This window comes from Enterobacter soli ATCC BAA-2102, from assembly GCF_001654845.1.
Classification (GTDB): domain Bacteria; phylum Pseudomonadota; class Gammaproteobacteria; order Enterobacterales; family Enterobacteriaceae; genus Enterobacter; species Enterobacter soli.
In genome coordinates, this window is record NZ_LXES01000013.1 from 1 (window position 1) to 45,667 (window position 45,667).

At 54.6% G+C, this 45,667-nt stretch carries 32 protein-coding genes; 9 read left to right on the forward strand and 23 right to left on the reverse strand.

From position 1 onward, the window contains the following. Positions 1-133: 133 nt before the first annotated feature. Positions 134-1,723 (reverse strand): STY4199 family HEPN domain-containing protein, encoded by a 1,590-nt coding sequence (locus tag M987_RS04520; protein WP_014072206.1) that lies wholly within the window; start codon positions 1,721-1,723, stop codon positions 134-136. A gap of 148 nt (positions 1,724-1,871) precedes the next feature. Between M987_RS04520 and M987_RS04525 the strand changes: the two genes are divergently transcribed. Next, a complete protein-coding gene (locus M987_RS04525) occupies positions 1,872-2,402 on the forward strand; it encodes a GNAT family N-acetyltransferase (protein ID WP_014072207.1) in 531 nt (176 codons plus the stop codon). Positions 2,403-2,482: 80 nt separating this feature from the next. Then, complete coding sequence (locus tag M987_RS04530; RefSeq protein WP_014072208.1) at positions 2,483-2,932, forward strand: lysozyme; 450 nt, start codon at positions 2,483-2,485, stop codon at positions 2,930-2,932. A 3-nt stretch (positions 2,933-2,935) separates the two neighbouring features. Here the strand turns inward: M987_RS04530 and M987_RS04535 are convergent, their stop codons facing one another. Together M987_RS04535 and M987_RS04540 are read right to left on the reverse strand one after the other, a co-directional pair. Next, positions 2,936-3,538, reverse strand: a complete 603-nt coding sequence (locus M987_RS04535; protein WP_014072209.1) for a response regulator transcription factor — start codon at positions 3,536-3,538, stop codon at positions 2,936-2,938. Positions 3,539-3,769: 231 nt separating this feature from the next. Continuing rightward, positions 3,770-4,528 (reverse strand): SDR family NAD(P)-dependent oxidoreductase, encoded by a 759-nt coding sequence (locus M987_RS04540; protein WP_014072210.1) that lies wholly within the window; start codon positions 4,526-4,528, stop codon positions 3,770-3,772. Positions 4,529-4,647: 119 nt separating this feature from the next. On the opposite strand from M987_RS04540, the gene M987_RS04545 reads away from it, so the two are divergent. The 3 genes from M987_RS04545 to M987_RS04555 all read left to right on the forward strand — a co-directional run bounded on the left by M987_RS04545 (position 4,648) and on the right by M987_RS04555 (position 8,172). After that, a complete protein-coding gene (locus M987_RS04545) occupies positions 4,648-5,547 on the forward strand; it encodes a LysR family transcriptional regulator (protein WP_014072211.1) in 900 nt (299 codons plus the stop codon). Between the two features lie 51 nt (positions 5,548-5,598). Next, positions 5,599-6,576: an inner membrane protein YhjD gene (gene yhjD / locus M987_RS04550; protein WP_014072212.1), complete on the forward strand. Its 978-nt coding sequence runs from the start codon at positions 5,599-5,601 to the stop codon at positions 6,574-6,576. Between the two features lie 273 nt (positions 6,577-6,849). Then, complete coding sequence (locus M987_RS04555; protein WP_014072213.1) at positions 6,850-8,172, forward strand: MFS transporter; 1,323 nt, start codon at positions 6,850-6,852, stop codon at positions 8,170-8,172. A 52-nt stretch (positions 8,173-8,224) separates the two neighbouring features. On the opposite strand, the gene M987_RS04560 is transcribed toward M987_RS04555, so the two are convergent. Together M987_RS04560 and pdeH are read right to left on the reverse strand one after the other, a co-directional pair. Then, entirely contained in the window at positions 8,225-10,267 is a 2,043-nt protein-coding gene (locus tag M987_RS04560) for an AsmA family protein (RefSeq protein ID WP_014072214.1), read from the reverse strand. Positions 10,268-10,390: 123 nt separating this feature from the next. Next, positions 10,391-11,164, reverse strand: coding sequence for a cyclic-guanylate-specific phosphodiesterase (gene pdeH / locus M987_RS04565; RefSeq protein ID WP_014072215.1), 774 nt, complete (start codon positions 11,162-11,164; stop codon positions 10,391-10,393). 231 nt (positions 11,165-11,395) lie between these two features. Between pdeH and kdgK the strand changes: the two genes are divergently transcribed. Next, entirely contained in the window at positions 11,396-12,325 is a 930-nt protein-coding gene (gene kdgK / locus M987_RS04570) for a 2-dehydro-3-deoxygluconokinase (protein ID WP_014072216.1), read from the forward strand. Between the two features lie 65 nt (positions 12,326-12,390). On the opposite strand, the gene M987_RS04575 is transcribed toward kdgK, so the two are convergent. The 9 genes from M987_RS04575 to bcsR all read right to left on the reverse strand — a co-directional run bounded on the left by M987_RS04575 (position 12,391) and on the right by bcsR (position 28,222). Further along, entirely contained in the window at positions 12,391-13,881 is a 1,491-nt protein-coding gene (locus M987_RS04575) for a M16 family metallopeptidase (RefSeq protein WP_014072217.1), read from the reverse strand. Positions 13,882-14,107: 226 nt separating this feature from the next. Continuing rightward, positions 14,108-15,394, reverse strand: a complete 1,287-nt coding sequence (locus tag M987_RS04580) for a dicarboxylate/amino acid:cation symporter (protein ID WP_014072218.1) — start codon at positions 15,392-15,394, stop codon at positions 14,108-14,110. A gap of 159 nt (positions 15,395-15,553) precedes the next feature. After that, a complete protein-coding gene (gene hmsP / locus M987_RS04585; protein ID WP_014072219.1) occupies positions 15,554-17,560 on the reverse strand; it encodes a biofilm formation regulator HmsP in 2,007 nt (668 codons plus the stop codon). A 119-nt stretch (positions 17,561-17,679) separates the two neighbouring features. Continuing rightward, a complete protein-coding gene (gene bcsC, locus M987_RS04590) occupies positions 17,680-21,177 on the reverse strand; it encodes a cellulose synthase complex outer membrane protein BcsC (RefSeq protein WP_014072220.1) in 3,498 nt (1,165 codons plus the stop codon). After that, positions 21,159-22,265: a cellulose synthase complex periplasmic endoglucanase BcsZ gene (gene bcsZ / locus M987_RS04595; RefSeq protein ID WP_014072221.1), complete on the reverse strand. Its 1,107-nt coding sequence runs from the start codon at positions 22,263-22,265 to the stop codon at positions 21,159-21,161. The genes bcsC and bcsZ overlap by 19 nt, the downstream gene beginning before the upstream one ends. Positions 22,266-22,271: 6 nt before the next feature. Then, positions 22,272-24,647, reverse strand: a complete 2,376-nt coding sequence (bcsB, locus tag M987_RS04600) for a cellulose biosynthesis cyclic di-GMP-binding regulatory protein BcsB (RefSeq protein WP_014072222.1) — start codon at positions 24,645-24,647, stop codon at positions 22,272-22,274. Between the two features lie 10 nt (positions 24,648-24,657). After that, entirely contained in the window at positions 24,658-27,273 is a 2,616-nt protein-coding gene (bcsA, locus tag M987_RS04605) for a UDP-forming cellulose synthase catalytic subunit (RefSeq protein ID WP_014072223.1), read from the reverse strand. Continuing rightward, positions 27,270-28,022, reverse strand: coding sequence for a cellulose biosynthesis protein BcsQ (bcsQ, locus tag M987_RS04610; protein WP_014072224.1), 753 nt, complete (start codon positions 28,020-28,022; stop codon positions 27,270-27,272). The genes bcsA (M987_RS04605) and bcsQ (M987_RS04610) overlap by 4 nt, the downstream gene beginning before the upstream one ends. An 11-nt stretch (positions 28,023-28,033) precedes the next feature. Then, entirely contained in the window at positions 28,034-28,222 is a 189-nt protein-coding gene (bcsR, locus tag M987_RS04615; protein ID WP_014072225.1) for a cellulose biosynthesis protein BcsR, read from the reverse strand. 172 nt (positions 28,223-28,394) lie between these two features. Here bcsR and bcsE point away from each other — a divergent pair, with 172 nt between their 5' ends. From bcsE to bcsG, 3 genes are read left to right on the forward strand one after another with little or no spacing between them, the layout of a single operon-like run. After that, entirely contained in the window at positions 28,395-29,957 is a 1,563-nt protein-coding gene (gene bcsE, locus M987_RS04620) for a cellulose biosynthesis c-di-GMP-binding protein BcsE (RefSeq protein ID WP_014072226.1), read from the forward strand. Then, positions 29,954-30,148: a cellulose biosynthesis protein BcsF gene (bcsF, locus tag M987_RS04625; RefSeq protein ID WP_014072227.1), complete on the forward strand. Its 195-nt coding sequence runs from the start codon at positions 29,954-29,956 to the stop codon at positions 30,146-30,148. Before bcsE ends, bcsF begins: the two co-directional genes overlap by 4 nt. Next, entirely contained in the window at positions 30,141-31,820 is a 1,680-nt protein-coding gene (gene bcsG / locus M987_RS04630) for a cellulose biosynthesis protein BcsG (protein WP_014072228.1), read from the forward strand. The genes bcsF and bcsG overlap by 8 nt, the downstream gene beginning before the upstream one ends. A gap of 48 nt (positions 31,821-31,868) precedes the next feature. On the opposite strand, the gene M987_RS04635 is transcribed toward bcsG, so the two are convergent. The 9 genes from M987_RS04635 to murB all read right to left on the reverse strand — a co-directional run bounded on the left by M987_RS04635 (position 31,869) and on the right by murB (position 45,577). Further along, positions 31,869-32,861: a family 8 glycosyl hydrolase gene (locus M987_RS04635; RefSeq protein ID WP_014072229.1), complete on the reverse strand. Its 993-nt coding sequence runs from the start codon at positions 32,859-32,861 to the stop codon at positions 31,869-31,871. Between the two features lie 7 nt (positions 32,862-32,868). After that, entirely contained in the window at positions 32,869-33,351 is a 483-nt protein-coding gene (bcsD, locus tag M987_RS04640; protein ID WP_245551559.1) for a cellulose biosynthesis protein BcsD, read from the reverse strand. Further along, positions 33,348-37,373 carry a cellulose biosynthesis protein BcsC gene (locus M987_RS04645; protein ID WP_014072231.1) on the reverse strand — a complete coding sequence of 1,342 codons (4,026 nt, stop codon included), beginning with the start codon at positions 37,371-37,373 and terminating at the stop codon, positions 33,348-33,350. Before M987_RS04645 ends, bcsD begins: the two co-directional genes overlap by 4 nt. Further along, on the reverse strand, positions 37,370-39,649 hold the full coding sequence (gene bcsB / locus M987_RS04650; protein ID WP_014072232.1) for a cellulose biosynthesis cyclic di-GMP-binding regulatory protein BcsB: 2,280 nt from the start codon (positions 39,647-39,649) through the stop codon (positions 37,370-37,372). Before bcsB (M987_RS04650) ends, M987_RS04645 begins: the two co-directional genes overlap by 4 nt. Next, positions 39,646-41,751, reverse strand: coding sequence for a UDP-forming cellulose synthase catalytic subunit (bcsA, locus tag M987_RS04655; protein WP_014072233.1), 2,106 nt, complete (start codon positions 41,749-41,751; stop codon positions 39,646-39,648). The genes bcsB (M987_RS04650) and bcsA (M987_RS04655) overlap by 4 nt, the downstream gene beginning before the upstream one ends. Positions 41,752-41,769: 18 nt before the next feature. Continuing rightward, positions 41,770-42,573, reverse strand: a complete 804-nt coding sequence (gene bcsQ / locus M987_RS04660; protein ID WP_014072234.1) for a cellulose biosynthesis protein BcsQ — start codon at positions 42,571-42,573, stop codon at positions 41,770-41,772. Then, a complete protein-coding gene (gene bcsO, locus M987_RS04665; protein ID WP_014072235.1) occupies positions 42,564-43,070 on the reverse strand; it encodes a cellulose biosynthesis protein BcsO in 507 nt (168 codons plus the stop codon). The genes bcsQ (M987_RS04660) and bcsO overlap by 10 nt, the downstream gene beginning before the upstream one ends. Before the next feature lie 519 nt (positions 43,071-43,589). Further along, complete coding sequence (gene birA / locus M987_RS04670; RefSeq protein ID WP_014072236.1) at positions 43,590-44,552, reverse strand: bifunctional biotin--[acetyl-CoA-carboxylase] ligase/biotin operon repressor BirA; 963 nt, start codon at positions 44,550-44,552, stop codon at positions 43,590-43,592. Next, the gene (gene murB / locus M987_RS04675) at positions 44,549-45,577 is read right to left on the reverse strand and encodes a UDP-N-acetylmuramate dehydrogenase (RefSeq protein WP_014072237.1); all 1,029 of its coding nucleotides are present in this window, start codon (positions 45,575-45,577) and stop codon (positions 44,549-44,551) included. Before murB ends, birA begins: the two co-directional genes overlap by 4 nt. Positions 45,578-45,667: the final 90 nt, after the last annotated feature.

Consider the following 45,667-nt stretch of genomic DNA (forward strand, 5'->3'; position numbering starts at 1 on the left):
AAACGCTTCGGCGATTTTCAGCCGGACCATGGAGTTGCGGCAAGTCTTTTGTTTCAATGAATTACTGTCATCGCTGAATAAAGACAAAATGACTGGGGAACCCTCAACCCTCCGGGAGAGGGTGAGGGAAATATCAACGAATCACATCATAAATAGCGGTCTGAATAGACTGCCATTTTTTCGTGCTGTCGTCCGGCTGCGCCCTGGCGCGACGTGTCGCCATATCTGCATCATGCTGCTGGCGCTTCACCACCGCAGGTACTGTGCAAAACGCCTTAAGATACTGCTTGCGCAGCGAGGTTAACGATTCACCGTTCGACATGGCGTGGCTGAGGGTGTTGATAAACCGGCGGCACGGTTTTTCCTCCACCATTTGCGACCGATAACGCAGCATCAACTCCAGCACACCGTCGTGCTCCGCGGCCATCGCCTCTTCAGTCCATGAAAGCTTCCAGTCCATTCCGCCCTGAAGGAACAGCTGCGCCACGCGGGTGTCGTTACGGTTGATGGCCGAACGGAAATTGTTTTCATCCCAGGTCACGCCCATGCGCGTTAATGTTTCACGGGAAGTGGGCGCTTCGCGCATCTCCTGAGTCGGTGAGGCTTCCTCTACGTTTGCGGTTGCTGGTGGCGGCTTACCGCTGGTAACGAGCCAGAATCCCCCCATCACAATGGCAATCACCATCACCCCAACCGCCGCCCATAACAAGCCAGAAATCAACTGGTCGCGCTGTTCCTGCGTGCGCGGCGCGCGCTGAGTCGGCTTTTCAATGGTGTCGCGCACCTCGAAGAGATCGCCCCCGGTGATGCGGTCCATTTTTTGTGCGTTTTCCCAGAAACTATGCAGCTCGCTGGCATCCACCGACATCAATCCTGCCGGGTTGATGCGCGTGCGCCCTTCCTCAAACGCCCGCTGAACGGGGCGGGTAATTTGCGAGTAGTAGTTATCCAGCAGCAAAATTTGTGCGGAGCTTAAACGCTGGTTAACGGCAATGCTGTTGCGGATCTGGCGGATATCATTCAGGAAGGTTTGCAGAGTTTTTCGCGGTTCAACCAGCAGCGTCAGCATCATCGGGTCGCTAAACAACGGGGAGTAGTAACGACTAAACTCCCGTTTATCCACCAGCATCTGCGCCAGCTCGCTAAACATCATACCGCTGAGGATATCGTTGATTTCACCCAGCTTCAGCCAGCGCCGAACGCGGTCGGCGTTAAATAACGTTTTAAGGTGATTATTGAGCCGTACCGGATCGGGCCATGCCTGCTGGATAAGCCCTTTAACCATCAGCTCAATTGCCCGAACCTGCTTTTGTGCCTGCTGTTGTTGGATCTCGTTGCCTGCCGCAAGCTCTGTACTGTAGGTTAAAAGCGTCTGTTGCAGACGCACGTGTTCCAGGGCAGTCACAAAACGCATGGCCGCAATTAGCTGGTTTTCACTGACATCCTGCCCGCTTTCGTACTGCGGGACTCGCTGCTGCAACAGGCGCAGTTGCAGCGTAAAGTCCGACATTTCAGCATCATTCAGGTTGAGTTTTTTTGCCACAGCGCCCCAGCCACCGAGTGCGAGGCGGGCACTATCCAGTTGTTCAAGGAACCAGCGAGGATCTTTTCCTTCCGAAACATGGACATTCAGAAGAAGCAACATTTCGACAGAGGCCTGACGAATGACCGCCAGGCAGTGCTCAAACTGCTCGCGGATATGATGTGATGAGCTGAGAGTCATTGTTTTCCTTCAGGGACAACGAATAGATCATGGCAGACCTGATAAGGTCATTTTTCTTTTTATTTATACGAAGTTAAACCATACCTGAGTTTCTGTTGAAATACAGTGACAGCCCTATAATCATTTACAAATGCTCTGGAGGATCCGAATGCCTGCCCTCTCCACCGTACGTCTGACCTGCTCGCCGCTGCAAGAGTCGGATTGGCCCTTCTTTCTTGCGTTACAGCAACACCCCGACGTCATGCGCTTTGTCGCAGAAGACCGCTCCGTTGCAGACATCCGCGAAGCCTTTGAGTCGCGCCTTGCCCCGTGGACACCAGGCAGCGCGCACTGGTTATGCCTGGTGGTGCGCGACACCGCCAGCCAGACACCGTTGGGGGTCACGGGTTATATCCACCGGGAAGCTGATTGCGCCGAAGTCGGTTTTCTTTTCGCGCCATCCGCCCAGGGCAAAGGCTATGGATTTGAGTCATTGCAGGCGCTCTGCGAATTCGCGTTTAACCAGGGCGGTATCCGTCGGCTGACCGCCACCGTCACGGCAGGCAACATCGCCTCACGGGCTTTACTGGAAAAAACAGGATTCAGGCTGGAGGGCGAACTGCGCGAAAGCTATTTCCTTTCCGGGCGCTGGCAAAACGACTGGTTGTTTGGTTTGCTGAAACATGAGTTTCATGCTTAAAAACACAGCACAACGGCCATTTGGCGGATATTTATCCCCCACTGTTTCCTCTACTCTCATGCCAGAGAGAGGAAACGAATATGATCTGCCGATCGCTAAAGATATCGTCGTCTGGAATTGACTTAATTAAACATTATCAGGGTCTGTCCCTTGAAAAATATTGTGATGAAAGTGGTTTATGGATTATTGGATTTGGCCATGTCATCGGGCCGAAAGAGACAACAACCGCTTTTATCACTCTGGCTCAGGCCGAACAATTGCTCTTCGACGATATTCAGAAATGTGAGAACGTTCTACGGGAAAATATCACCCGTCCGCTGACGCAAGAAAAACATGACGCCCTTGTTTCACTGATATTCAGCTGCGGGGTTAAAGACTGTCTGAACACCGGCATTATTCAGGAGGTTGCCCGTGGTAATAACGCGCAAGCAACATCGCTCTGGCGCAATGCCATTATGCTTAATGGTAAGAAGATCAACAGCCTGGCGCTGCAACGCCAGGCTGAATGTGCACTTTTCAACAGCGAATGAATCTCAGGCTGCCCGGGTATAAAACAGGGCTGCCTGCGTGCGATTTTTAACATCCAGGCGGCGGAAGAGCGCTTCCAGATGGGCTTTTACTGTTCCTGTGCTGATATTCAGCGTACGGCTAATTTCTTTGTTCGTCTCACCCGCCGCCAGCAGTTTTAGCACTTCGCGCTGGCGCTCACTCAGTGAAGAGAGCTCCTGCTGAGGTCGGGAAGGCTGTTTAAGCCAGTCACCCGGGAAACAGACCATCCCTTTGGATACAGACTCCAGCATTGCAGAGATCATTTCCGGGTGTGCATTACGGGGAATAATGGCCGTGACATTACTCTGCATAAGCTGCTCAACCCATCTGACATCGTTTTTTGCCAGCACCATGACCACGCGCAGTGCCGGGAAACGCAGCATGATCTCTTCCAGCATCGCCATGCCATCATCCTGAATAAAGCGCCCGTCAATCATGACGATAGATGTTGGCGAGGCGGATAAAAGCGCCCATAGCTCATCAGTCTGACTGGTTCCCGACATATTTATTTCTGGAATTATTTCTTGCAGACGACTTATCGCTCCATGAATAAATATTGACTGCCTGTCAAACATGATTACTCGCATTATTTTTACTCCCACTGAAAACTTCGTGCCACGAAGTATTGTCATGGATAGATAATAAGGACTTAATAATTCGAGGGGATTCTACAGAGGGTCTACCTGAGAACAAACTCAACTACGGGAAGCGTTACAAAATGCCCGGCTTGATTAAATTTCGCCAGATTTTGACATATTTGCTTTGAGGAACATCTTAAGCACCGACAATACGGGGATCCCTCCCCGCAGATCATTGCATTACAGGAACATACCGCCTGAAACTTCAATCCGCTGCGCGTTCATCCAGCCCAGTTTATCGCTCAGCAGCGCGGCAATCGCATCGCCAATATCGTCCGGTAGGCCCACGCGACCCAGCGCGGTTTGAGACGCCAGCAACTGATTCAGCTGCGCGTTGTCTCGCACCCGTCCACCGCCAAAATCGGTTTCAATCGCGCCCGGGGCAATAATGTTGACCGAGATCCCCCGTGCGCCCAGCTCTTTTGCCTGGTAGCGGGTCAGCACTTCCATTGCCCCTTTCATTGAGGCGTAAGCGCCGGAGCCAGGCTGGGTAAAACGCGCCAGCCCGCTGGACACATTCAGGATGCGGCCGCCGTCTTTAATCACTGGCAGCAGGTGCTGGGTCAGGAAAAAGGGGCCTTTGAAATGAACATTCATTGCTTCATCAAACTGTGCTTCCGTCGTCTCGGCAAAAGGCGCATATAAACCCGTCCCTGCGTTGTTCAATAAATAATCAAAGGTGTCACGCTGCCAGATGTTTTTGAGCGTTTCCTGAACTTGTCGGGTGAAATCCTCAAAGCTGGCGACATTACCGACGTTAAGCTGTAATGCTGCGGCTTTAACGCCTTTTCCTTCAATTTCACGCACAACGTCAAGCGCTTCTTTCTCGCTGCTGTTATAGGTCAGGATAATTCCTGTACCTGCTTCAGCCAGCTTCAATACCGCGTTTTTACCCAGGCCGCGGCTACCACCCGTTACTAATGCAATACGTTCAGACATAAGAAACCTCGTTCCGGTGATGATGAAGATTGAGAAAGAGCTTATTAGGTGATAGAAAATCAATAAAGACAGTAAAAAACGCTTCACTGTTTCATTACGAACAACAATGAGCCATGCCTATGGATAAAATTCACGCAATGCAGCTCTTCATCCGTGTCGCGGAACTGGAAAGTTTTTCCCGCGCAGCGGATACCTTAGGTCTGCCGAAAGGGAGCGTTTCGCGGCAAATTCAGGCCCTGGAAAACCTGCTGGGCACACAGCTTTTGCACCGCACCACGCGCCGCGTCAGCCTGACGCAGGACGGCATGGTCTATTACGAACGCGCAAAAGATCTGTTGACCAACCTCGATGAACTGGACGGTATGTTCCAGCTTGATCCTTCCAGCATCAGCGGACGGTTGCGTGTCGATATGCCCGTGGGTGTTGCTCGAAATTTAGTCATCCCGAAACTCCCGGCCTTTTTACAGCAATATCCTGGCATCGAACTGGAACTCAGCAGCAGCGATCGCCTGGTCGATGTGATCCGCGAAGGGTTTGACTGCGTGGTGCGTGTTGGCACGCTGAAGGACTCCGGGCTGATTGCCCGTCCGCTGGGCAAGCTGTCGGTGATTAACTGCGCCAGCCCGGAGTATCTGGAGCGTTTTGGTTACCCGGATAGCCTGGACGATTTGGCTTCACATGCGGTCATTCACTATGCCGCCAGCCTGGGCACTCGCCCGCAGGGCTTTGAGTATTACAACGGTAACGCGACGCAGTGGATAAAAACAGGCGGGGTCCTGACCGTAAACAGCACGGAAACCTACCACGCGGCCTGTATCGCCGGGCTGGGGATAATCCAGGTGCCGCGTGTTGGCGTGCGTGATTCGCTGCGCGCCAAAAAACTGCTCGAGATCCTGCCGCAATACCGCGCAGAGCCGATGCCCGTATCGTTAATTTATCCGCACCGGCGCAACCTCTCCCGCCGGGTCCATCTGTTCATGGAGTGGCTAACCGTATTAATGAAAGCCTATGTTGATTAAGCGCAGGCTATAATTTCAATAACATCCCGCCAAACGAATAAGGAAAAGCGTGTGACGCCGGAAAACAACCAGCAACGTCCCCCACAGGAAAATACCCCAGGAAAAGCCGTCCAGGCGCTGAAAACCGTCACCAGTACGGCACAAAAGATCCAGCGCAGGCCTTTGATTGCGCATCTGATACGCGCGACTGAGCGCTTCAACGACCGTATGGGGAATCAGTTTGGCGCCGCCATTACCTATTTCTCATTTCTGTCGATGATCCCCATCCTGATGGTGTCGTTTGCTGCCGCAGGTTTTATCCTGGCCTGGCATCCCACGCTGCTTCAGGACATCTTCGACAAGATCCTGATGAACGTCAGCGACCCTACGCTCGCTGGCACCCTCAAAAGCACCATCAATACCGCCGTGCAGCAGCGTACCACCGTTGGGCTGGTCGGTTTGCTCATCGCGCTCTATTCCGGCATTAACTGGATGGGAAACCTGCGTGAGGCGATTCGCGCTCAGTCTCGCGACGTGTGGGAACGCACACCGCAGGATCAGGAGAAAATCTGGATTAAGTACTTCCGTGATTTTGTTTCGCTGATCGGCCTGCTTGTCGCCCTGATTGTGACGCTTTCCATCACCTCTGTTGCCGGTTCAGCACAGCAGATGATAATTTCAGCGCTCTATCTCGACAGCATTGAATGGCTTAAACCTGCATGGCGAGGCATTGGGCTGGCCATTTCTGTCTTTGCCAACTACCTGCTGTTCTTCTGGATATTCTGGCGATTACCGCGCCACCGGCCACGTAAAAAGGCGCTGATCCGCGGCACACTGATTGCGGCCATTGGTTTTGAGATAATCAAAATCGTGATGACCTACACCCTGCCCGCGCTGGTGAAATCCCCATCGGGAGCGGCATTTGGCTCGGTACTGGGGTTGATGGCGTTCTTCTACTTCTTCGCCCGCCTGACGCTGTTCTGCGCCGCATGGATAGCCACCGCGCAATATAAAGATGACCCGAGGATGCCGGGTAAAACCCACACCTGATGGAATCTCCGGGCTGAATAAGAATGCAAAAATTCAGCCCGTTCTATAATTTCAGAATATAAATCCAGCCCGTAACTTTTATTTAACCGAAAACCAGTTTTATTCGCTAATATTTAAAAACTGTGAAGCATTTCATGGAAGATATTTTGCTGGTCTGAAAATTATCCGCTTTTTGCTGCTTTTATCGCCATTTATCCGGTTTGTTACAGATTGAAATGTCGCTTTTGCTGTGCGTAATATGGCCGTTCGTTCGTCAAAATATAAGAATATTTTATGCAAGCAACCGCCACAACACTCGACACTGAACCGGAAAGCACGCCGGTTAACTCACGTAATAAAGTTGTCGTCGCCTCGCTGATTGGCACCGCCATTGAGTTCTTCGACTTTTATATTTATGCCACAGCTGCGGTTATCGTTTTCCCGCATATCTTCTTCCCGCAGGGTGACCCAACGGCCGCTACGCTACAGTCTCTGGCGACTTTCGCCATCGCCTTCGTCGCACGCCCGATTGGCTCTGCGCTGTTTGGGCACTTTGGTGACCGCATTGGCCGTAAAGTCACACTGGTGGCATCACTGCTGACCATGGGGATTTCTACCGTGGCGATTGGCCTGCTGCCAACTTACGAAACCATCGGCATTCTGGCACCAGTTCTGCTGGCGCTGGCGCGCTTTGGTCAGGGTCTGGGGCTGGGTGGTGAATGGGGAGGTGCAGCACTGCTGGCCACCGAAAACGCCCCTGCCCGTAAGCGCGCGCTTTATGGCTCGTTCCCGCAGTTGGGTGCCCCGATTGGCTTCTTCTTTGCCAACGGCACGTTCCTGCTGCTCTCCTGGCTGCTGACGGATGAGCAGTTCATGAACTGGGGCTGGCGTATTCCGTTTATCTTCTCTGCCGTGCTGGTTCTGATTGGCCTGTACGTGCGCGTTTCCCTGCATGAAACCCCCGTGTTCGCCAAAGTGGCGGCGGCGAAAAAACAGGTTAAAGTGCCGCTGGGTACGCTGCTGACCAAACACGTTCGCGTGACCGTGCTGGGCACGTTCATCATGCTGGCGACCTACACGCTGTTCTACATTATGACCGTCTACTCAATGACGTTCAGCACGGCTGCCGCACCTGTTGGCCTGGGGTTACCGCGTAATGAAGTGCTGTGGATGCTGATGATGGCGGTTGTTGGTTTTGGCGTGATGGTGCCGATTGCAGGCCTGCTGGCGGACAAATTTGGCCGTCGTGCAAGCATGATTGTGATCACCTCGCTGATTATCCTGTTTGCGCTGTTTGTCTTCCCGCCGCTGCTGGGTTCAGGTAGCCCTGCGCTGGTGATGGCTTATCTGCTGATTGGCCTGAGCCTGATGGGGCTGACCTTCGGCCCGATGGGTGCTCTTTTGCCAGAACTGTTCCCGACCGAAGTGCGTTATACCGGAGCATCTTTTTCCTATAACGTCTCTTCTATCCTGGGGGCGTCTGTTGCACCGTATATCGCCACCTGGTTACAGGCGAACTACGGTCTGTTCTATGTGGGTGTGTATCTGGCGGCGATGGCGGCATTGACGCTGATTGCGTTGCTGCTGACCCACGAAACGAAAGATCACTCTCTGTAAGTGGTTTGTGCCGGGTATGCACAGCGCCACCCGGCACAAACAGACCGCTCCATCACTTCTTCATTTGCGCCAGAATAGTCCGGCACTGATTCGCATCCCCTTCTGACGGTGATATCAACGCCAACAGTGCTGCCGCTGGCGTCACCAGCGTAGCCAGCGCCGCCGCAACCGCACCACGTGCAATTAGCGGCCCGGCTTTCACGCCCGCCTGCGGATCCTTGAACGAACCGCGCACATACAGCGGCGAACGCAGGGTGATGATACGAATGCCCTTACTCTCAGGATCGATAGTCAAATCAAGCTGTTCAGAGGCCATACTGGCCGTCCCGGTAACATTGATAACCGCATTTTCCGTATCGAAGGCAAAAATCTGTGGGCGCGCCACCCCATTGACCAGATCCAGATTCGCCGCTGCGCAGTTCACCCGAATTTCATCGTCGCCAAAAATCTGTCCGATAATGTAGTTCCCGACATTAAGCCCGAGGATCTCCATCAAATTCCGGCTCACCAGCCCGTCATTCATCAGGAGCTTCAGGTTACCGTTACTGCTGCCCAGCAGCGCCGCCACCGAGTTACCGACACCGCGAATATCCGCATCGCCATTCATCTCGCCGAGGGTTTTCTGCATCAGCTCAACATTCGGCATCAGTTGCTTCAGCTTCAGCCGCCGGGCCTGTATATCCGCCTTCCCCTGCATCGGTTTTTTATCCCCTTCAAGGTGAATATTGGATGAGATAGTGCCGCCCGCCAGGCCAAATTTCAGCGGCTGTAAGCGCAGGTCGGCATTTTTAAGGATCAGGTGCGTGGAAAGGTCGCTGATGGGCAACGTGCTGCCGTGCTCGATTTTGCGCCCTTTAAAACGCACATCCGCATCCATGACGTTCCACTTGTCAGTTTCAAAGCGTTCATAAGGCAGGACTTTACCCGCTGGTTGGGGATCCTTTTTGACCTCTTTGCTCTTCGTGCCTTTACCGGAATCGATACCGATCAGCGGCCCCAGATCGGCCAGGCGTAACTGGCGAGACTCCATATCCCCTTCCAGTTTCGGGCGTGGTTTTCCGGTGGTATACGTCAGCGAACCGTGGATATCGCTATCCCCAATCCGGCCGTTAAAATCGCGGTAATTGAAGACTGACGCAGTTTGCAGGTCGATTTTCGCCGTTAAATGCCCGTCGGTTTCAAAGGGGGGCGTATCGGGCAGCAGTACGCCGGTGAGGTCATACAGCGCGCCAAGTGAATCCCCGGCGAATTTCAGCCGCAGGTCAACACCGCCCATTTTCATTGGGTCGTTGACCGTGCCCACGAATGCCACGCGGGTATTCCCCGAATGAAAATCGGCTTGTACCGGGAAGGGTGTCCCTTCGCTTCGCAGCGCCAGCATCCCGCCGATTTTGCCCGTGCCGCTCAGAGGCTGGCCGTTGTAGCGCCCTTTCGCCGTCAGGCCAAACACGTAATCGCCTGTTTTGCTGTTATCGCCTTTTTCTTTGCTGCCCGTCACCTCGCTAAACGGGAGCGGTTTCCCCAGCGGATCGACCATGATCTCCACATCCGCTTTAGTCACCTTGTCATCAATGAGGATCCGCCCGCGATCGAACAGAATATTATCCAGACGAAAAGACCAGGACGACGGCTGAGCATCAGGCGCGCTGTCATCACTGCTGGCGAGATTGAACGTCCAGTTGTTATTTTTTTCAGATAAGCGGATCAGGCGCGCATCGGGCTGCTGGAGTTTGATCCACGGCAGGTAGACCGTTTTGGTCAGTAGCGCGAGAGGGGCCAGCGTGGCTTCGACACGCGGCAGGTGCACCATCGTGATGTCGGGGATATCCGGCGGGTTGCCAAGAATGATGTCATCGGCGTGAACATGTGGCCAGGGCACCCAGCTTCGCCAGCCGGTTTCTTCTTTCTGTCGCTCCCAGACCACGCCCAGATCGCCGCGAATGGCAAACGGCCGGTTCAGTTCGGCAGAGACTTTCTGGTTGATGGTCGGTTTAAGGCGATTCCAGTCAAACGTCACGAGAATGATGATTGCCACCGCAATCAACAACAAGAAAATCCCACATACCCAGGTGACAATCCTGGTTGTTTTCGTCATTGTTTCCCCCTTACCAGATGGCCTTACCTTTCATGAATATAGCTCATGACACAGGTAAGCGGGGGCCACTGCGTCCGGTAATAATGCGTAAGTGCGACGCACTATTATGGGAAACAGATTACTTTACAACGTAATAACGACGTTACTCAGGGTGTCCATCGGGACAGGACGAGAGAGGAAATAACCTTGCGCGGCTGCCGCAGGTGAGTTTTGCACATCACGCCACTCTTCCAGCGTTTCAACACCTTCAACAATGACACCCTGGCAGTAACGGTTCATCAGTTGCAGGAGCAACGTGAACAGATTCCGGCCTTCCGGCGTCTGGCGCAGCATGATAAACAGGTCGCGGGCCACTTTGATGTAGTCATAGCGCACTTCACTGAGCGCGGAGAAGTTCGCCATGCCAGTGCCAAAGTCATCGAGCCACAGCGGGCCAAACTCACACATGGTGGCAAATGACGAATCCTGCGGTAGGCTAACGTGCTCCACCAGCTCGAAGCGCATCCACGGCAGCGTGGCGATCAGCTCCTGCAACTTTGCGTTCTGGCGCAATGCTATCAGGGTCGGGCCATCCACATTCACCGATGCAAGAATGTTGTGCTGAGTGAAAAACTCATGTTTCGTGGACAGCATTTTCAGCTGCTCTTCCAGCACATCGATACGCTGACGAACGGCCACTTCAGCAAAATAGCGATCCGGCGGGATACGCTGTGTAGGGTTCGACGGGTGTGTAACGACCGTTAAAACCTCAATAGCCATCAACCGGCCGTCAGTACGGTAGATTGGTTGATAAGTATAGGCGCGCTCACATTGCAGCCAGTAGCGATGCTCCTGCAAGTTCTCAATACTTGCCTCAGGCGTGGTGCTTAGCCGCTGGATAACCTGCTCTGACTTCATTTCAGATGTCCTGTTTTATGGGGAAGACCTTTCTGGACTCGTCAAAGGATTATCGGCGGGACAATTGAGAACTTTATGTCCAGTTCGCGGGGAAAATGAAATTAAGATGACAGAAATTGCCAGGAACACGCGCTGGCTCAAAAAAAATATTGGAACGTCGTTTTAATATAGTTGACCACATAATCCACACAGCGCACACTGCTTCTAATTTATCTGTTCAGGTTCACGACTATGTCTAAAAAAATTGCCGTGATTGGCGAATGCATGATTGAGCTGTCACAAAAAGGCGCGGAAGTTAGCCGCGGTTTTGGTGGCGATACATTGAACACATCGGTTTACATTGCCCGTCAGGTTGCTCCCGACGCACTCGCCGTGAACTACGTTACCGCACTGGGTACGGACAGTTTCAGCCAGCAGATGCTGGAGTCCTGGCAGAGCGAAAATGTACAAACTTCCCTGATTCAGCAGATGGAAAACCGCCTGCCGGGTCTGTATTACATTGAAACCGACAGCACCGGCGAGCGCACGTTCTACTACTGGCGTAACGAAGCTGCGGCCAAGTTCTGGCTGGAAAGCGACGCCGCTGCCGCCATCTGCGAAGAGCTGGCTACCTTTGATTATCTCTATCTGAGCGGGATTAGCCTGGCGATTTTAAGCCCGTCCAGCCGCGATAAGCTGCTGTCATTGCTGCACGAATGCCGCGCCAACGGCGGCAAAGTCATCTTCGATAATAACTACCGCCCTCGTCTGTGGGCCAGCCGCGAAGAGACGCAGCAGGTTTATCAGCAGATGCTGCAATGCACCGACATCGCATTCTTAACGCTGGATGACGAAGATGCCCTGTGGGGTGAGAAACCGGTCGATGAGGTTATCGCCCGTACTCAGGCTGCTGGCGTGAGTGAAGTCGTGATTAAGCGCGGTGCAGAATCGTGCCTGGTGGCCATTGCGGGTGAAGCCGTTGTGGAAGTCCCGGCAGTGAAGTTAGCCAAAGAGAAAGTGATTGATACTACCGCTGCGGGTGATTCATTCAGTGCGGGTTATCTGGCGGTACGTCTGACGGGCGGTACGCCAGAAGCGGCGGCGCAGCGCGGACACCTGACCGCCAGTACGGTGATTCAGTATCGCGGGGCGATTATTCCGCGTGAGGCAATGCCTGCGTAATTCAGGTGGGGCTAATGCCCCACCCTAGCCCTCTCCCACCGGTAGAGGGAACCCACTAAGGGGCATTACTGCCCCTGCGGAATGTCCGTTGCATCCGGGTGTAAATCGTCTGCCGTCGTCTGCGCAGCCTGCGGTGCAGTAGCCATGATCGAATCCCAGGTCGACTGAAGTTCTTTCATGTCATATTCCGGCTCGCCTTTCGGCTGCAACAGAATCAACGCCATATCCTGCGACAGCTGCTGACGCAAATCCTGATTCAACATATCGACCGTCAGACCGTTCAGGAAGTCCTGACGCAGTTTCTGATACTGTTCTGGCGCAATATCAACAACCTGGTTTTGCAGCGAACGAATACGCTGGCTAATCAGGATATCGGTATCAGCACGGGCATAGGTCGCGAACAGTTTTTGCAGTTCGAGTTTTTTCTGCGCCACCAGCGCATTAAATTCCTCTTCTGACAGCCCCTCTTTGCGTACTTTCGCCAGCTCTTTCGCCACCAGACCCAGATTCGCATTCAGCTTGTCACTCGGTGATTCCACATTGATGGCGCACTGGGCGCGCTGGAACAGCACACGGCAGTCAAAGCCCAGACCAATGTCCTTCATGTTATTTTTGCTCAGCGTCTGCTGAACGTGCCAGAACAGCGCTTCACGAGCGAGATCCGCACGCCAGTAGCGCAGCAGCGCAGCGGATTCACGAATAGGCTGCCAGGCGGTGTCCCACATCATAGAGAGCTTATCCTGACGCACCGTGTCCGTCATAATGCTGACCGGCTCTGCACGCAGCGGTGAAAGCGTAGGAACCGGGGCTGGCGTTTCACGCTTGCCTTTCAGATCGCCAAAGGCTTTGTTGATTTGTTCAACCACCGCACGGCTATCCACATTACCCACCACAATCAGGGTCATTGCATCCGGGGTGTACCATTTCTGGTAGAAGGATTTGACCTGCTCAGTATCGACAGGCTGTTTCAGCGGCTCTGCCGGGTCATGCCCCAGCAGCGTGGAGCCTTTCAGGCGGTAACGCCACCAGCCCTCTTTCGTATCTGTAGGCCAGGTCGCCACCATGTCGCTGTTGCTCAGCGCATAATTCACGGTTTCTGGGGTGATGGACAGCTTACCTGTAGCATCAGACAGATAGGTCAGGGCTTCTTTCAGGAGATCGTTACGGTTGTTCGGCAGGCTCAGGTTAAACATGGTGTAGTCATAAGAGACAACTGCCGGAGGAAGTGGGCGTTTTGGATCAATGGCCTGTTGCCAGAGAGAACGCACCTGAACTGCCTGCAAACTGCCGCTCTGCGTGAGCGCCAGTCGGGGAATAAAGTGGCTTAAACCGGTCTGCTGGGTGCTTTCTGTCAGAGAGCCTGTATTCACAGACAGACGGATTTCAATACGGTCACTCGGGCGCTGAGGCGTGGCTAAAACTTGCCACTGAAAACCGTTCGCCAGAGTCCCTTGTTGCCAGGCCGGGTCTGGCTGGAGCGCATCTGCCTGCACATAACTGGCTGCTGCCATCATCAGCAAACCGCCGGTTAAGAGTCGAATTTTTGTGCCCTGCATGTGAACCCCTGATCAACATTCCTGGTTAAAAAGAGTGTCTCGTGACGTGGAGCACTCCAAAAGATGACGATGAAAACACTCCGATTAGACCGCGTGTTATGCAAAACGTCACGGACGGAAGTGAAATATACCTTAAAAAAATCTTGTCGAATTATGACAGGTATGAACAGTTATTATGCGCAGGAGCCCGCATCCCGACAAGGGATAGCGGGCATTTGTGACGATATTAGGAAGATATACCCTGAGTTTTGCTGTCAGGGTTGCGGTTATTCAGCGTGTCATCGAGCTTTTTGTGATCCAGCTCTTTCACCCATTTCGCCACCACAACCGTTGCCACGCCGTTACCCACCAGGTTGGTTAACGCACGGGCTTCAGACATGAAGCGGTCGATACCGAGAATCAACGCCAGACCCGCCACCGGCAGATGTCCTACCGCAGAAATGGTCGCCGCCAGAACGATAAATCCACTGCCCGTTACGCCCGCAGCACCTTTCGAAGAGAGCAGTAACACCACCAACAGGGTTATCTGATGGAAAATGTCCATATGGCTGTTTGTCGCCTGTGCGATAAACACCGCGGCCATCGTCAGGTATATCGAGGTGCCATCGAGGTTAAAAGAGTACCCCGTCGGGATAACCAGCCCCACCACCGACTTACGGCAGCCCAGTTTCTCCATCTTATCGAGCATACGCGGCAGCGCAGACTCAGACGACGAGGTGCCCAGAACAATCAGCAGCTCTTCGCGGATATAGCGGATAAACTTGAAGATGTTGAAGCCTGCCGCACGGGCAATCGACCCCAGAACCACCACCACGAACAGAATACAGGTGATATAGAAGCAGACAATCAGCTGGCCCAGCTGCACCAGCGTGCCTACGCCGTATTTCCCGATGGTGAAGGCCATCGCCCCGAATGCGCCAATCGGAGCCAGACGCATGATCATGTTGATGATGCCGAAGATGACCTGCGAGAAGCTCTCAATCACGTTAAAGATCAGCTGACCTTTGCTGCCAAGACGGTGCAGCGCAAAACCAAACAGCACCGCAAACAGCAGCACCTGCAAAATGTTGCCGCTGGCGAAGGCGCCGATGACGCTGCCCGGAATAACATCCAGCAGGAAGGCCACAACGCCCTGGTCTTTTGCCTGCTCGGCGTACACCGCAACGGCTTTGGCATCCAGCGTTGAGGGATCAACGTTCATCCCCGCGCCCGGCTGCACCACGTTAACGATAATCAGGCCAATGATCAGTGCGATGGTACTGACCACTTCGAAATACAACAGCGCGACCGCTCCGGTACGACCGACGGCCTTCATGCTTTCCATGCCAGCAATGCCGGTCACCACCGTACAGAAGATAATCGGGGCGATGATCATTTTGATGAGCTTAACGAACGCATCGCCAAGCGGTTTCATTTGCGCGCCTAATTCAGGATAGAAGTGACCAAGCAGAATACCGATTGCGATGGCTGTCAGGACCTGAAAGTAGAGGCTTTTGAAGAGTGAGGTTTTCATAGGGTGTCCTTGGAAAGAAAAACCACAGGCTTTGTAAGGTTTTGGTTGACCTGCGGCTTTAAAATAACACCCGTAAAACATGACAGAAATAAACTTACATCAACTTTGAAACACAAATGTTAAGAAATTTGAGCTGACTCGCGCAAGCCAGCAACAAACTTACTCTTTTGCATTATTGCCTTCATTCGTCAGATAGCGTTGCTCGAACACATCCGAAGGGACTGCGCGGGCAAACAGGAAGCCCTGTCCGCTCTCGACGCCAGCGGCTGCCAGCCAGTCGCGCTGCGCTTCAGTTTCAATGCCTTCAGCAATCACGTGCAGGTTGAGGCTACGTGCCATCTGGATAATGGCCTGCACCATGCTGTTGTCATCCGGCAGCCCATCCACGAAGGTTTTATCGATTTTCAGCACATCCACCGGCAGGGTTTTCATGTGATGGAGCTGACGCAGCCCGGCATACCCCATGCCAAAATCGTCCAGCGCGATGCGGATCCCGGCATTACGCAGCGGCTTCAGAATGGTGACCGCTTCGTTAGGGTCGTCGATGCGGCGGCTTTCCGTCACTTCCAGGATCAGCGTGTCAGGTTTTACCCGATAGCGGTGGATAAGCTCCAGCATCTCCGAAACCATAGTCGGATGCATCAGCTGTAGGGCAGACAAATTCACCGACAGCGGCAACGTGACGCCCCGCTCCTGCCAGGCCGCAAGCTGGCGGCAGGCCTCTTCAAGCACCCAGTAACCCACGGTGACCATCAGGCCACAGGATTCAATACGCTCAATCAGCCCCTCTGGCAGCTCCCACGAGCCATCAGGCTGCTGCACCCGCAGTAACGCTTCTGCACTTTTGACTTCGCCCGTCAGCAAGTTCACCTGCGGCTGGAGCCAGATGGCAAACTGGCGGTTATCCAGCGCGGTCAGAATGTCGCTCTCTTCAGTCAGACGCTGCTGCGCCTTTTCCATCTGCTCCGGGTCGAAGAACTCGATCTGATTTTTCCCTTTACGGCGAGCAGTGAAGGCGGCAGAAAACGCGCGGCGATACAGTTGCTCTGCCGTCAGGTCGCCGTAGAACATGGCGATCCCAATACTTGCGCTGGGACGTAGCTGGATACCCTGAATGGGCAACCGCTCATTAATGACAGTGAGTACTTGCTGACCTAATGTAATCGCGTGCCATGGCTCTTTCACGCCATGGGCAATGATCACCAGGTCATATCCGCTGACCTGGGTCAGCACCATGCGCGGTGCCAGGACAGATTTCACTTTTTCCACCAGCGTCAGCAGCAGCACTTCGCGCTGGCTCTCTTTGAGAACACCCGCCGTGTCCTGCAAGGTTTCACAGGCGACAACCATCAGCGCGGTCGTCTGCTGACGCGCCACGGTCTGCTCCAGCATGGCCATCAAAAAGGCTTTGTTGGGAAGCTCTGAAACCGGAAAACGGGTCGCGCTGCTGTTCAAATCGTCCTGCTGGCGTGAAATACGCTGCTGGTTGAGGTTATAACTGCGCACCAGCATCCCGATTTCATCGTCATGGTGCAGATGCGGAACTTCCAGCTGATGTCCCACCTGTTCCTGCGGCGAGAGGTTATTCAGCTCGCGGGCGATGCGGCGCACAGGGTGCACAATCAACCGATTAATACACCAGGTCAGGGCCACGCTGAGGATCAGCGTTAAAAGTAAGTAAGTGGTTACTAACGTAATAACCCAACTCATCACAAATTTATACAGGCGGTATGAGTCGGCCTGAAGCACCAGATAGGCTAACGGCTGCGGGTTCGCCGGGCGCTCAAGGGAATAGACAGGCAGGGAAATTTGTACCGGCAGCTCAAACAACCGCATGATCATGACCGGAACCGGACGTTCAGGGATAAAGCTCATCCGCAGCGCCTGGAACTGGTTAGGCAGAACCACATCCGCGCGGCTGACAATCCCGGCGGGCTGGATGCGTTTTAAGATCGTTTCCGCCTCAGGAATATCCCCTTTCAGGATAGAGGCAGAAAGTGGCCCACGTACCGAGCGGGCAATACTTTCGAGTTGTGAAGCCGTGTTATAGCGATTCTGCTGTACGGAATGAAACAGCAAAATGACGCAGAAAATGAAAACAAACAGCATCGTGACGGCAGAAACCATCGCCATCTGTTTGATAGTTAAAGAACGGCTGACACGCAAAATGACTCTCCACAAAACTCAAAGCGCAAGGCGCACCAGGGCGTTAACCTGGTGCGCCTGAGTATACCCGATTGCTGCGTTTATTAGAGAGACTTACAATTCGATTAAGGTAAATCTGATTACCAGTCCGCGTACGGAATAAGCGGCTGCGGTGGCAGATCCATGTCTCCTTGCCAGCCCGCCGCAGAATAACGTACGTAGATCAGCGCATGGCTCGGGGTATAATCTTTCGCTTGCTGAATATCTACGCCGAGGCCAACAAACCAGTTGGACGTCACGCGGCGCTCAATAATAGCCCTTGCGGTATAACCGGTCCCCGACGAGCTGCTGCCAGTCTCAGGCTCATGTTTATCGGTATACATGTCGTTGCCATCAGCATCGACTTCATTATCAGGGATCAGACCCTGTAGCGGATAACGCATCCCGTCTTTGGTTTTGGAATGCGACCAGGAGACTGAGCCCCCCAGTTCCCAGGACCAGTTTTCAGTGCGTTTACGCCAGGTCACCGGCAAGGCGAAGGAGACATACTCCTGCGGGCTGTAATAACCCCCCTGGCCCAGCGTATACCCGCTCAGATCCTTGTCGTAATGCCACAGCATGTTGGACACACCAACCGTCAGGCGCTCATTGTTTTTGTTAATGAGCTTGTAGTAGTAACCGGTCATCCAGCGGACGCGCCAGTTATCTTCCACATTTTTCCCGGTCAGGCTGTCGGCGCTCAGGCTTGACCAGACGCCGTTCGCTTCACCTTTGTCATAGCTCAGGCTCACGCCGCCACCGGTGGCACGCACGCCACCCCATGTGGTGTCGGTGTTGGAATCATGCTGCCCGGCAAACGCCAGAAGCGAGCTGGAAATCGGGCGACGGTGCGCATTCACGGTATAACCAATCGGCCCCAGATCGTTGCTGTAGCTCAGGCCACCGACCACATCCACCACATCGAAGCCCATCGGCGTTGTACCGATGTCCATCGCCCAGGTTTTATTCTGCCAGCCCACGGCAACGCTTGCGCCGTTCGCAGACTGGTTGGTGTTGCCATGACAAGGCGTTGCAGCACAGGTGCCCCATTTCGGATCGTACTTCCCGTCTTTGGTAGCAAATGTCCCGGCATCCATATTGACCAGATCGCTACGGAAGAACATACGGCCATCTGCCAGCGGTGCCTCCGCCTGCAACATGGTGGTGTGAGCTTTCAGATCGGAATACCCACCCGTGCCGCTCGAGCCCCAGTAGTCGTGTTGCAGCGTGACGTTAACGTCCTGCTGACGGTATAAATCGCCAGCGTCGCTACGTACACCGCGCTTCAGCCAGTCATCGTTCTCATCGTTACGCGTCAGGCGGGTAAAGCTGTCGTTATCCGTCGGACGCGTGGTGGTGATGCCGGAAGAGACCATCGCGTCTTTATAGGTTTCCAGCGCCTGCTGAGGCTGGCCGTTTTGCGCCTGAAAACGCGAAGCGTCACGCAATACCAGCGCATTTTCCATCGACGCAGGCTGCGATTTCGCCTGAGGAATCAGCTTGTTGAAAGTTTGTTCCGCCGCGGCGTTATCACCAAGCCCGGCCTGCGCCATCGCAACGCGCCGCTGCATGTTCAGCGACTGTGGTTGCCCAGCTTTCGCATCCGGGAGTTTTGCCAGTTCGGCACGCGCAGCGTCTTTATTCCCTTCCGCGATATAGACTTCCGTCAGCCCAAGGATAGCGTCTTCGTTTTGCGGTTCGCGCTGCAACACAGTGTTATACGCAGCTTTCGCCCCTGTGCGGTCGCCACGCTGCTGCGCCCAGTCCGCCAGGGTTAAATCGATACGCGTTGAAGACGGTTGCTGGCGGAGCAGGTTTTCAGCCTCTTGCTCTTTACCGCTGTCACGCAGGCGGTTTGCCGTTTCCAGCACCTGATTGCTTTGCAGACGGTCTGCCAGCTCCTGGATATTACCATTCCACTGGCTGCGCGGCAGGGTGTTCAGGTGTGCCAGAGCGGCTCTGTCCTGGTCGTTACCGGAAAGGTAAAGCCCGCTGGCGTATACCTGATCGGGATCGGTCGGTTTTTGGTTTGCCAGCTGGCGCATCAACGTGTCGGCCTGGCTGCGCTGGCCCGCGCTGTAGAGATCGCGGGAAAGACGATAGGTTATCCATACATCGCCCGGCGAAAGCGCCAGACGACGACGCTGAATTTCCGCCGCCTGGGCATATTTACCCTCGTTTTCCAGCTGTTCGGCCTGTTGGGATAACTGTTCGTTCGTCAGGCTACGTTCAATATCATCAATGCTGCGGCGCTGGCTGGCGGAAAGGGACTGGATAAACTGCGAGGCTTTTTCCGGTGACTGAGCCCGATAGATATTGGCCAGCCCGCGCACGGCGTTGCTGTTGCCGCTGTCCATCCGCAGCGCCTGGCGATAGTAACGCTCTGCCGCGTCATTATCTTTGCGCGCTGCCGCCGCATCCCCTAAGCCGAGCACCGCATAGCTGTCGGTGTTATCGATATTTCGCGCCTGCTGGTAATAGCGTTCCGCCTGCGCGGTGTTGTTCGCTTTAAGTGCGGTATCACCCTGCTGGATCAGCAGCCAGTAGCGGTTAACCTTCAACAGGCTATCCCATTTGCCCCGGTTATCACTCTGCGGATCAAGGGCAATGGCTTTTTCAAACTGCGCCACCGCACGGGCACGATCGCCTTTTTGCGAATACGCCTGGCCCAGCGCGCCCACGGCTTCGCTGTCGGCATGGTTAGCGCTCACCGCTTTTTGCAGTTCAGTGACCGCTTTACCACCCTGCCCGGCATCCACCGCCGCTAATCCTTCGGCTTTAGCACGGAACGCCGGGTCGGCGAGCTGTTTTTGCTGTGCTTCAAGCTGGGAACGCGCCGCTGTCACACTATCGCCACTGCTGAAGACAGTCAGGTATTTTTGCAGCGCGCTCACGCTGGCGCTGCTGGCAGGCTGGTCTTTAATCTGCTGATACCACATGTCAGACGCCTGATCGCGGCCATTATTGGTTTTGGCCATGTCCTGCAATACCGCGAACCCTTCATCACGGCGTCCATTCTGGAACATCAGCTGCGCCAGCGTGGCCTGCAACTGCACATTGCCAGGATTGTTGGCGTTGATTTTCTTCAACTGATTAATCGCGCTGGTACGCCGGGCAGGATCTTTGGCGACGACATTCCAGTACTCGGTTGCTAAATCGCCAGACGGTGGATTCCCGGCAAAGAGTTTGTCGTAAGCCACAATCGCTTCCTGAGTGTGGCCTGTTGTGGCTAACAAACGCGCCTGTTGCAACGCCTGACGGCCATCAGGCGTTGAAAGCAGCATGCTATTCCGGGAAGACTGATACGCTGCCGAACCCGGGGCGATCCCCTTCAGGCGATCCAGCTCTTTTTGCGCACCGGCGGTATCGCCCTGGCGCAGCAGATAACGGAAACGTGCCGCAATCACGTCCGGGTTGTTAGGATCGATAAGCTCAAGACGATAGAGCGACTGGCGAACCAAATCCTCACGCTGCGTCGATTCGCCCAGACGAACCTGCTCCAGCAGCTGTTTCTGCTGGGGGGAGTTGGCAGCCTGCGCCATCGGCATCAGTGCCAGGCCAAGCGATAAACTGAGTAGATTTAATGTGAACTTGCGCATTCCTGGCCCCAATCCGGTATTAATTCACCTTTTTCGGTGAAGCGAAAACGATGCTGATCCCATCCTTGTCCAAAGAGAGTCAGTACGTAGCTGTAATAGGCGTTGTTATCGGGAAAGTGATCAGCGACTCGCTGGCGCTGAACGGCTTGCGCGTCACGGGATGGTAAAAAGGGCAGCAGAGAAGCAGAAAATCCTACCGGGCCGTGACCCGTTCGTTTCCCGCTCGCCACATCCACTTTCTCCGGCGGTAAACCCTGTTTCGTTGTCACCGCGGCCATCGGCTGGAAACGCGCCAGCAGTCTGGCTTTTTGGGGGTCTTTGTCGTTCATCATCCCCACCCAGAGATAAACCCGAATGGCGTCATAGCTGCCGACCAGGGCTTTATCCTGCTTCAGCTGCCAGCCTTTGTTTTTCTGGTATTGCACCCAGTCCGGGGAAAAACCTTTCGGTGCCGTCTCCAGCAACAGGCGCTGATTAGTCTCGCGAAGCGTTTTCCAGGGCGCGCCAAAGCGAGTGAAATAGCTCGCAAGCTGAGGAGGAAGGTAGCTGGGGTTGAAGCGCCAGGCATTCTCTTCTGCAAAGCCGATTTTGCCCGGCAGCAGCATCGAGCCAAGGCCCGGTACTTTCACCACTTCCTCGCGGGCAATACGTTTGAGCAGCGCCTTCCCCGCGCGGGTGTAGTCCGGTTCTTTCCATAACCGACCGGCTTCGAGCAGTGACCAGGCAATCCAGATATCAGCATCCGACGCGGAGTTGGAATCGATAACCGCCCAGGTGTCTTTGTCTTTCTGACCCCACAGCCAGGCGGGCAGACGATCGGCTAAATCCCCTCCGGCGAGGTTATCGCGCGTCCACGTCAGCAACTGGTCAAACGCTTTGCGGTCATTCGCCGCGAGGGCAAAGAACAAGGCGTAGCTTTGCCCTTCTGAGGTGGTAATTTTGCGCGTGTCACTGGGGTCAATGACACGCCCGCTCTCGCTAATGTAATCCTTTTTAAACTGCTCCCAGGCAGGCCAGGTGCAGGCGGCGCGAAGATCCGTCGCCGCCAGCATCAACGCTGCTAACGCACACCAGCGAAAGGCTTTCATCACTTCTTACTCATGATCCGGGTTAAGGCGACGACGGCTGATGATACGCAGCAGACGCCACAGCACCCACGCCAGCAGTACGACACTCACTGCCGCCAGGATTGCGAGCAGAACCGGGTGGTTAGACAGCGCATACCACAGGCGCTCGAACCACGGCAGATGGCCGACGTAGTACACATCACCCACGCGCAGGCTATCCACACCAGACTCACGGATCACGGCAACAGAGCCAAACATAGCGGCACGTTTACCGCTGTCATTCATCGCGTTGTTGAGCAGCTCATAGCCGCGCGGGCTATCGGCCAGCAGTGCGACGACACTACGCTGATCGTTAAACGGAGACTGGAAGCCGACGATGGCCGCCATTGGGCCAGCAGACGATACTTCGGTCTGAACGCTGGCCTGACGATCGTTGGAATCCGGCATAATACTTGGGAACTCGGTCTGACGCAGTGGTGTGTTCACCCAGGACTGGGTGGCCTTCACCAGCAAATCAATACGCTTATCATCCTTCAGCTTATCCGGGATGGAGCCAATCACCATGATGTCGGCGTCTTTGTTCTGGATCTGGCTGCCGTCATCCGTCAGCGTCACATTAATCGCCGGTAAGCCTGTCTGTGCGCCCACCGTAGCCATGGTATCCAGCAGGGTTGTCACCTGACCTTCGGTTGGCGCTTTTGGCATCACAACGATGGACTCAGAGAGATCCGCCATACGGCTGAACGGGAAGCTGGCATTTGCAAATGCGCGCAGATCCGGCATCGCCAGGAAGTGATAATAGCGGGAGAAGTCGATGGTCGATTCATCACCAATGACCACATGGTTCTGCACCGGCTGGAAGGTGATACAGTTATCCACCGAACCACCCGGCATTGGGTTCATGTACTGGAAGTTAAAGCGCAGCTGGTTGACCGCACCCAGTTTCAGCGCAGGGATAGAGACATCCGTTTTACCATCCAGCAACCCTTGCAGCACCGGCAGACGAAGCATCAGTTGGTTGGTGTCCTGAGTACTGGTCAGGCTAAAGGATTGCAGGAACTGGTTGTTCAGGCTGATATCCATGCGCGAGCTGTCTTTGGTTGCCGGCGCGGTGTAACGGTATTTCAGGTTGATATCAATCCCGTTGGTTCGCATCAGATACAGATCAGGCGGCAGGTTCAGCGAAAGGCTGATTGGCGATGGTTCAAGCCCGGTCGACTGAAGCTGTTCTTCATAGGTTTTCAGCTCGCCAAAGGTAATTGCGCGGTCGGTACGCACCCAGTTTGGCGCATCGTAAGGTTTACGCGCCAGCAGAGGTTTCACATTGTCGACAGTCACGCTGTTGCCACGGAACAAGACGTTACCCTGGGCAATGCCTTTCGCTGCCTGAAGCAGGTCTTTGTCATCACGCCCGAACACCACCAGCAGCTTCACATAAGGGTTATCCGGGTGACTCATGATTTCAACCGTCGGGGCTTTCACGTCTGGGTGGTCACGCAGGAACGACGGACGTTTGTCATTGGTTGCAAACACAATGGCATTGCGATCCGGCAGCTTATCGTACATCACCGGGAAGCTCTGGCCACGCCAGGCCGAACGTGAACCAAACCATGAAGCGACAATCGTCGCAGCCAGCTGCTGATTCACATCCGGAGAAGCCGCAAAGACCACCGGCAGCGTAAGCTGGCGGTTATCGCGCGGATCAAAGAATGGTACCGGGAAAGCCGAGAGATCGTTTTTCAGCGCCAGCGACTGATAGGTCATTTGCAGCGATGTGTTACGCCCGACATCCATCCACAGCGTGCTGCTGGCCGGGTTTTCGCACACATCGCGATAGTGCCCGACAAACTCCAGACGAACGCGGTTGAAATCGGTGATAAACAGCGGGTTGATAGGCACCTGTGCCAGCGTCTTTTTGCCGAGCTGTTCTTTGGTGACCGGCAACACGTCCATCAACTCGTCGTTGAGATAGACCTTAAGCTGGGACTGAACCGGCAGCAGAGAAGGCGACGGCGTGTATTCCAGGTTCAGCATCGCCTTCGACACCACTTCATCGCTGCGCATTCCAAACTCAACGCCGCCGTTCGGGTTAATGCCGCGCAGAACCATGCTGCCCGGAGGTGGGGCAATCTGGGCAAAGGTCAGCTTCACGTCCCTGGACGGAGCATTATCCGCCACGACAGGCGAGTTTGCACCACGCACGCCAGGCAAGACGCTGCCGATAGGTTGAGCCGCTCCGTCAGCCGGTTGATCGGGCTCAGCGGTATCGGTCGCGGTGACGGTCGGATCGGTTTCCTGCACCACAGGCGCAGCCGTCGTTTCAGGGGCTGCATTCGCTATCATAGGGGGAAGTGCACTCATCCCCATTGCCACTGCACATAACCAGGAAAGTTTTGTTTTCATCGCGTTATCATCATTGTTGAGCCATAACCGGGTCCGATTGCTTCGCCTCTTCCCGCTCAGGTCGGCGTGGAATAAACGACACGACCCAGGAAACCAGCGAGGTAAGTGACCGGAAAATTAATTTCACAGACGACGGGGCAAATTCTGCAAGGTGACGATAGCCACGGAACCCCAGCTTAAGAATATCCAGCAGGCTTTCCAGAGGTTTATCTTCCGGGAAGCTGTCCTGCCAGAGAGCCCACGTATCCGCGCGGGCAAACGTACACTGCACAAAATCGATATGTTGCTTTTTGGTCAGCGGCATCAGTTGCAAACCCACTTCATTGCCTAACACACGCACAACCTGAGTCGGGAAGACATACTCCTGCTGGCCGCGTTTAAGCAGTAAGTTGACCTTCTGCCCTTCCAGCACCTTCGCCTGGCCGTTGATCTTGATACCCAGACCACCGTCAGAGAAGTCATGCACGGTACAGGAGAAGAGGTGGCCATCTTCGCGGGCGATTGCCGCAGGCATACTGATTTCAACGCGATGCGCGCGACGAACCTGTTTGCTCTCTACCGAAACCGCCACCGCGCCGCCAAGAATGATCAGGTTGTAGAACACCCACGCCATACTCACGAACACGGTCAGAATTTCGTTTTCCGGGCCGTAGAAGTAGCGCCAGATACCGGCGATAACGCCCACGATATTCAGCAGCACCAGGAAGATATACGGACGGGAGATCACCCAGTCGACATACTCTTCTTCCACCAGGCCGCCCTTCGCGGTGACGTTAAACTTGCCTTTGTGCGGGTTAATCAGCGCCACCATCGTTGGCGGGGCGATATACCAGGCGAGCACCGTTTCGTAGATTTCACTCCAGAATGAATGGCGATATTTGCCCTGAATCTTCGAGTTCGTCAGGCTCGCGTGGATCATGTGCGGCAGAACAAACAGCGCAATCATCAGCGCTGGCGCGTAGATGATGTAAGCGTGAAGCAGCAGGAACGCCAGCGGCGCAGTCAGGAAAATAAGCCGTGGAATACCCGACAAGAAGTGGAACATGGCGTTGACGTAGCACAGACGCTGCGCCAGTTTTAACCCTTTGCCCACCAGCGGGTTATCAAGACGGAAGATCTGCACCATGCCGCGCGCCCAGCGAATTCGCTGGCCGATATGGGCTGACAGCGACTCCGTTGCCAGGCCCGCCGCCTGCGGAATACGCATATAAGCAGAGGTATAGCCACGACGGTGTAAACGCAGTGAGGTATGGGCATCTTCGGTGACCGTTTCTACGGCAATGCCGCCAATCTCATCCAGCGGTTTACGGCGGATAACCGCACAGGAGCCGCAGAAGAAGGTGGCATCCCACATATCGTTGCCATCCTGCACCAGCCCATAGAACAGCGTGCCTTCGTTCGGGGTTTTACGAAAACGCCCGAGGTTACGTTCAAACGGGTCCGGCGAGAAGAAGTGGTGCGGCGTCTGCATCATCGCCAGCTGCTTCTCTTTCAGGAACCAGCCCATCGTCATTTGCAGGAACGAGCGGGTCGGTACGTGGTCGCAGTCAAAGATGGAGACAAACTCCCCTTTGGCATATTTCAGCGCGTTATTGATGTTCCCGGCTTTCGCATGTTCGTGGGTGGTACGCGCGATATACTCTACGCCCACTTCATCGGCGAACTGGCGGAACTCCGCGCGGCCACCGTCATCCAGGATCCAGATTTTGAGTTTATCTTTTGGCCAGTCGATACCTAACGCTGCATAAATGGTGTTTTTCACCACCGTCAGGTCTTCGTTGTAGGTTGGTACAAACAGGTCAACTGACGGCCATTGCGTGGTGTCTTTTGGCAGCGGAACAGGCTGGCGATTGAGCGGCCAGATAACCTGGAAGTAACCCAGAACCAGCACAATCCATGCATAGGTTTCCGCAAACAGCAGAATCAAACCGCATACCAGGCTGACCGGATCATCCCAGTTCAGCGTTGAGGTATAACGCCACCAGATATAACGACAGGAGACGGTCAGCGACAGCACAATCAGCATCAGGGCCGAGAAGCGCCCCGGAATACGCCGGACCAGCAGTGCCACGCCCCACAGCAGGATCAGGAAGGTAAACTGTGCCAGCGGGTTAAAGGGCTGCGTGATACAGACCACTGCCAGAATGAGCGAAAAGACAACAATCACGCCGAGGATGAAACGCCGCAAGCCCGGATGCAGATGCCCGAGCTCTTTGTGATCGTCCAGATGGCTGGTCTTGTCACTCACGCTATCGGGCAGTCTGTCCAGCCATTGATGGTAGCGTTCACGTAAATTCGCCACCCGGTCGAAGCTGCGCCAGCGCGGGGCTTTATGTTCCTGCCGGGGCATGGTGGCCACCAGCCAGACGGCCTGAATAAGATAACGGGCCGGATCCAGCGGCCGCGGGCGGTCGGAATTAATGTGCGGATAAAGCTCGCTGTGGCGCGCACGAATACGCTGCCAGCGCGGGTGTTCGAGCGGTATAAACATCCATGCCAGGATCATCCAGAAACAGCCAAGCGCAGCGCTTAACACCGATGCGCCGTGTCGACGGTAATGCCGGTAGCGTTCGCTTAAGCGCGCGCTGACCGGTGGGATGAGTAACCAGGTGGACACACGGCTCATACAGCACTCCTGGCCGACTCTGGACGACGAGTGAAGTGCAACAGACACCAGTTCGCCAGCGTAAGGATCTCTTCTGCCGCCAGTGAATCGCCACGGTATTCACCAAGTGGCTGCTTGGAGGCGAGACATTCCGCCATCCCCTCGTCACGATGAATCACCATAGGCAACAGGCGGCGCTGAGTTTGCAGCCAAATCTGGTACAGATCGTCCTGAATCTGGCTGCTGATGCGTAAATCGTTAATCAGAATATGGGCGTCTGCGGGTAACGCTTGCTGATGCAGGCGGATATGGCAGTTTGCGTCCACGTTCACAATCGACAGAATGTGATCGCAGTGGCTGATGAGCTGGCGTGTCAGCGGCGTATAACCGTGGGGCAGATCCAGCAAAATCCACTGGTAGTGACTCTGTTCCTTCAGGCGTTCCAGCGCGTAGGTGAATTGTTCCAGCGTCTGTTGGCTGGCGTAATCGTTCTCACGTTCTTTTGCAGTCAGATGCCCAAAGGGGAGCAGATCGAGCTGAGAGGTGTAGCGCAGTCCTGCATCCTGCCAGTCTTTACCGTCAAGCAGCGCGCGCGCCCAGCCATTGTGGTGGTCAAAATCAACGTTGAAAGACATGCGCAGCAAATTATCCGGGCAGGCATCAATAACCAGCACCGATTCACCTAATAACTGTAATGACCACGCCAGCGCCGCGGTAATGGATGTTGTACCCACTCCACCACGGACGCCCTGTAATCCTAGTATGGCCATCAATGGCTCCCTTATTGTTGTTGGGCAAATTCAGCCAATAAAGGCCAGCGTTTAATAGCCGCCGCCAACTGTTCCCGCTGGGAAATATCGGTGTAATCAATTTCAGGCAATGAAAACGCCTGAGTCAGAGCCAGAAAATCGTTTTGGAATGTGTACCCCAGACTCGAGTCGACGGGTGTTCCGGGTTCATTATTATGCATTTTTATCTCATCCCATTGAGTAAAATCTCACGAACAGATGTAGCGAGGCATCCTGCCACGAATTTTCGTTTACATGCTAAATCTGATGTTCTTTAATTTCAATGTTAGGTTTATTTCTACGCTTTCGCTAGTAAACTGAGATACAGATAAATTAGACGAAAAGAGGGACACCGTGGACTCCATATTTTCTATTGGCATCCAGTCATTATGGGACGAATTGCGCCACATGCCAGTCGGAGGAGTGTGGTGGATTAATACGGATCGCAATGAGGATGCTGTCAGTCTGGTGAATCAAACGATTGCCGCACAAACTAAAGATGCGCGCGTTGCCGTCATCACTATGGGTGAAGAACCGAAGAAAATCATTAGGCTTGAGAATGACCTCGGGCCACAAACGGTAAAATTATTTTCCATGTCAACCGAGGCAGATAGTCTATACTTTTTGCCCCGTGATATTCAGTGCACTATTGATCCCGATCACTATTTAGTGATTCTTAAATGCTCAAACAATGCCCTGCAAAATATACCGACCGAGAAACTTCTTCACTGGCTCGAAAAAATCAATAGATGGGCAAAAAATCAAAACTGCACGGTATTGGTCGTAAACCCTGGCAGTAATAATGACAAGCTATTCTCGCTTTTAATGGGGGAATATCGTTCTCTTTTCGGTCTTGCAAGTATCCGTGACCAGACCGACAGTTTTCTTTACGATATTGCTTTCTGGTGTAATGAAAAAGGGGTGAGTGCACGACAACAACTTACTCTCAAACTTATCGAAGGCCATTGGCATGTCGCGCAACAAGAAGAAACCGTGGTGCAACCGCGCAGCGATGAAAAACGCATTCTCAGCCAGATTGCGGTATTAGAAGGTGCCCCGGCCCTTTCAGAAAATTGGTCACTGTTTGAAACAAACGAAGCATTATTTAATGAAGCCCGTACGACGCAGGCCGCCACTATTGTTTTTTCGTTGATGCAAAATAACCAAATCGAGACACTGGCGCGACAAATTCACACATTACGCCGTCAGCGCGGTAGCGCGTTAAAAATCGTGGTACGCGAAAATAATACCAGCCTGCGCGCAACGGACGAACGTTTGCTGCTGGGTTGCGGCGCCAACATGGTCGTTCCCTGGAATGCCCCGCTTTCACGCTGCCTGACGCTGATTGAGAGCATTCAGGGCCAGCAGTTTAACCGCCACGTACCGGAAGACATCTCCACGCTGTTGTCCATGACCCAGCCAATGAAACTGCGTGGTTATCAAAAATGGGACACCTTCTGTGATGCCGTTAGCAACATGATGAACAACACGCTGCTGCCGGCAGACGGAAAAGGGGTGATGGTTGCCCTGCGTCCTGTGCCGGGTATCCGCGTTGAGCAGGCACTCACGCTGTGCCGCCCGAACCGTTCCGGGGATATCATGACGATTGGCGACAACCGTCTGGTGCTGTTTTTATCCTTCTGTCGGGTGAACGATCTCGACACCGCCCTGAACCATATTTTCCCGTTACCCACAGGAGATATCTTCTCTAACCGCATGATCTGGTTTGAAGACAGCCTGATCAGCGCCGAGCTGGTGCAAATGCGTACCCTGGCACCTGAGCAGTGGGTAAAACCGTTGCCGATGACGGCCGACACCAACCCCATTCTTAATGCTAAGCATGACGGGCACGTCTGGCGTCGGGTACCTGAACCACTTCGCTTGTTATCCGGGAATGAGGAGAGCGCATCATCATGAATATCAGCGACATTATTCAACTGGTCGTACTCTGTGCGCTCATTTTTTTCCCGCTCGGCTACTATGCACGCCATTCGATGGGCCGTATTCGTAATACCGCCAGGATGCTGTTTGTAAAACCTCGCTACGTTAAACCAGCCGGAACACTGACACGGGCTCCGCACGTCAAGGCAAACCGAAAACATGACTAACTCTACCTATACCCATTCGGCGCCATCGCCGCTCTGGCAATACTGGCGCGGCCTTTCCGGCTGGAACTTCTATTTTCTGGTGAAGTTTGGTCTGTTGTGGGCAGGCTACCTGAATTTCCACCCCCTGCTTAACCTGGTGTTTATGGCCTTCCTGTTGATGCCAATCCCTAACATCAGGTTGCACCGTTTGCGCCACTGGATTGCCATTCCGGTAGGCTTTGCTCTGTTCTGGCATGACACCTGGCTACCCGGCCCGGACAGCATTATGAGCCAGGGTTCGCAAGTAGCGGGCTTTAGCGCTGACTACATTCTCGATCTGACCGAGCGGTTTATTAACTGGCAGATGATTGGGGCAATCTTTGTGCTGCTGGTTGCCTGGCTGTTCTTGTCTCAATGGGTACGCGTAACGGTGTTTGTGGTGGCCATCCTGATATGGCTTAACGTACTGACCCTGGCGGGGCCTGGCTTCTCTTTATGGCCAGTTGGCCAGCCGACCACTACGGTCACCACCACCGGTGGTACCGCCGCCGCAACGGTAGCCACCGCAGGGGATAACCCGGTTGTTGGGGATATTCCAACGCAGACGTCACCACCGACATCCACTAACCTGAATGCCTGGCTTTCAAGCTTCTATACCGCAGAAGACAAGCGTCAGACCAAATTCCCGGATGCATTACCTGCGGACGCTCAGCCATTCGAGCTGCTGGTGATTAACATCTGTTCTTTGTCATGGGCCGATGTGGATGCAGCCGGTTTAAGTTCGCACCCGTTGTGGTCGCACTTCGATATTCAGTTTAAAGATTTCAACTCCGCCACCTCTTACAGCGGCCCGGCGGCTATTCGCCTGCTGCGCGCAAGCTGTGGTCAGCCATCGCATAAAAATCTCTATCAGCCAGCGGGAAATCAGTGTTATCTGTTTGATAACCTGGCAAAACTTGGCTTTACGCAGCACCTGATGCTGGGCCATAACGGCCAGTTCGGCAACTTCCTGAAAGAAGTGCGTGAAGAAGGCGGAATGCAAGCGCCGCTGATGGATCAGACCGGGTTGCCGGTATCGCTGCTGGGCTTTGACGGTTCACCGGTTTACGACGATACCGCCGTGCTCCAGCGCTGGCTGCAAACCATTGAGAAAGATGCTAACCCGCGCAGTGCCACGTTCTATAACACGCTGCCGCTGCATGACGGTAACCACTTCCCGGGCGTCAGCAAAACGGCCGATTACAAAGTTCGTGCACAGAAGCTGTTTGATGAACTGGATGCATTCTTTACCGAGCTGGAAAAATCAGGTCGCAAGGTGATGGTTGTCGTTGTGCCAGAACACGGCGGCGCGCTGAAGGGTGACAGAATGCAGGTGTCTGGCCTGCGTGATATCCCAAGCCCGTCCATTACCAACGTACCTGCCGGGATTAAATTCTTCGGTATGAAAGCCCCGCATCAGGGTGCGCCAATTGAGATCACTCAGCCAAGCAGCTATCTGGCGATTTCTGAGCTGGTGGCTCGTGCGGTAGACGGTAAGCTGTTTGTGGAAGATAACGTGAACTGGAATCAGCTCACCAGCGGCCTGCCACAGACTGCTGAGGTATCAGAGAACGCTAACGCTGTCGTTATCCAGTACCAGAACAAACCGTATGTTCGTCTGAATGGCGGCGACTGGGTACCGTATCCGCAGTAATCAACATTCCCTCTCCCGCCCGGGAGAGGGAACTGTCCAGTACCACTATTATTGCTCTGCGAGCCACACCAGCATTTTCAGGCTCGCGGAGTAATAATCATCCTTTGTCGTGATTACCGGTTCGCCAGACGCCTGCCCCATCGTTAAATCACGAACGGCCAGTAGCCCTCCTTCCATCATATACGGCGCGTACTCGTTGGTTGTGACATTCACCCACGCCGGGGTTTGCTCGCGACTGAATTGCCCAAACCAGCTACGCCACGGCGTCAGCAACGAGCTTTGTTTATCAAACCAGGTGATATAAAGCGGAATACGAATAGCGTCATAGCTCATCCGCGGTGCCCAGGCTTTGGCCGGAACCAGCTTGCCGCCGGCTTCCAGAGATACCCAGTCTGTGGGCAAATTCGCTTTACCCGACCCCATTTTCCCAAGCAGTCGCTGTCCGTCCTGAATCAGTTCGCGCCAGACCTGTAAATGGCTGCGATCGGCAAACGCCTGCCAGGCCGGGAACACGAAGTAAGAAGGATTCAGCACCACTTCACTATTCAGGTTAAATCCCTGGACGCCAGGCAGCATTACCCGATATCCCGCATAGCGGATCACGTTGTGCGCAATCAGCGCTTTGGTGATGCTATCCGAGGCTGTGCTGTAGCGCTTGTCATGCCAGCGTGCATCAGCTTTTAACAGCGCCCATGCAATCAGGACATCGCCGTCAGATGCGTTGTTTTTGTCGGCAACCGGGTTGGCTTCCACCGGGTTATACCGCCAGTAAAACAGCCCATTATCTTTGTTTTTCAGCGTGCTGTCTGTCCACTGCCAGAGCTTATCGAAGGTGGCTTTATCATCGCTCGCCACGGCCATCAGCATGGCAAAACCTTGCCCTTCCGTATGGGAAACATTGCCATTGCCGGTATCAACTATCCGGCCATCCGGCATAAAGAAACGCGCCTTATATTGCTCCCAGGCCTGGCCTGCATGGGAGAAAGGCGAAACCAACACACTCATCATGACCAACAGTGCGGCACATGCGGGCTTTCGCATAATTAACTCATTGTGGATTGTGATAGCGGAACTGAACGTCCGAAATGGAAAAGAGACGATCGCGACTCACTGTCACGTGCGCTTTTCCGCCCTGCCCCTGCATCCAGTGGGCATATAATCCCTCCAGTATTGCACAGAAGGCATGACACCAGCGGTTTTGCTGTTCCGCTATGCGACTGACCGGCAGCCCCTGATGGCGAAGCGTCAGATCGGTGTCGCGGGTGGCGATATCCACACAGCCCCAGCCAAAACGGGCCAGTTGCCCGTTGATATTCGCCTCCAGCTCGCCCACGGTTTCCGAGGGCTGAAGCGGGAATTGCTCCCCCAGCGCGTGCCCCATCTGGCGCAGGAACGGCTGGCTCTCATGTTCGCCCACATTGCTCACCATTCCTTCGACCATCAAGGCCAGCAAATCAAACCAGCCTTCTGGCGTTTGCTGGCCGCGAAACCAGCTCATCAGCGCAGGATTGTCCATATTCTGTGTCATCACTTATCTCCCAGCATGTAGCGGAAATAGAGCCCCGCCGTACTTTCGTTATAGCTGCCAAAGGTGTCATAACCGACGTTGCCGCCAATGGTCATATCTTTGTTGACGTTGTAATCCACCCCAGCGCGAACCGTGTAGCCAATACCGTTTTCCGAGCTGCTCTTATAGCGGGCCTCTTTGGCGAAACCACTGGCAACCGCCCCTTCGAGCAGCTCCTGCCAGGCGTCTTTCGTTGGGAAGTAGTCGCTGCTGTCCTGGCTATACGATTGATACCCCACGGAGCCACCCAGCTTCAGCTTCCAGTTATCAATTTTCTGGGTGTAATCCACCGGCAACGCGACACTGACGTAGTTTTGCGGGCTGAAGTAACCGCCCTGGCCGAAGGTGAACTGGCTCAGGTTTTTCGAGAAGTCCATCCAGCTCATGCTCAACCCGGCCTGCACCTGACGGAGATCGTCATGATAAGGCCGCAAATAGACCCCGGCCCCTGCGTTCACGCTGGTGTTGCTCGCCACATTCTCGCCAAGATAGCTGTAACCGCCACCACCAACGTAGAACCCGGCATCGCCATCGTCATAGCTGAGTTGCAGGTTGCCGCCGTTTTTAGTGACGCGCCCCCAGGTCTTGCCAGAGTACTTGTCTTCCAGACCAACATAAGAGAGCAGACTGTCGGTCACGGCGCGACGTTCGCCGGTCAGGATAAGCGAGAGGTAATTGGTGAGCTTCGGCGACCATTTAACCCCGCCGACCAGCGTACTCAGGTCCTGCCCAAGCGGCGTGCTGCCGATGTCCATACGGTAATCTTTACCGCTCAGCGCCATGCTCAGCTCGACGCCATTCGCTTTTTGCGAATCGGTTGAAACATCGCCTGGCTGGCTCACGTTTGGCTTCAGGCTGGAGGCTTCAAGGTATTCACCCACAGCCCCACCATCGTAGGCGCCAAGCTTCGCCAGATTGAGCTGCCCGTCGGTGCTGGTCAGGTTAAAGTCGCTCGCATTAAGCGTACCGAGAGAATCAATCGTCGCCATTTCAGGATGACTGGCAAGATACGTTGCCCTCTCGGTAGCACTCATCGCCGCCAGGGATTTTTGCTCGTTGGTCACGGTAGAAATCACGTTCGATGCCGCATTAGCCAACGGGTTTGAACCAAAGCGACGCCACGCATCACCGCTGGCACTGCCAGCACTTAGCGTGACCGGGGTTGCGGTAAATTCAAAGCGCGACTCGCCAAACGGCGAGCTGGACCAGGTAAGCGGCGCTTTCGCTTCAGTGAGCTTGCTGGTTCCCGATTCACCGTCACGACCACGGATTTGTACGCCGCCCTGCAACCAGGTGCCGGTTTGATCCTGCATCTGCAGCATCATGTCATCCACCTGACGCAAGGTGCGGCTCTGGACGGTTTCTTGCGGCAGATCGGTCCGGGTGGTGCCTGGCAGCGTAGACCCCGGCTCGCGTGCGGTTTGCGCCAGTTGCCACGGCAGCGCGCTTTCGCTGGACACCGTGGCCCCCGCCGCCTGAGTGGTACGGCTGGTGCTGACAAACGGGTTGTCTGCCAGCAGCAGGCCACCCATCGTCGGCGTGGCAGCGCTGTTGGTGGACTCCAGCCCCACCAGCTTGCCGCGTGCGCTACGCAGATAGGTCATCGCCTGTTGGTGATTACCCTGCGCCTCTTCCAGACGCGCCAGCAACAGCAAACGCTGCGGCGAGTTGTTGGTTTGCAGTCCATTCGCCAGTTGCTTCGCCTTCACGACATTGTCTTGTGCCAGCGCAACATCGATTGCACCCACGCGCGCATCCTGATCCGGCGTATCGCGCGTCATCAGGTAGTCATAAACCACGCCCGCTTCTTTGTTCATTTTGCCGGTCTGGTAAAGACGCGCCATCGCAAACATCAGATCGGTATTTTGCGGATCGCTTTGCAGCGCGCGGATCAGTTTGTCGTAGGCTGCCGCGTAGTTACCCTGCTCGCGAAGTTGATCCGCTTCGTTGATCACATAGCCATTACGCACGCCCGCCAGCTGTGTTGGCGTACTGCGCGAGAGCAGTTCCGGGTTTGCCAGGAAACGCTGTGCTTCGCCGTTTAGCCCAGCCTGGTTCAGTACGGCAACCTGATCGGCATAGTCGCCGGCATTGCCTTTCACCCCGTCGTTCATATTGTTGCGAACCACCGATACTGCACCCGTGAGGTCGCCGCTTTGTGCCAACATCCTGGCCAGTTTGCCTGCATCTGCCGGGCTTTCCGGTGGACGCGATGACAACGTTTTCAGCGTGTTAGCCGCCGCAACCCCATTGCCCTGCGCCAGATAGCGCTCAGCAGTGGCCATTTGCAGGTTGTAATTCACCCGCTGCGATAGCTCACGCATTTGCGGTGTCTGGCTGGCGGGAGAAACCCGCGACAACAAGGTTTGTGCCTGTTGCCAGGCATCGTTTTCGCTGGCAAACAGAGCGGATGCATACAGTGCGCTGGCTCCGGCGCCCGGACGCGACGCAGGTTGCATCACCGACGCCGCTTCACCATCCGCACCCGATTTTTGCAGCAGACGCGCCAGATCAAGACGCAGCCACGGATCGTCCGGCAAACGGGCAACGCCCTGACGCAGGATCGCGATCGCCTGTTGCGTATTCCCGCTATCGACAGCCTGTTGTGCCTGACGACGTACAGGATCCCCCGGCAAACCGGTCACCACGCGCGGCTGAAGTTTCGCCTGAAGCGAGGCCGGTAAGGTGCGTAATATGGCCTGCGCGTCATCCGTTTTGTTTTGCTCTTTCAGGACGTAATAGAGGTTTTCGCGCGCCGCGCCGTTTTGCGGCTGGCTGTTCACCATTTCACGCAGGATCTGTTCCGCTTGCGGGTAGTCTTTGTTATGCCGCAGCACATCGGCACGGAACAGTTTGGCAGCCGTCCCCCGCTCGCCTGTTTGCTGGGCAAGAGGTGCCGAGAGCGCAAGCGCCTGGCTAATATTCCCCTCTTTCAGCGCCTGCTGAGCCTGGGCAAGCTGGCCGTAAAATGCCGCGTCATCCGCCTGAGCCTGGCGCTGTGCAGAGGCGTCACCGCCCTGACTTGCCGCACGCCCCAGATACTGCGCCGCTGCCTGATAATCCCCTTTACGCTGTGCGATATACCCCATCCCGGCCAGGGCATCGGCATCCTGCGGGTTGGTTTGCAGCACCTGCTCAAACTGGCGCTTTGCCGCATCGGTATTGCCGCTGTTCAGGGCGGTAAACCCTTCGCCTTTTGCCGCGCCGCCCACGTTTTTACGGTAGTACGCTTGCACTTCGCTATCCTGCGGATGGCGTTGCAACCAGGTATCATAGAACTGCTCGTCACCCGGTTTTGGCCCCAGCCACAACAGCGCCTGACGTAGCCCGGCATCGGCATCTTTACTGCCGCTGGCCATCTCCTGTAACTGCATCATCCCGTCACGCCGAGTCTCTTCCCGCCAGGTGAGCATTTTCCCCAGCGCCACGCGCGCCGCGTTATCCTGCGGGTTCTGTGCCGAGAAGCGCTGTAGTTCTGCCAGCGCCTGAGGATAGAGCGCCTTGTCGCTGCCCATCGTCTGATAATATTCCGGCGCAAGGCTTGCCGGTGGGGTATCACCATTAAACAGCGTTTTCCAGGTATCGAGCGCCGCAGGAATATTGCCGCTACGCGCCTGCTGACGCGCCAGAGTTAACGTCCCCTGCGGCACCTGGGTCATCTGCCTGGCGTTATCCAGCGCCTGTAATCCGGCATCGCCTGGCGAGACTTTTGCCAGCCGTGCGCGCCACTGGGCCGCGGTTTGTAAATCGCCATTTTGCTGCGCCCACAATGCCATCAGATAGAGGGCCTGAGTGTTGTTGGCATCCACCATCAACACTTTTTTCAGCGACTCGCTGGCCAGGTCGTCATGGGATTTTTCATGCCAGTAATTTGCCTGGTCGAACAGCGCTTTCAACGCCGCATCGTTCTGCGCCGCAAATGCCGTGGTACCAAACGTCAGCACACCGGAAAGGCAGATAGCCGATTTAATTGTTATTTTTTTCACTTTCCTGTCTCCGGATTCAGGCGCTTATGCGCACGCTTTTTCAGGAAGGCATAAAGCGCCAGCCCGGTCAGCGAACTGATAATCAGCCCAAGAATGGCCAGCAGCGCCGAATGCTGGTTGGCATACCAGACAATCATCATTTGCATCGGCATTTGCCCGCTCGGGAACTGCGACCCGACGCGGAAACTGCGCACACCGTTTTCGTTGGTGATAATCGCCGCATCGCCACGAATACCGGCGTTGATACGTGCCGAGGTTAAATCCTCATGCAGGCGTGAAAGCTGATCGTCATTACTGCCCAGCGCCATCACCACCAGCCGGTCGCTGTTCCACGGCGAGCGGAAGCTCACAAACCCGCGCCAGGCTTCGTTGGAAGAGAAGTAGCGGTCAGCGTCTACACCATCCGACGTCCAGTCTCCGGCGAGCCAGCGTTGCAGCTTCTGCCAGGTTGTCGGCTCACGCACGCCCAGGGTGTTGTCGTGTGAAGTAAACGGCGAACTGCTGAGCAGCGCCTGGTTGAAGTCATGCTGGGACATCCCGCTAACGGCAAGCACATCGCGGGTACGCAGCAGCTCCAGGTTGCCGCCTGCCGTGGGCACACCCATCACCACGCGGTTGTTGTACAACGCAGCACCGGTGGCGTTCCCTGAGCGTGCCGCCATGTCCAGCAGCGTTGAGACCTGGGTTTCCGTCGGGTGTTCCGGCAACAGCAACACCGTTTCCGAGTAATCGGCCATACGGGTGAACGGGAACGACGCACCGACAAAGTAAGAGAGGTTTGGCATCAGCGCGAAGTGACGCGTATGACTCAGATCGATCCACGAATCCTCGTCAATACGGCTCTTGATGTTGTTGTTCAGCAGCACGCTGCACGGCGCGTTCTCTTTTGCCGTAATGTTGAAATAGAGCGAAAGCTGGTTGTCGCCGTAAATCATGTACGGCTCCAGCGGCATATCGAATTTCTCCTGCCGCGCATCGCCGCCCACCTTGTGCCAGAGGGTTTCCAGCGCACCTTGCTTGTTCACCGGCAGGTTATGCAGGAAGGTGTCGTTGAGCGTCATGCTGAGCCAGGACTTGTTTTCGTCAATCCAGTTTTCGGTGGGGAAACGATAACCAATGTGCAGCGGAATGGTTTCGCCATCCCACAGGAACAGATCCGGTGCTGCGCGGAAAGCAACACGCAGCGGCGGATGCCAGATCCCGGTGACGGTCAGGCTTTGATCTTTACGGATCAGCTCTGAAAGCTTCACCGGACGATCCGTTGGGATCCAGCGCGGGGCATCATAAGGTTTGCTTACCGGGATCTTTTGCACCGGCAAGGAGAGGCTGGCAGTTTGCAGCGCAAAGTTACCACGCGTCAGCCGCCAGGCCGCCGTGCGCAGCGCCGCTTCATCCTTACCCACAACCAGCAGCAGCTTATAAACCGGGTTTGCCGGATTATCGACAATTTGCAGCATCGGCTGAGTGGTTTGCGGCAAGGTCATGCCGCCAATCTTCTCGCCAGGATGGCCAATCAGAATGCCGTTTTTCTCTGGTAGCGTGTCATTCAGCGCGGCAAAGGACACACCGCGATAATCTGCCTGAATTCCCAGCCAGGAAGAGATCAGCGCCGCTGCGCTGAGCGTATCGCTGCTAAGACCTGCCCCAAATGCAAAGGCAATCGTGGCTGGCGTCATCTGCATACTGTCAAAGAACGGACGCGGGAAGTGGCTTAAATCCGCGCCAATATCCAGCTGCTGCCCTTCCAGTTCAAAACGGGAATCAGGCAGAACCGTCACGCGATATTTATCCGTCAGGTCACGCTGGCACTGCATCGCTTCGCCATCGTTAATCTTAAAGCTCAGGCTGTTGCTGGAGACCAGCAGCGCAGAGGGGATATCCAGCTGGAATCGTGAAACATCGCTCTCTTCCGCGCCCAGCGGCACCGTGCCAAGCGGCTGCCCGTTAAGCATCAGCTGCATAGTGGCATTGCGCGTGGCCATCGCCGGAGAAACTTTAAGATTCAGTAAAAGCTGCGCGTTAGTGACCACCTGATCGACCGGCAGGGTAAAGCGCGTACCGCCCTGCAACTGACCGCCGCTCAGCACAATCCCCTGCGGTTGCCCCATTTGTGCCACGCTGATGGTATTCACCGAGGTGGGGGCAAAGGATGCAGCAGGCGCGGCGGGTGCGGGCATTTCAACCGGCAATAACGACGCTACTGTGGTTTCCTCACTGTGCAGTGGCAGCGCAAACAACGACGCCGCCAGCAGGGTGAGTGTTGTCAGACGTTTCATGCGTTGCCGTCCTCCTGAACCTGCACTTTTGCCTGCGTGCGGCGATTAGCACGGCGGGTTTTCCAGGTCATCCAGAACAGATCGAACACACAGCGGACAATGGTCGCCAGCGAGCGGAATGGATTGTCCTGCGGTTTTGGCGGCTGGATCCATGCATCGGCGCGCGCCAGTACCACACGCACCAGTTCGCGGCGTCGTGACAGCGGGATATCGTCGAACATCAGGCGGATATAGCGTTCATCCGTCGTGACCACTTTCACCGGAATGCTGATCGCCCCTGATTGCAGCAGCAGCTCAATTTCTTCAATCTCATCGGTCAGATGACGATCGTCGGGCAGCTCAATACGGCAGCCGCCCATTGACAGATCGGCCGTCTGGCTACGGGAAGAGATGCCGCTGGCGTAGTGGATAAGCACCGGAATGGTGACATCAATACGAATCGTCTTGCGCGTCTGCCGCGTTTCACGCGCCACCGCAATGGCCGCCAGCAGGAAGATCAGGCTGTAGAGTCCCCAGCCCACGTTAAGTGCGATAACGCGCGGGTCAACGCCGTAGTAGTCATGCGCGAAGGCGCGGACAATCCCTGCAATCACGCCGATACCCAACAGAATGGCAATCACCAGATGCGGGCGCACGACCCTGAAATCAAAGTAGCCGATGTCCAGCAGAGCGCCCTTGTCGGTCACGTTAAACTTGCCGCGTTTCGGGAAGAACATGGTGACAACCGTTGGCAGCACCAGATGGAACGCCAGCACCAGATCGTAGATTTCACCCCAGAAGCTGTAACGGTAGCGTCCGTTCATGCGCGAGTTGATGTATATCGCCAGGAACAGATGCGGCAATGCGTAGGCAAAGACCAGGCTCGCCGACGAGTGAATGATATTGAGGTTGAACAGCAGATACGCCAGCGGCGCGGTCAAAAACGCGATACGCGGTAAGGCAAACTGGTAATAGAGCATCGCGCTCAGGTAACACAGACGCTGCTGAATCGTCAGACCCCGGCCAAACAACGGGTTATCCAGACGGAAAATCTGCGTCATCCCGCGTGCCCAGCGGGTACGTTGAATCACATGCAATACCAGACGCTCGGTGGCAAGACCGGCAGCCAGCGGAATATCCAGGAACGCCGACTTCCAGCCCAGACGTTGCATCTTCAGCGCAGTGTGGGCATCTTCGGTGACGGTTTCCACAGCAAAACCGCCGATCTCTTCCAGTGCACTACGACGAATGACCGCACAAGAGCCGCAGAAGAAGGTCGCGTTCCAGTTATCGTTACCCTGCTGGATAGGGCCATAGAACAGCGTGCCTTCGTTCGGGATATTACGCCCGACAGAGAGGTTACGTTCAAACGGGTCTGGCGAGTAGAAGTAATGAGGCGTTTGGACCAGCGCCAGTTTTGGATCTTTAAGGAATCCACCGACCGTGGCTTGCAGGAAGATGCGCGTGGCGACGTGGTCGCAGTCGAATACGGTGATCAGCTCACCTTGAGTCAGCTTCATCGCATGGTTGAGGTTGCCCGCCTTGGCATGGGAGTTATCGTTACGCGTGATGTAACCCACGCCGACATCCGCCGCAAACACCGCAAACTCCCGGCGTTTCCCGTCATCAAGCAGATAGATCTTCATTTTGTCGCGCGGATAATCGATACACTGCGCAGCCAGCACAGTATCGCGCACCACATCCAGCGACTCATTGTACGTAGGAATATAGACATCAACCGTTGGCCACAACGACATGTCATCCGGCAAAGGCACGATTTCGCGTTTCAGCGGCCAGATAGTCTGCAAATAATTCAGCAGTAATAGCACCCAGACGTAGACCTCTGCCAGAAATAACCCCATACCTAGGATGGTTTCAATCTCTGAATTAAAATGCAGGGTTTGCGTCAGGCGAAAATACATATAGCGGGTGGACATCAATAATGACATCACCACCATAATCACTGAAATGCTTCGCTTTTTACTGAATCCCATTAAAAACAGCAGGCCGATGCTAATCAGGCCAAATATATACTGCTTTTGGCTATCCATCGGGGTAATGACAACCAGCAAGGCGACAGGAACCATTGCCAGTACCAGCAAAATTATGAGTAACTTTTTCATAGGAAACCCTGCGTGGAATTAGAACCCCGACATACGCGGAAGGGTATGAACCGTACCGTCGCCCACTTTCACCCCGAGGATGCCTGCGACTTTTTTGGCAATAAGCTCAATATCGAAAGCCGCTGCGGATGCCGGGCTAAAATCGAAAACGGATTGCTGGGAGGCGTTAGCCTCACCCACGCTTTCATCCCGGTGAACGACGCCAAGCAGCTTTTCGCCCAGCTTGTTCTCGACAAAGGCCGTTACATCACGGCTGATTTGGCGGCGGTTATCGCTCTGGTTAAGCACGAAGTAATGGCCTGCTTTCTGATTGAGTACCCCGCCGGTCAGGCGCTGGTTTTCAATCTGCGGCAGCAACGATAACGACGCCGTATCGGCCAGTAACGTCACCAGATGGAGATCGGCCAGGCGGGACATCGCTTTCAGCGCAGGCGTTGGGCCAGGAGGAAAATCTGCGATGATAATCAGCCCCGGATAGTTCAACAGCGTGCTCAGCCCACGGGTCAGGAAGTGCTCGTCATGCGTAAGGCGCTCTTCAAATGCCAGACGCTGCGGCTCGGTCGCATCGCCATAAGGCAGGACAAAGATGTTACCCCCGGCGGTCAGCACAAACTGGCTCCAGTCCGAAGACTCAGCCGCCCTGGCAACGTAGCCACGGCTATCGGAAAGGGGAACCCCAAAGTGCAGGCGCAGCGCGTTTTGCACATCAAAATCCAGAGCCAGAACTTTGCTCCCCGCGCGCGCGAGTGCATACGCCAGATTGGCGGTCATGGTGGTTTTACCCACACCACCTTTCGGTGAACAAACGCAAACTAACGGCATGTGGCAATCCTTTCCAGCAGTGAATTTAGTGGCTGGTTTTTCTCAGCCGCAGGGGCAGGTTTTGTGGTCGCAGGGGCAAACAGACGAGTAAAGTCGACAGCCCCTTGTTCCGGTTCCGTGACGGGATGTGATACCTGAACCCGGGCAGGTGTAGGTGTCGGTATGGCAGGTGCCTGCCGGGGCGTTGACGCCAGTTGCTCATCCACCCCTTGCATGATCGAGGACACCGGCGCGGGTACAGGCTCAACGACCAGAGCCTGTGGCACTGGAGTGAGTTCGCTCACCGCAAATGTCTCTTCCGTGACCGGCTGAGGAGCTGACAGTGAAACATGTCCGCCAGCGGCAAGTGAATTAACTTCAGTGGCAGGAAGAAGCTGGTTGATAATCGCCCAGTTTCCCTGTTCCTGCGCATGGCTCTGAGCTGAGAAATCCTTAAAATCAAGCGCCTGGCTACGCGTTTTATCCTTAAATCGCTGCAAATCATCATAATGATTCATAGTTATACTCATGATTTACAAAACAATAATGCACCTGCCACGGTTTGACTTCAGTGGTCATGTACGATCAATGGATGTATTTATTCAGGTGTAGGTGCACAGTAACGTTACGGTTATACCGTACGCATATTATTGGCGTGTATAAATTACGGCTTTGCTTCCACGCGGCTTATTATCGGCAATAGCATTAACATCAACAGTGCACATGCTATCTGTTTTTTAAGGTAAAAAATATGGAGGGATTTTGACTTCATATTGCCGTAAGAATAGAGCTTATAATCAAAGAGATATCATTAAGCAGCGTATTGAATCAATAAAAACAGATATGACGGTATTAACATCCAATTAAGATGATTCTTATTTTAATAAATTGTTACCCAGAGAAATATTTAGAAATACTTTTTCGGCGTTAGTTTTTAATAATTTAGCTTAACTCTTTCTTCTGACTGGAATTATCTCCCGCCTACTATTTTCTGGAGGTGGAGAGGCGAAAAAAAGGGAGCCAGTGGCTCCCGGATTTTATTCAGCGCTGCGTAGCGAGATTTCCCCACCAACCCAGGGCTTAATCATGCCATCCTGCTCAAGAAGCAATGCACCCTGCGCATCAATCCCGCGAGAGATACCGTAAATCTCCTTCTCGCCAATCAGCAGTTTTACCGGTCGGTTGATAAAGTTATCCAGCCTTTCCCAACGAGAGAGGAACGGCGCCAGCCCTTCCTGTTCAAACAGCGATAACGAATCGCGAAGCTCTTTAATCAGCCGAACCGCAAGCGTGTTGCGATCGATGGTGATCCCCGCTTCCTGTAGGTTAGTCCAGGCCTGATTTACCACATCGGCCTGCACATTACGCATCACCAGGTTTACGCCTGCACCAATCACGATCTGTGCAGCATCCCCGGTTTTACCTGTTAATTCGACCAAAATCCCGGCGAGTTTACGATCTTCAAGATAGAGATCGTTTGGCCATTTGACCCGGACTTTATCCGCTCCCAGATCATGCAGAACTTCAGCCATCACGATCCCAATGACCAGACTCAGGCCAATCGCAGCGGCGGGCCCCTGCTCAAGACGCCAGTACATAGAGAGATACAGGTTGGCCCCAAAGGGTGAGAACCACTTACGGCCACGACGCCCACGGCCAGCCTGCTGATATTCCGCTACGCAGGCATCACCCGACTGTAGCTCACTCAGGCGATCCAGAAGATACTGGTTGGTAGAGTCGATGACGGGCAGCACGGCAACCTTACCATGCTCAATCTGACTGCCGATCAGCTCTTCATTCAGGAGTTGAATAGGCTCCGGCAGGCTGTAGCCTTTACCCGGTACCGTAAAGACATCAACACCCCAGTCTCGGAGAGTCTGAATGTGCTTGTTAATAGCGGCACGACTCATCCCCAGGCGCTCACCCAGCTGCTCGCCAGAATGAAATTCACCGTCAGCAAGGATGCCGATCAGGGTTAATGGAATGGTATTGTCCTTCACGCAATGGCCTCCACGGCATTCACTTCACCAGAACGACCAATGAAGCGGACTTCTGGTTCGAGCCAGACGTTGAATTTTTCACCTACACACTGACGTACATGGTGTGCCAGCTGCACAACATCGCTGCCGGTCGCATTATCCTGGTTAATCAGAACCAGTGCCTGCTGGCGATGCACTGCGGCGCCGCCCATCGTGGCACCCTTTAACTGGCACTGATCGATGAGCCAGCCCGCAGCCAGCTTAACGCTACCATCGGCCTGCGGATAATGTGGTGCCGTTGGCCAGCCCGCAAGAAACGCTTTTGCATTTTCGCCGCTGATTACCGGGTTTTTGAAGAAACTACCCGCATTTCCGTTCAGTTTAGGATCGGGAAGTTTGGTCATTCGCATGTGACAAACAGACTCAAACACTTCACGTGCGGTGACAGTCGCTGGGTCAAGACGTGTTAAATCGCCATAGGTCAGAATCGGGTTCCAGCTTTTCGCCAGGCGCAGGCCAACGGCCACAATCACATAGCGATCCTGGTATTCATGCTTGAAAATACTGTCGCGATAACCAAAACGACACTGTTCAGCGGTCAAACGCAAAGCGTTCCCTGTTGCCAGCTCGATGCAGTCGACATATTCACAAACATGTTTAAGTTCAATGCCATAGGCACCGATGTTTTGAATGGGTGAGGATCCGGCGCAGCCCGGTATCAACGCAAGGTTTTCCAGGCCTGGCATCCCTTTTTCCAGGGTGTATTGCACCAGATGATGCCAGTTTTCCCCGGCACCAACATGCAGATGCCAGCTATCGGCGCTTTCTCCGACATCAATTCCCATGATGCGGTTGACGATCACTGTGCCCGCAAAATCGTCGAGAAACAGGACATTACTTCCTTCGCCCAGAATCAGTACAGGTTCACTGTTTTCTGTTGCGTTTTGCCATGCAGCCAGCAGTTGCTGGGCATTTTCGGCACATACAATTTCGTTAGCATTCCGCTGAATACCAAAGGTATTCCAGGGCTTAAGGGAGTGATTCATAGACGCTATCCTGATGCAAAAACCGGGATAGTTTACCGTATATAGGGAAGGATGGGTGATTAGTTTATGGATGCCGGGAAGGGATAAAAA

Bases quoted from the DNA above. Each gene is read 5' to 3' on its own strand.
- M987_RS04520 (WP_014072206.1), bottom strand. From the start codon at position 1,723: ATGACTCTCAGCTCATCACATCATATCCGCGAGCAGTTTGAGCACTGC.
- M987_RS04525 (WP_014072207.1), top strand. From the start codon at position 1,872: ATGCCTGCCCTCTCCACCGTACGTCTGACCTGCTCGCCGCTGCAAGAG.
- M987_RS04530 (WP_014072208.1), top strand. From the start codon at position 2,483: ATGATCTGCCGATCGCTAAAGATATCGTCGTCTGGAATTGACTTAATT.
- M987_RS04535 (WP_014072209.1), bottom strand. From the start codon at position 3,538: ATGCGAGTAATCATGTTTGACAGGCAGTCAATATTTATTCATGGAGCG.
- M987_RS04540 (WP_014072210.1), bottom strand. From the start codon at position 4,528: ATGTCTGAACGTATTGCATTAGTAACGGGTGGTAGCCGCGGCCTGGGT.
- M987_RS04545 (WP_014072211.1), top strand. From the start codon at position 4,648: ATGGATAAAATTCACGCAATGCAGCTCTTCATCCGTGTCGCGGAACTG.
- M987_RS04555 (WP_014072213.1), top strand. From the start codon at position 6,850: ATGCAAGCAACCGCCACAACACTCGACACTGAACCGGAAAGCACGCCG.
- M987_RS04560 (WP_014072214.1), bottom strand. From the start codon at position 10,267: ATGACGAAAACAACCAGGATTGTCACCTGGGTATGTGGGATTTTCTTG.
- pdeH (WP_014072215.1), bottom strand. From the start codon at position 11,164: ATGAAGTCAGAGCAGGTTATCCAGCGGCTAAGCACCACGCCTGAGGCA.
- kdgK (WP_014072216.1), top strand. From the start codon at position 11,396: ATGTCTAAAAAAATTGCCGTGATTGGCGAATGCATGATTGAGCTGTCA.
- M987_RS04575 (WP_014072217.1), bottom strand. From the start codon at position 13,881: ATGCAGGGCACAAAAATTCGACTCTTAACCGGCGGTTTGCTGATGATG.
- M987_RS04580 (WP_014072218.1), bottom strand. From the start codon at position 15,394: ATGAAAACCTCACTCTTCAAAAGCCTCTACTTTCAGGTCCTGACAGCC.
- bcsC (WP_014072220.1), bottom strand. From the start codon at position 21,177: ATGCGCAAGTTCACATTAAATCTACTCAGTTTATCGCTTGGCCTGGCA.
- bcsZ (WP_014072221.1), bottom strand. From the start codon at position 22,265: ATGAAAGCCTTTCGCTGGTGTGCGTTAGCAGCGTTGATGCTGGCGGCG.
- bcsB (WP_014072222.1), bottom strand. From the start codon at position 24,647: ATGAAAACAAAACTTTCCTGGTTATGTGCAGTGGCAATGGGGATGAGT.
- bcsA (WP_014072223.1), bottom strand. From the start codon at position 27,273: ATGAGCCGTGTGTCCACCTGGTTACTCATCCCACCGGTCAGCGCGCGC.
- bcsQ (WP_014072224.1), bottom strand. From the start codon at position 28,022: ATGGCCATACTAGGATTACAGGGCGTCCGTGGTGGAGTGGGTACAACA.
- bcsR (WP_014072225.1), bottom strand. From the start codon at position 28,222: ATGCATAATAATGAACCCGGAACACCCGTCGACTCGAGTCTGGGGTAC.
- bcsF (WP_014072227.1), top strand. From the start codon at position 29,954: ATGAATATCAGCGACATTATTCAACTGGTCGTACTCTGTGCGCTCATT.
- bcsG (WP_014072228.1), top strand. From the start codon at position 30,141: ATGACTAACTCTACCTATACCCATTCGGCGCCATCGCCGCTCTGGCAA.
- M987_RS04635 (WP_014072229.1), bottom strand. From the start codon at position 32,861: ATGCGAAAGCCCGCATGTGCCGCACTGTTGGTCATGATGAGTGTGTTG.
- bcsB (WP_014072232.1), bottom strand. From the start codon at position 39,649: ATGAAACGTCTGACAACACTCACCCTGCTGGCGGCGTCGTTGTTTGCG.
- bcsA (WP_014072233.1), bottom strand. From the start codon at position 41,751: ATGAAAAAGTTACTCATAATTTTGCTGGTACTGGCAATGGTTCCTGTC.
- bcsQ (WP_014072234.1), bottom strand. From the start codon at position 42,573: ATGCCGTTAGTTTGCGTTTGTTCACCGAAAGGTGGTGTGGGTAAAACC.
- bcsO (WP_014072235.1), bottom strand. From the start codon at position 43,070: ATGAATCATTATGATGATTTGCAGCGATTTAAGGATAAAACGCGTAGC.
- murB (WP_014072237.1), bottom strand. From the start codon at position 45,577: ATGAATCACTCCCTTAAGCCCTGGAATACCTTTGGTATTCAGCGGAAT.